The organism is Aeromonas sp. R7-2 (assembly GCF_040908105.1).
In the GTDB taxonomy this organism is placed as follows: Bacteria; Pseudomonadota; Gammaproteobacteria; order Enterobacterales; family Aeromonadaceae; genus Aeromonas; species Aeromonas caviae.
This window is the reverse complement of sequence record NZ_JBFODC010000023.1, coordinates 1-56,130: the sequence shown is the minus strand read 5'-3', so window position 1 is coordinate 56,130 and position 56,130 is coordinate 1. Positions and strand designations below refer to the sequence as shown.

Annotated in this window: 49 protein-coding genes and 3 tRNA genes (1 of these 52 only partly in view); 22 read left to right on the top strand and 30 right to left on the bottom strand. The window is 63.9% G+C overall.

The genetic code is table 11. The features are described 5' to 3' along the window. Both AB5Y47_RS09420 and aguA read right to left on the bottom strand, forming a co-directional pair. Positions 1–1,557, bottom strand: partial view of an amidase gene (locus tag AB5Y47_RS09420; RefSeq protein ID WP_368220181.1) — the 5' portion only. Its footprint begins 147 nt before the window's first position; only the first 1,557 of its 1,704 coding nucleotides appear in the window; it begins with the start codon at positions 1,555–1,557; its stop codon lies off the left edge, out of view. 269 nt (positions 1,558–1,826) lie between these two features. Continuing rightward, positions 1,827–2,924 carry an agmatine deiminase gene (aguA, locus tag AB5Y47_RS09415; protein ID WP_049635914.1) on the bottom strand — a complete coding sequence of 366 codons (1,098 nt, stop codon included), beginning with the start codon at positions 2,922–2,924 and terminating at the stop codon, positions 1,827–1,829. Positions 2,925–3,070: 146 nt separating this feature from the next. Between aguA and AB5Y47_RS09410 the strand changes: the two genes are divergently transcribed. Both AB5Y47_RS09410 and AB5Y47_RS09405 read left to right on the top strand, forming a co-directional pair. Next, a complete protein-coding gene (locus tag AB5Y47_RS09410) occupies positions 3,071–3,982 on the top strand; it encodes a LysR family transcriptional regulator (RefSeq protein ID WP_049635915.1) in 912 nt (303 codons plus the stop codon). Positions 3,983–4,358: 376 nt separating this feature from the next. Next, entirely contained in the window at positions 4,359–4,736 is a 378-nt protein-coding gene (locus tag AB5Y47_RS09405; protein ID WP_080988541.1) for an endonuclease domain-containing protein, read from the top strand. 276 nt (positions 4,737–5,012) lie between these two features. Here AB5Y47_RS09405 and AB5Y47_RS09400 read toward each other — a convergent pair whose 3' ends face one another. Further along, positions 5,013–5,579 (bottom strand): TetR/AcrR family transcriptional regulator, encoded by a 567-nt coding sequence (locus tag AB5Y47_RS09400; protein WP_049635917.1) that lies wholly within the window; start codon positions 5,577–5,579, stop codon positions 5,013–5,015. 167 nt (positions 5,580–5,746) lie between these two features. On the opposite strand from AB5Y47_RS09400, the gene AB5Y47_RS09395 reads away from it, so the two are divergent. From AB5Y47_RS09395 to AB5Y47_RS09385, 3 genes are all read left to right on the top strand, one after another. Further along, entirely contained in the window at positions 5,747–6,784 is a 1,038-nt protein-coding gene (locus AB5Y47_RS09395; RefSeq protein WP_041214552.1) for an alkene reductase, read from the top strand. A gap of 192 nt (positions 6,785–6,976) precedes the next feature. Then, entirely contained in the window at positions 6,977–7,903 is a 927-nt protein-coding gene (locus AB5Y47_RS09390) for a GNAT family N-acetyltransferase (RefSeq protein WP_368220180.1), read from the top strand. Beyond that, positions 7,900–8,361, top strand: a complete 462-nt coding sequence (locus AB5Y47_RS09385) for an acyltransferase (protein ID WP_368220179.1) — start codon at positions 7,900–7,902, stop codon at positions 8,359–8,361. Before AB5Y47_RS09390 ends, AB5Y47_RS09385 begins: the two co-directional genes overlap by 4 nt. A 180-nt stretch (positions 8,362–8,541) precedes the next feature. Here AB5Y47_RS09385 and AB5Y47_RS09380 read toward each other — a convergent pair whose 3' ends face one another. The 4 genes from AB5Y47_RS09380 to AB5Y47_RS09365 all read right to left on the bottom strand — a co-directional run bounded on the left by AB5Y47_RS09380 (position 8,542) and on the right by AB5Y47_RS09365 (position 13,268). After that, positions 8,542–8,991, bottom strand: a complete 450-nt coding sequence (locus tag AB5Y47_RS09380) for an N-acetyltransferase (RefSeq protein ID WP_124245202.1) — start codon at positions 8,989–8,991, stop codon at positions 8,542–8,544. Between the two features lie 73 nt (positions 8,992–9,064). Next, positions 9,065–9,403 (bottom strand): nuclear transport factor 2 family protein, encoded by a 339-nt coding sequence (locus AB5Y47_RS09375; RefSeq protein ID WP_039039412.1) that lies wholly within the window; start codon positions 9,401–9,403, stop codon positions 9,065–9,067. A 168-nt stretch (positions 9,404–9,571) separates the two neighbouring features. Continuing rightward, positions 9,572–11,161, bottom strand: coding sequence for a peptide chain release factor 3 (gene prfC, locus AB5Y47_RS09370; protein WP_089503670.1), 1,590 nt, complete (start codon positions 11,159–11,161; stop codon positions 9,572–9,574). 244 nt (positions 11,162–11,405) lie between these two features. Beyond that, entirely contained in the window at positions 11,406–13,268 is a 1,863-nt protein-coding gene (locus tag AB5Y47_RS09365) for a diguanylate cyclase (protein ID WP_049635921.1), read from the bottom strand. Between the two features lie 195 nt (positions 13,269–13,463). Between AB5Y47_RS09365 and AB5Y47_RS09360 the strand changes: the two genes are divergently transcribed. Further along, a complete protein-coding gene (locus tag AB5Y47_RS09360; RefSeq protein WP_039039409.1) occupies positions 13,464–14,468 on the top strand; it encodes a sensor domain-containing diguanylate cyclase in 1,005 nt (334 codons plus the stop codon). 12 nt (positions 14,469–14,480) lie between these two features. On the opposite strand, the gene viaA is transcribed toward AB5Y47_RS09360, so the two are convergent. Both viaA and AB5Y47_RS09350 read right to left on the bottom strand, forming a co-directional pair. After that, a complete protein-coding gene (gene viaA / locus AB5Y47_RS09355) occupies positions 14,481–15,935 on the bottom strand; it encodes an ATPase RavA stimulator ViaA (protein ID WP_368220178.1) in 1,455 nt (484 codons plus the stop codon). Between the two features lie 95 nt (positions 15,936–16,030). Beyond that, positions 16,031–17,644 (bottom strand): ATPase RavA domain-containing protein, encoded by a 1,614-nt coding sequence (locus tag AB5Y47_RS09350; protein ID WP_368220177.1) that lies wholly within the window; start codon positions 17,642–17,644, stop codon positions 16,031–16,033. A gap of 216 nt (positions 17,645–17,860) precedes the next feature. Between AB5Y47_RS09350 and AB5Y47_RS09345 the strand changes: the two genes are divergently transcribed. Further along, on the top strand, positions 17,861–18,298 hold the full coding sequence (locus tag AB5Y47_RS09345; protein ID WP_049635924.1) for a DNA polymerase III subunit psi: 438 nt from the start codon (positions 17,861–17,863) through the stop codon (positions 18,296–18,298). 74 nt (positions 18,299–18,372) lie between these two features. Next, positions 18,373–18,822: a ribosomal protein S18-alanine N-acetyltransferase gene (rimI, locus tag AB5Y47_RS09340; protein ID WP_029313700.1), complete on the top strand. Its 450-nt coding sequence runs from the start codon at positions 18,373–18,375 to the stop codon at positions 18,820–18,822. Positions 18,823–18,894: 72 nt separating this feature from the next. On the opposite strand, the gene AB5Y47_RS09335 is transcribed toward rimI, so the two are convergent. Next, complete coding sequence (locus tag AB5Y47_RS09335; protein ID WP_039039406.1) at positions 18,895–19,437, bottom strand: hypothetical protein; 543 nt, start codon at positions 19,435–19,437, stop codon at positions 18,895–18,897. A 181-nt stretch (positions 19,438–19,618) separates the two neighbouring features. Between AB5Y47_RS09335 and AB5Y47_RS09330 the strand changes: the two genes are divergently transcribed. Then, positions 19,619–21,409, top strand: a complete 1,791-nt coding sequence (locus tag AB5Y47_RS09330; RefSeq protein WP_368220176.1) for a long-chain fatty acid--CoA ligase — start codon at positions 19,619–19,621, stop codon at positions 21,407–21,409. Positions 21,410–21,469: 60 nt separating this feature from the next. Here AB5Y47_RS09330 and AB5Y47_RS09325 read toward each other — a convergent pair whose 3' ends face one another. From AB5Y47_RS09325 to AB5Y47_RS09310, 4 genes are all read right to left on the bottom strand, one after another. Further along, entirely contained in the window at positions 21,470–22,684 is a 1,215-nt protein-coding gene (locus tag AB5Y47_RS09325; RefSeq protein ID WP_134997176.1) for an aldose 1-epimerase family protein, read from the bottom strand. A 225-nt stretch (positions 22,685–22,909) separates the two neighbouring features. Next, positions 22,910–23,602, bottom strand: coding sequence for an aspartate/glutamate racemase family protein (locus tag AB5Y47_RS09320; protein WP_103260802.1), 693 nt, complete (start codon positions 23,600–23,602; stop codon positions 22,910–22,912). 135 nt (positions 23,603–23,737) lie between these two features. After that, a complete protein-coding gene (locus AB5Y47_RS09315; protein WP_010672906.1) occupies positions 23,738–24,328 on the bottom strand; it encodes a LysE family translocator in 591 nt (196 codons plus the stop codon). 102 nt (positions 24,329–24,430) lie between these two features. Then, positions 24,431–25,027, bottom strand: a complete 597-nt coding sequence (locus AB5Y47_RS09310; protein ID WP_039039402.1) for a LysE family translocator — start codon at positions 25,025–25,027, stop codon at positions 24,431–24,433. A gap of 116 nt (positions 25,028–25,143) precedes the next feature. Between AB5Y47_RS09310 and AB5Y47_RS09305 the strand changes: the two genes are divergently transcribed. From AB5Y47_RS09305 to AB5Y47_RS09295, 3 genes are all read left to right on the top strand, one after another. Beyond that, entirely contained in the window at positions 25,144–26,517 is a 1,374-nt protein-coding gene (locus AB5Y47_RS09305) for a PLP-dependent aminotransferase family protein (RefSeq protein ID WP_223931760.1), read from the top strand. 29 nt (positions 26,518–26,546) lie between these two features. Next, positions 26,547–27,011, top strand: a complete 465-nt coding sequence (locus tag AB5Y47_RS09300; protein WP_045523387.1) for a hypothetical protein — start codon at positions 26,547–26,549, stop codon at positions 27,009–27,011. 142 nt (positions 27,012–27,153) lie between these two features. Further along, positions 27,154–28,791, top strand: a complete 1,638-nt coding sequence (locus AB5Y47_RS09295) for a hypothetical protein (RefSeq protein ID WP_045523385.1) — start codon at positions 27,154–27,156, stop codon at positions 28,789–28,791. A gap of 36 nt (positions 28,792–28,827) precedes the next feature. Here the strand turns inward: AB5Y47_RS09295 and AB5Y47_RS09290 are convergent, their stop codons facing one another. From AB5Y47_RS09290 to AB5Y47_RS09280, 3 genes are all read right to left on the bottom strand, one after another. Next, complete coding sequence (locus AB5Y47_RS09290; RefSeq protein WP_045523383.1) at positions 28,828–30,141, bottom strand: sodium-dependent transporter; 1,314 nt, start codon at positions 30,139–30,141, stop codon at positions 28,828–28,830. 412 nt (positions 30,142–30,553) lie between these two features. Then, positions 30,554–31,867, bottom strand: a complete 1,314-nt coding sequence (locus AB5Y47_RS09285; protein ID WP_368220175.1) for a sodium-dependent transporter — start codon at positions 31,865–31,867, stop codon at positions 30,554–30,556. A gap of 209 nt (positions 31,868–32,076) precedes the next feature. Then, positions 32,077–32,916: an isopenicillin N synthase family dioxygenase gene (locus AB5Y47_RS09280; protein WP_368220174.1), complete on the bottom strand. Its 840-nt coding sequence runs from the start codon at positions 32,914–32,916 to the stop codon at positions 32,077–32,079. A gap of 200 nt (positions 32,917–33,116) precedes the next feature. Here AB5Y47_RS09280 and AB5Y47_RS09275 point away from each other — a divergent pair, with 200 nt between their 5' ends. Beyond that, entirely contained in the window at positions 33,117–33,680 is a 564-nt protein-coding gene (locus tag AB5Y47_RS09275) for a DUF2799 domain-containing protein (protein WP_010672898.1), read from the top strand. A gap of 54 nt (positions 33,681–33,734) precedes the next feature. Here AB5Y47_RS09275 and AB5Y47_RS09270 read toward each other — a convergent pair whose 3' ends face one another. Both AB5Y47_RS09270 and AB5Y47_RS09265 read right to left on the bottom strand, forming a co-directional pair. Next, complete coding sequence (locus AB5Y47_RS09270) at positions 33,735–34,556, bottom strand: Cof-type HAD-IIB family hydrolase (RefSeq protein ID WP_368220173.1); 822 nt, start codon at positions 34,554–34,556, stop codon at positions 33,735–33,737. A 236-nt stretch (positions 34,557–34,792) separates the two neighbouring features. Further along, positions 34,793–36,031, bottom strand: a complete 1,239-nt coding sequence (locus AB5Y47_RS09265; RefSeq protein WP_323938080.1) for an MFS transporter — start codon at positions 36,029–36,031, stop codon at positions 34,793–34,795. A gap of 148 nt (positions 36,032–36,179) precedes the next feature. Between AB5Y47_RS09265 and AB5Y47_RS09260 the strand changes: the two genes are divergently transcribed. Together AB5Y47_RS09260 and AB5Y47_RS09255 are read left to right on the top strand one after the other, a co-directional pair. Beyond that, the gene (locus AB5Y47_RS09260; protein WP_045523377.1) at positions 36,180–36,803 is read left to right on the top strand and encodes a metalloregulator ArsR/SmtB family transcription factor; all 624 of its coding nucleotides are present in this window, start codon (positions 36,180–36,182) and stop codon (positions 36,801–36,803) included. A 309-nt stretch (positions 36,804–37,112) separates the two neighbouring features. Then, positions 37,113–37,589 carry an Lrp/AsnC family transcriptional regulator gene (locus AB5Y47_RS09255; RefSeq protein ID WP_010672894.1) on the top strand — a complete coding sequence of 159 codons (477 nt, stop codon included), beginning with the start codon at positions 37,113–37,115 and terminating at the stop codon, positions 37,587–37,589. Positions 37,590–37,717: 128 nt separating this feature from the next. Here the strand turns inward: AB5Y47_RS09255 and AB5Y47_RS09250 are convergent, their stop codons facing one another. From AB5Y47_RS09250 to AB5Y47_RS09240, 3 genes are all read right to left on the bottom strand, one after another. Further along, on the bottom strand, positions 37,718–38,035 hold the full coding sequence (locus tag AB5Y47_RS09250; protein WP_041211026.1) for a hypothetical protein: 318 nt from the start codon (positions 38,033–38,035) through the stop codon (positions 37,718–37,720). Positions 38,036–38,183: 148 nt separating this feature from the next. Further along, positions 38,184–38,414, bottom strand: a complete 231-nt coding sequence (locus AB5Y47_RS09245) for a hypothetical protein (protein ID WP_029313696.1) — start codon at positions 38,412–38,414, stop codon at positions 38,184–38,186. A gap of 44 nt (positions 38,415–38,458) precedes the next feature. Beyond that, positions 38,459–38,884 carry a MarR family winged helix-turn-helix transcriptional regulator gene (locus tag AB5Y47_RS09240; protein ID WP_029313694.1) on the bottom strand — a complete coding sequence of 142 codons (426 nt, stop codon included), beginning with the start codon at positions 38,882–38,884 and terminating at the stop codon, positions 38,459–38,461. Between the two features lie 176 nt (positions 38,885–39,060). Here AB5Y47_RS09240 and AB5Y47_RS09235 point away from each other — a divergent pair, with 176 nt between their 5' ends. The 4 genes from AB5Y47_RS09235 (at position 39,061) to AB5Y47_RS09220 (ending at position 43,008) form a co-directional block, all read left to right on the top strand. After that, positions 39,061–40,065, top strand: a complete 1,005-nt coding sequence (locus AB5Y47_RS09235; protein ID WP_049635933.1) for an NADP-dependent oxidoreductase — start codon at positions 39,061–39,063, stop codon at positions 40,063–40,065. 178 nt (positions 40,066–40,243) lie between these two features. Continuing rightward, the gene (locus tag AB5Y47_RS09230; protein ID WP_368220172.1) at positions 40,244–40,684 is read left to right on the top strand and encodes an NUDIX hydrolase; all 441 of its coding nucleotides are present in this window, start codon (positions 40,244–40,246) and stop codon (positions 40,682–40,684) included. Between the two features lie 174 nt (positions 40,685–40,858). After that, on the top strand, positions 40,859–42,001 hold the full coding sequence (gene chrA / locus AB5Y47_RS09225) for a chromate efflux transporter (RefSeq protein ID WP_368220171.1): 1,143 nt from the start codon (positions 40,859–40,861) through the stop codon (positions 41,999–42,001). A 137-nt stretch (positions 42,002–42,138) separates the two neighbouring features. Further along, positions 42,139–43,008, top strand: coding sequence for a GyrI-like domain-containing protein (locus AB5Y47_RS09220; RefSeq protein ID WP_368220170.1), 870 nt, complete (start codon positions 42,139–42,141; stop codon positions 43,006–43,008). Positions 43,009–43,078: 70 nt separating this feature from the next. Here the strand turns inward: AB5Y47_RS09220 and msrB are convergent, their stop codons facing one another. The 4 genes from msrB to malQ all read right to left on the bottom strand — a co-directional run bounded on the left by msrB (position 43,079) and on the right by malQ (position 50,109). Then, positions 43,079–43,465: a peptide-methionine (R)-S-oxide reductase MsrB gene (gene msrB, locus AB5Y47_RS09215; RefSeq protein ID WP_010672886.1), complete on the bottom strand. Its 387-nt coding sequence runs from the start codon at positions 43,463–43,465 to the stop codon at positions 43,079–43,081. A gap of 56 nt (positions 43,466–43,521) precedes the next feature. After that, complete coding sequence (gene glgX, locus AB5Y47_RS09210; RefSeq protein ID WP_368220169.1) at positions 43,522–45,660, bottom strand: glycogen debranching protein GlgX; 2,139 nt, start codon at positions 45,658–45,660, stop codon at positions 43,522–43,524. Continuing rightward, on the bottom strand, positions 45,660–47,837 hold the full coding sequence (glgB, locus tag AB5Y47_RS09205) for a 1,4-alpha-glucan branching protein GlgB (RefSeq protein WP_069652455.1): 2,178 nt from the start codon (positions 47,835–47,837) through the stop codon (positions 45,660–45,662). Before glgB ends, glgX begins: the two co-directional genes overlap by 1 nt. An 82-nt stretch (positions 47,838–47,919) precedes the next feature. Beyond that, complete coding sequence (malQ, locus tag AB5Y47_RS09200; protein WP_010672883.1) at positions 47,920–50,109, bottom strand: 4-alpha-glucanotransferase; 2,190 nt, start codon at positions 50,107–50,109, stop codon at positions 47,920–47,922. A 346-nt stretch (positions 50,110–50,455) separates the two neighbouring features. On the opposite strand from malQ, the gene gap reads away from it, so the two are divergent. Further along, positions 50,456–51,451, top strand: coding sequence for a type I glyceraldehyde-3-phosphate dehydrogenase (gene gap, locus AB5Y47_RS09195; protein ID WP_010672882.1), 996 nt, complete (start codon positions 50,456–50,458; stop codon positions 51,449–51,451). A gap of 105 nt (positions 51,452–51,556) precedes the next feature. Beyond that, entirely contained in the window at positions 51,557–52,417 is an 861-nt protein-coding gene (locus AB5Y47_RS09190) for a D-hexose-6-phosphate mutarotase (RefSeq protein WP_049635939.1), read from the top strand. Positions 52,418–52,487: 70 nt separating this feature from the next. Here AB5Y47_RS09190 and nadA read toward each other — a convergent pair whose 3' ends face one another. Next, positions 52,488–53,561 carry a quinolinate synthase NadA gene (nadA, locus tag AB5Y47_RS09185; RefSeq protein WP_010672880.1) on the bottom strand — a complete coding sequence of 358 codons (1,074 nt, stop codon included), beginning with the start codon at positions 53,559–53,561 and terminating at the stop codon, positions 52,488–52,490. 142 nt (positions 53,562–53,703) lie between these two features. Here nadA and AB5Y47_RS09180 point away from each other — a divergent pair, with 142 nt between their 5' ends. After that, entirely contained in the window at positions 53,704–55,809 is a 2,106-nt protein-coding gene (locus AB5Y47_RS09180; protein WP_049635940.1) for a methyl-accepting chemotaxis protein, read from the top strand. A 47-nt stretch (positions 55,810–55,856) separates the two neighbouring features. On the opposite strand, the gene AB5Y47_RS09175 is transcribed toward AB5Y47_RS09180, so the two are convergent. The 3 genes from AB5Y47_RS09175 to AB5Y47_RS09165 all read right to left on the bottom strand — a co-directional run bounded on the left by AB5Y47_RS09175 (position 55,857) and on the right by AB5Y47_RS09165 (position 56,125). Next, a tRNA-Val gene (locus AB5Y47_RS09175) sits at positions 55,857–55,932 on the bottom strand. A gap of 19 nt (positions 55,933–55,951) precedes the next feature. Further along, a tRNA-Lys gene (locus AB5Y47_RS09170) sits at positions 55,952–56,027 on the bottom strand. 22 nt (positions 56,028–56,049) lie between these two features. Beyond that, positions 56,050–56,125, bottom strand: a tRNA-Val gene (locus tag AB5Y47_RS09165). Between the last annotated feature and the right edge of the window lie 5 nt (positions 56,126–56,130).

The window sequence follows — 56,130 nt, the reverse complement described above, 5'->3', positions numbered from 1 at the left end:
CATGGGGACGGTGACGGTCGGCACGCCGAGATGGCGAATGGCGAGGTTGCCGTTGGCGACCCAGATGCCGTTGCTCCAGGCGATATCGGCGGAGGCCGGATTCACGTCCGCATCAGCCGGGCCCACGTCGGCGACGGTCGGGAACAGCACGGCGTCGAGCTTGAGCCCGTCCATCCAGTCCTCGAGATCCAGCTTGCGGGTCTGCTCCAGACCACGCAGGCCGTCCGGCACAGAGGCAATCTCGTCAAAGCGTTTGAGACCGCGCTTGGCCATCTTGACGTACTCGTCCATGCCCGCCGCCAGATCCCCTTCGCGGTTCGGCAAGGTGCCCGGATCGTGGGGGAAGATCTTCGGCCCATCGACATCGGCAAGCTTGTTGAGTTTGGGATCGCCGTTGGCGCGCAGGAAGTCGTCGAACGCCCAGCCGGAGAGCTCCCACAGCTCGTCGTTGAGAAACTCCGGGCTCACGATACCGCGATTGAACACGGTAGGTGCGCCGGGTCTGTCCCCTTCGCAGTTGGAGACCAGCGGGAAGTCCACTTCGATGACTTCGGCACCCGCGGCTTCCAGCGCCTTGCGCGCCTCTTCCCAGAGGGCAATCACGGCCTCGCGGGTATGGATGCGCTGACCGGTCGGGCCGCCGATGCCGGGGTGCTCGCTGGTGCCCGCCAGTTCATCCTTGTTGATAAACATGCGCGGCACGCCGAGGCGCTTGCCCTTGAGGGCATCGGGCTTGGCAGCCAGCTCAAGGTAGGATGCCGGACGCACTTCGGAGGCCTTGGGCAGTTGCACCCAGGGCTGCATGCGCCAGAGATCACCACGAGTCTCGGCATCGTCGGCGACGACTACATCCAGCACTTCCAGCAGATCCGCCATGGTGCGGGCATAAGGCACCACCACGTCCATGGTCGGGGTCAGGGGCCAGTTGCCGCGCACCGAAATCACGCCGCGGGACGGGGTGTAGGCACACAGGCCGTTGTTGGACGCAGGACCCCGGCCGCTCGACCAGGTCTCTTCGGCGAGACCGAAGGCGGAGAAGCTGGCGGCGGTGGCAGTGCCGGCCCCGTTGGAGGAGCCGGAGGCAAAGGGCGCGGTCAGGTAGTCGGCGTTGTAGGGGCTCTCGGCGCGGCCATAGACGCCGCGCTGCATGCCACCATTGGCCATGGGCGGCATATTGGTCTTGCCAAGGCAGATGGCACCGGCGGCGCGCAGGCGCTCAACGGTAAAGGCATCGCGCTGGGCCACCAGATCCTTGAAGGCCGGGCTACCGGAGGCGGCGGTCAGCCCCTTGACCAGATAGCTGTCTTTGGCGGTGTAGGGGATGCCGTCGAGCGGCCCCAGGGTCTCGCCACGGGCGCGGCGGGCATCGGACGCTTGCGCCTCTTTCAGGGCATCGGGGTTGGGCACCACGACGGCGTTGAGGCGGGTTTGTGTCTCGGGGCCATCATAGGCGGCGATCCGGGCCTGATAGGCCTCGACCAGTTCGACCGCTGTGGTGCGGCCTGATTCGAGCGCATCGCGCAGCTCGGCAATGGAAACCTCGGTCACTTCGATCATGGGGATCTCCTGTAAAAGGGTGACTGTTTGTCATGATGATCGCCGCATCGGCGCCTGCGACCATCACGTCATCAAGAGATAAAACCCCACGGCGTGGGGTTTTGAATACTAACTAGAACCGGTTTACGACCCGTCGCGAGAGGCCGGAAGCTCAGTGAAGAGCAGCGCAGGAACCGGAGTGTATGTGAATACATGAGCCGTTTGTTCCACATAAGCGAGCTGCACATGAGCCTTGATCACGGCTTCGCAGCAGGATCGTCATCCGGTTCTTATTTGCCGGAAGGGATCTGCTGAGTAATGCAGTGGATATTGCCACCGCCCAGCAGGATCTCGCGGGCCGGTACGCCGACGACCTTATGCTCCGGGAAGATCTCTTCCAGAATGCGCTGGGCTTCGCCGTCGGTGGCGGCATCCAGCAGCGGGTAGACGATGCGATCGTTGGTGATAAGGAAGTTCACGTAGGAACCGGCCAGACGGCCTTCTGCCTCGCGCGGCACACCGCTGCCGCTCTCGACGCCGGCAGACTCTTCCTCTGTGCAGTAGAGCGGGCCCGGCTGGGGCAGCTTCCACACTTTCAGCTTGCGACCCTTGGCGTCGACCGCCGCTTCCAGCACCTGGAGGGCGGCCAGGGAGCGGGCGTACTGGGGATCTGTCTCATCATCGGTCCAGTGCAGGGCCACTTCACCCGGGCGCACGAAGCAGCACATGTTGTCGATGTGGCCGTCGGTCTCGTCCATGTAGACCCCTTCGTCCAGCCAGATAAAACTGGTGACACCCAGATAGTCGCGCAGGTGAGCTTCGATCTGCTCTTTGGTCAGGTGCGGGTTGCGGTTTTCGTTGAGCAGGCACTCGGCGGTGGTCAGGCAGGTGCCTTCGCCATCCACATGGATGGAGCCCCCTTCCAGAATGAGCGGCGCGTCGTAACGACCCATGCCGTGCTGTTCCAGCATCCGGGCAGCGACCTCTTCATCCTGGTTCCACGGGTAGTAGAGACCCCCCTTGTGACCGCCCCAGGCGTTGAAGCCCCAATCCACCCCACGGCACTCGCCTGCGGCGTTGGTGACGATGGTGGGGCCAGTGTCGCGGGCCCAGCAGTCATCGCTGGCCATCTCAACCAGGGTAACGTGGGCGGGCATGATGCCACGGGCCTGCTCCATAAACTGGGCCGGCACCCCCATAAAGACCGGCGTCGCGCCACCGATGGCATCCGCCACCTTGGCGAAGGTGGCCTGGGCGAAGCGACCGGCTTCCCGCCAGTTGTCCGGGCGGAACGGCCAGATCATCCAGACGGCCTGCTGGTGAGCCCACTCGGCGGGCATGGTGAAGCCGTCGGCGGCCGGCGTGGTGTTCATGGTCTTGATGCTCATCGCAAGGCTCCTTGCATGGATTGAGGCCCCCGATTTGCCTGGGAACCCTGAAAAAAATAAGAGTGGGTCGCAGTGTAAGAAGTTGCGCGCCCATCCATCAAATGAATAGGATTAATTGTCCCATAAACACGGCGAATAATCCCCCCATGAAACTGCACCAGCTCGACCTCAATCTGCTGCTCGCCTTTGACGCCCTGATGACGCAAGGGAGCGTGACCCGCGCCGCCGAATCGCTCTTTATCAGCCAGCCCGCCATGAGCCACTCCCTCGGCCGGTTGCGGGCCTTTCTCGGCGACCCGCTGCTGGTGCGCACGCCCCAGGGGATGTTGCCGACTCCCCGGGCCCAGCGCCTGCATCTGGGGGTGCAGCAGGCGCTGCGGCTGCTGGAGCAGCAGCTCTGGGAGGAGGACGAGTTCGCGCCGCGCCAGTCGAAGCGCCGCTTCGTACTCTGCACCACGGATTACGTGGAGTGCGTGCTGATCCCGCCCCTTATCCAGCGCCTCAGGAAGCTGGCCCCCGGCGTCACCATCGAGATCCGCATCCTGCGCGATACCCTGCCCGAAGCCGAGCTGGCGAGCGGCGAGATAGATCTCGTGCTGGGGTTTGACGAGTACATGCAGGTGCCGGGGTATCTGGGCAAGGAGACCTGGCTCACCGAACCCCTGGCCGGGCTGGTGCGTGCCACCCTGGAGCTGGAGGAGGAGCGCATCACCCTCGACCAGCTAATCGAGATGCCCCATGTGTTCCACTCGCCGCTCGGCACCTCGGAGGCGAGCCTCGACCGCTATTTGCAGAGCCTGGGCCATAGCCGCACCATCTCGGTCAACAGCCAGAGCTATATGTCCGCCGCCGCCATCGTGAGCCAGAGCGATCACCTCTTGGTACTGCCCAGCATGGTGGCCGAGCTGCTCGCCAGCCACTGGCCGCTGAAAAGCCTGCCCCTGCCCGACGACGTGCCGGACTATCACCTCAACTGCGTCTGGCACCCGGTCCACGCCCAGCAACCGGCGTTGACCTGGTTGAAGGCGTTGATGAAGGATCTGGTGAATCCGGGCTAAGCGGCAGCGGCTGGCATACCAAAGCACCATGCGCAGCAGCCGGCCCAGGTGTGGCTCAAGCATCTGATGAAAGAGCTGGTGACTCCTGAAAAACCCGACGGCGTGTGACTCCCCCCCTCATCCCCAACCCTTCTCCCGCAAGGGGAGAAGGGAGCGGATCTGCGCCACTGGCAGCATCGCAAACAACCTGTCTGCTAGGGCGGAATACATCCCACCAGCACATCGACCTGTCGATTCATCAGTTCAATGTCACACCACACCACGATGGCCCCGAGATGACCAACAAGATGACAACTGTCACTCGATCTGTCCCCTCTCCCTCTGGGGAGAGGGCCAGGGTGAGGGGACGCCACCCACTCAGTCACCAGACCGGGGAATGGCTATATCTAATAGGGTCAAACAGCTCTGGATAGGCACCAAGAGAACCCATCCGTTTGCCAAGCGCATGAGGCGAGAAGCCACCCTTGCCGAACAGAAGCTGTGGCTGCAATTGCGCGACCGCCGTCTGGCCGGGGTGAAATTCCGTCGCCAGATGCCCATCGGGCCCTACATTGTCGATTTCATCTCTCTTGAGCAGAGGTTGATCATCGAGGTAGACGGGTCACAGCACAACGAACCGGCCGGACGGCAACATGATGGCGCAAGAACGGCCTACCTCAATCAGCAGGGCTTTCGGGTGATCCGGGTGTGGAATAACGATGTATTGAGTCGGATGGAGGCCGTACTGAAACTTCTTTTGCTCTCTTTGCGCTGAGCACGAGCCCTCCACCTCATCCCCAGCCCTTCTCCCATTCTTTTGTAAATAAGTGGGAGAAGGGAGCAAACAACCCAGCGGCGTGTGGCTTCCCCCAGAAACAGCCATGGCTCCCGCAAGGGGAGAAGGGAACAAACAACCAAGCGGCGTGCGACCTCCCCCAGAAACAACCATGGCTCCCGCAAGGGGAGAAGGGGGCAAAATCCCTGCTGCGAGGGGAGTTCCCAGCAACAACAAAGGCTCCCGCGGGAGCCTTTGTTGTTTCCATCCTCGCCATCACGCCCGCAGGGCGCTCATCATCCGGGCGACGACACCGGCCAGCAGAGGGCGGTCGGGGTGGCACTGGGCGAAGGTGACCAGTCCCTGGATATGGACCTGCAAGAAGGCGGTCAGGGTGGGGATGTCCCCCTCTTTTGCCAGCTCTCCCTTCGCCTTTGCCAGGGCCAGCTGCCCGGCCAGATCTTGTTCCAGCTCGCCGTAGATGGCCTTGAAGCGAAGGTGCAGCTCCTCATCCTGCTCCGCCAGCTCCATCAGGGTGCGGGTCAGCAGGCAGGAGCCCTGCAGGGCATCGTCCACCACCTGCTCGAGGTAGGCGTGCAGCCCCGCCAGCGGGCTGGGCTGTGCCAGGCAGCGGCGGCGCAGGGCCCCCTTCTCTGCCACATAGTGATCGACCGCCGCCAGCAGCAGGCCGCGCTTGTTGCCAAAGGCGGCATAGAGGCTGCCCGGGTGCAGGCCGGTTGCGGCCACCAGCTCCTGCATGGTGGTCTTGGCATAGCCTTTGGCGCGAAAGGCTTCCATGGCGTTTCGCAAGACGGCATCCCGATCGTATTCGGCGCTGCGCATGGGGTCTCCGGTGGCAAGGTCCCGCGGGACGGAAAAAACAGGGCGGCAAGTTTACCCCAGCCTCCCCCGTCAATCCATGTTGAATGCTTGCTCAAAAAATACTTGCACACAAACCAAAAAACGTCTTGAATGCCCGTTCAAGAATCACTCCCTCAGGACAGACGATCATGAATACCCTGTTTCAGCCCTATCGCCTCAACGACACCCTCACCCTCGCGAACCGTTTCATGATGGCCCCCCTCACCCGCTGCATGGCGGGCCCGGGTCTGGTGCCCACCGAACAGATGGCCGCCTACTACGGCCGCCGCGCCGACATCGGCCTCATCATCTCCGAAGCCACCATCATCCGTCCGGACGGGCAGGGCTACCCCAATACCCCGGGGCTCTACAGCGCCGAACAGATCGCCGGCTGGAAGAAAGTGACCAGCGCCGTGCATGCCAACGGCGGCAAGATCTTCGCCCAGCTGTGGCACGTGGGCCGTCTCTCCCACCCCTTCTTCCACCACGCCGAAGTGCTGGCCCCCTCCGCCGTCGCCCATGAGGGCACGGTGCCGCGCATGCGCGAGCTGGTCTATCAGGTGCCGCGCGCCCTGACCGGGAGCGAAATCGCCCAGCTGGTCGAGGATTACGCCCAGGCCGCCGCCAACGCCATCGAGGCGGGCTTTGACGGGGTGGAGATCCACGGTGCCAACGGCTACCTCATCGATCAGTTCCTGCACCACGCCAGCAACCTGCGCACCGACAACTACGGCGGCAGCCCCGAGAACATGAGCCGCTTCGCGCTGGAGGTGGTGGATGCCATCGCCGCCCGCATCGGCGGGGATCGCACCGGCCTTCGTCTCTCCCCCGGCGCCTATGTGCACCTGGAAGGGGATGCCCGGGATCGCGCCGTGTTCGACCACCTGCTGGCCGAGCTGAACCAGCGCACTCTGGCCTATCTGCACCTGGGTATCTTCGATGACAGCCTCACCTTCGACTACCTGGACGGCCGCGCCTCCGACTACCTGCGTGCCCGCTACGACGGCCACCTGGTGGGGGTCGGCAACTACAGCGCCGAGACCGCGCTCGAGGCCATCGAGGCGGACCGCTTCGACCTCGTCGCCATCGGTCGCCCCCTCATCGCCAACCCGGACTACCTCGCCAAGGTGAAACAGGGCGACGCCCTGGTGCCCTATGCCGACACCATGCTGGCGGAACTGGTCTAACCCTCGCCGGCGCCTTGCCTGACCAAGGATGGGATCCGCGCCCCCGCGCGGGTTTCCAATGTTTGGGCCCTCTCCCGGGCCCTTTTTTCTGCCTGCCTTTCGCCCTTTTTCACGCAAATAGTTGTCATCAACAACCAAAGGATGGTATTGGTTGCGTATAACAACCAAATACCATCACAAGGAGACAACCCCATGGATCCCCGCCCCCTGCGCGCCCTGTCGAGGGAACTGGTACGCGAACTCGGCATGCTCTCCCAGCAGTGCGGCTCGCTGGCCCTGAGCCCCCTGGAGGCCCACCTGCTCATCGAGCTGGAGAACGGTCCCGCCACCAACCAGCAGCTTGCCGAGCGCCTTCGCATCGACAAGTCCAACGCCAGCCGCCCTCTGGCCCGCCTCGCCGAGCGGGAGCTTATCGCCTGGCAACCCCACCCCTCGGACGGACGCAGCAAGGAGGCGAGCCTCACCGAGCCGGGCAAGGCACAGCTTGAGGAGCTGCACCGGCAGATGGACGAGACCATGGCGGGGGCCCTGGCCCAGCTCTCCCCCGCCGAGTGCGAGCAGATCTGGGAGGGCATGCGGCTCTATCGCAGCGCCCTCTCCCGCGCCCGCCGCCAGCAGGGGTTCGTCATCCGCCCCATCACCCCGGCCGACAATCCCCGGATCGCCGCCGTGGTGCGCGCCGTCTCCGCCGAATACGGCCTCACCGCCGACAAGGGGTACGGGGTGGCGGATCCCAACCTCGATTTTCTCCACGAGACCTATCAGGGGGAGCGCAGCCGCTACTGGGTGATTGAAGGGCCGGACAGTGCCATTCTTGGCGGGGGCGGCATAGCGCCGCTGGCGGGGGCAGCGGATGTGTGCGAGCTGCAGAAGATGTACTTCCTGCCCGCCCTGCGGGGGCTGGGGCTGGGACGGCGGCTGGTGTTGCAGGCGCTGGCCGAGGCTCGCGCCCTGGGTTACCAGCGCTGCTATCTGGAGACCACCGCCGTGCTGCGGGAAGCCACCGCCCTCTATGAATCCCTGGGCTTCGAACACCTGCCGGGGCCCCTTGGCTGCACGGGCCACGACGCCTGCGAGATCTGCATGGTACTGGCGCTCGACGGGAAGGAGGGGAGATGAGTGAACCAACCCGACTCTCTGTCGGCATACGAGATGTCAGCTTCGGTGAAAGGGTGAGGCTGGTTGAGCCTGTCAATCTTTACGGCTGTACCCTGGCTGACGATGTCTTTGTCGGCCCCTTCGTGGAGATACAGTCGAACGTCTCCATAGGTCGCGCAACCCGCATCCAGTCCCACAGCTTTATCTGTGAGCATGTGACCATAGGTGAGCGCTGTTTTATCGGTCACGGCGTCATGTTTGCCAATGACCTCTTTCAAAGCGGCGCCCCCGACCCGGATCCCGCCAGTTGGGGCCGAACCCACATCGGGGATGGGGTATCCATCGGTTCAAACGCCACCATTTTGCCGGTACGGATATGCCAGGGAGCCGTCATCGGTGCCGGCGCAGTGGTGACCCGGAACATCACTGTACCTGGCACCTATGCCGGCAACCCCGCCAGATTGCTGCGTACTTTCTAGCGAGAAACGCCAATTACCCCCTCCCCCCCCCTTCTCCCGCAAGGGTAGAAGGGGGCCGGGCAGGCAATCTGTCGATACCCCGCGAGCCCGTTTACCCCGTATCACGACCCCAGGCTGACACCGCGCCTCCCCAGAAGAGCGATTGCCATCCATCTCATGGACAGTGACACATAACGCCTGTCAGGCTCCAACCCGCTGGGTATAGTGATCAAAGGCGATTACCTTTTGATACCCTTCTGATTCATAAAGTAATTTTGCAGGTTGATTGGAGACAGCCGTCGCCAGTTTGACGGTCAGGGCATCTGTCTCCCTGGCAAAGCTGGCCACCCGTTTCAGCAGCGCTCTTGCCACCCCCTGCTGGCGAGCTGACTCGACGACATAAAGATCATTGAGGTACCACATCCTCTTCATCGCGACGGAAGAGAATGCCGGATACAACTGGACAAAGCCTGCACACTCTCCCGCCTCGTTGTGTGCCAGAAAGATAACTGAATCCGCCCCCTGAAGGCGTTCCCCAATGAATCGGGTTGCCTCATCACTGTCAGGCGCTTGCCCATAAAACTGCCGATAGGCATCAAACAGACGGCTGGTTTCTTCAATGTGGGCCAACGTGGCCTGGAATATCTGCATGGCATCTCCTTGTCACCCTTCCCTGCACAGCGGTGCAATAGGATGGGGCCGTATGGCAAATACAGTGTCGGGTTTAAGAGGGGAAATAGAACCAGGCGGTCTGGATAAGACCCTCCTTCACCTCGAACACCGCCACGCTCTCGATGGGCTCGGGGGAGAGGCCGTGGATCAGCTCGTGATCGAACACCTTGTTGCCCAAGACGGTGCGTGACAGCAGCTCGGCCTTGAGCAGCGGGTTGTTGAATCTGTGCTGTGCATAGAAGGCCCGCAGCGCCCCCTTGCCGACTGTGCTCGGCGTCTCAGTCGGCATGCGATAGCCTTTGAAATCCGGGGCAAAGCAGGCCACGAAGGCGTCGAGATCGTGGGCATTGTAGGCGGCAAACTGCGCCTCTACGGGTTGGGTGACGGACATGTCTCTCTCCATGAGCGAAATTAAAATCACTTATCCTGGATTTTTATTCAGACATCAAGCCCCGAATGGGGATCTACGCCCCTTCCAATGAAACGCCCCATAACAAAAAACCCCGCCGAAGCGGGGTCTCTCTGGTCATCAGCCACCCGCTGGGTGCGGGCGGGGTGATCAGTGTTCGCGGGTCTGGCGGAAGTGAACGTCCGGGTGACGCTCCTGGGCCAGGCGCAGGTTGACCATGGTCGGCGCGATGTAGGTGAGGTTGTCACCGCCATCGAGGGCCAGGTTGACCTCGTTCTTGCGCTTGAACTCCTCGAACTTCTTGACGTCGGTCCCTTCCACCCAGCGGGCGGTGGCGACGTTGACCGCCTCGTAGATGGCCTCGACGTTGTACTCGCTCTTGAGGCGCGAGACCACCACGTCGAACTGCAGCACACCGACCGCACCGACGATGAGATCGTTGCTGATGAGCGGACGGAACACCTGCACCGCCCCCTCTTCGGAGAGCTGCACCAACCCCTTGAGCAGTTGCTTCTGCTTGAGGGGGTCACGCAGGCGGATGCGGCGGAACAGTTCAGGCGCGAAGTTCGGGATGCCGGTGAACTTGAGATCTTCACCCTGGGTGAAGGTGTCGCCGATCTGGATGGTGCCGTGGTTGTGCAGACCGATGATGTCGCCGGCACAGGCCTCGACCGCCTGTTCACGGTCACCGGCCATGAAGGTGACGGCGTCGGAGATGTTCACGTCCTTGCCGATACGCACGTGGCGCATCTTCATGCCCTTGGAGTAAGTGCCTGACACGATGCGCATAAAGGCGATACGGTCACGGTGTTTCGGGTCCATGTTCGCCTGGATCTTGAACACGAAACCGGAGAACTTCTCCTCGGTGGCCACCACTTCGCGGCTCTCGGCCTTGCGCGGCATGGGGGCTGGCGCCCAGTCGGTCAGACCGTCCAGCATGTGGTCAACGCCGAAGTTGCCGAGGGCGGTCCCGAAGAAGACCGGGGTCATCTCGCCGGCGATGAAGGCATCGTGATCGAACTCGGGAGAGGCGCCCTGCACCAGCTCCAGCTCGCCACGCAGCTGGGCAGCCAGATCGTCGCCGATGGCGGCATCCAGCTCGGGGTTGTTCAACCCCTTGACCACCCGCTTCTCCTGGATGGTGTGGCCCTGACCGCTCTGATACAGGTAGGTCTCGTCCTTGTAGAGGTGGTAGACCCCCTTGAAGGATTTGCCACAGCCGATGGGCCAGGTGATGGGGGCGCACATGATGTTGAGCTCGCGCTCCACCTCGTCCATGACCTCCATCGGATCGCGCACTTCGCGGTCCAGCTTGTTCATGAAGGTGAGGATGGGGGTGTCACGCAGACGGGTCACTTCCATCAGCTTGCGGGTCCGGTCTTCAACACCCTTGGCGGCGTCGATGACCATCAGGCAGCAGTCGACCGCCGTGAGGGTACGATAGGTATCTTCGGAGAAGTCCTCGTGACCCGGGGTGTCGAGCAGGTTGACCAGGCAGTCGGCGTAGGGGAACTGCATCACGGAAGTGGTGATGGAGATACCGCGCTGCTTCTCCATCTCCATCCAGTCGGATTTGGCGTGCTGGCCCGAGCCACGGCCCTTGACGGTACCGGCGCGCTGAATGGCCTGTCCGAACAGCAGGACCTTTTCGGTGATGGTGGTTTTACCCGCATCCGGGTGCGAGATGATCGCAAAAGTGCGTCTCTTGGAGACTTCACTCAGAAATTCAGCTGACATAATTCGACGTTCTTCTATTGAGCGGCGGCCTGGAGCCACCGTGGGAAAAATGCGGGACAGCACCTTGGAATCAGGGCGCCCATGCAGACAACGACACCACGCGGGCGGGTCAGTGACCGCCGGTGGAGACAGGAGAAGCGCGTTGCATTACATGGGTCTGGCCCCGGGTCAAAGCAAAATTGCGCGGCATTATACCCGCGCGAGTGAAAAATACCCAGCCCGCTATCACGGGGGCCCGGGGTCGACCTCACCGGGCCGTCATCACCCGGTTGCGCCCCGCCAGCTTGGCCTGGTACATGGCCTCGTCGGCCCGGCGTACCAGCTCGCCCAGGTTGTCATCCTCGGGTTTGTACTGGGCGCAGCCGATGCTGATGTGGATGGGGTGATCCGCAGGCACCCCCTCAATCTCGAGGCAGGCGACGGCGAGGCGGATCCGCTCCGCCACCTCGACGGCCTCGCCCAGGAGGGTATCCGGCAGCAGCACCAGAAACTCCTCGCCGCCGTTGCGCCCCACCCTGTCGAGGCTGCGCAACTGCTCCTCGATGCACTGGGCCACGGCGGTGAGCACCCTGTCCCCCACGTGGTGGCCCAGCTGGTCGTTCACCTTCTTGAAGTGATCCACATCCAGCAGCAGCACGCACAGGGGTTTGCCCTCCTCCCGGGCCTGGGTGAACCATTTGCGCCCCTTGGCCTGGATCTGGCGCCGGTTGTGGATGCCGGTCAGTTCGTCCGTCATGGCGAGGCGCTGCATCTTGCGGGTGCGCCCGCGCTGGTGCACCACCAGGGTGCCCATCACCACCAGCAGCAGGGCCACCACCAGGTATTGCCAGTAGCGCCGCTCCTGCAACTGCTTGAGTTTCTCCGCCTGCAACTGCTGCTGGGACCTGAGGGTCTGGTTTTCCAGCTCCTTGCGGGCGAGATCGAACTCGAAACGCATCTGCAAGGAGCGCTGTTCCCGCAATCTGAGCTCGAGGGCCTGGCGGGTCTCGACATAGGTCTTGAGGCTGGTGAGGGCCGACTGGATATGCCCCTGACGCTCCAGCACCCGGGCCCGTGTCTCATGCACCCGGGCGAGGAAACGCAGGTTCTGCTCCCGGGTAAAGATGGGCTCGGCCTCGTCCAGGTGCCGCAGCGCCTCGCCGGGTCGGTTCAGGGCCTCGAGGACCTCGGCCATGACGAGGTGCCAGTGGCCCAGGGTGACGCTGTCCGCCCCCTCCCCCTGATGAAGGGAGGCTGCCGCCTGATCGAGCTTGGTCATGGCCTGGTCCGGCTTGCCCTGTTTCTGCAGGATGGTGGCCAGCTCTATCCGGCTCCAGGCCAGGACCCCTTCCTGGTTTGATCCCAGATAGTAACGCTCCGCTTCGGCCATCAGGGGCAGCGCCTTGTCGTACTCTTCGGTGTCGATGTAGAGGAGCCCCTGCTGGCTGTGAATGTCCACCAGGTACTCCTCGACCCCGAGCTGCCGGTAGTCGTGCTCCAGCTCCTTGAAATAGCTCTCGGCCCGCTCATAGAGCCCCATCCTGCGATAGGCATTGGCAATATTGGCGAGCACCTCGCGCCCCTTGGCCTCCAGCCCGAGCGCCTCGTATCGCTGGTGGGCATCGATGAGATCCATCAGCCCCTCCGCCAGCTCCCCCTGGTAGGAGTACATCTCCCCCCGCAGGCTCAGGATGTCGGCACGCTGACGCTCATCCCCGAGTCGGCGAGCCAGGGTCAGGGCGGCGTCGTAATCCTCCCCCGCCCCGGCCATGTTGCCGAGCAGTTGCCGGTGATACCCGCGGCAGGCGAGCAACCCCACCTCGGTGACCCTGTCCTTGCGGGCACGGGCCTGCGCCAGCCCCTGCTCGGCAAACGCCACCGCGCGGCGAAACTCCTCGTCTCGTTCACTCGGCTGGGCCCAGCACTGCAGCCGGGCAAGGCGGCCCTGCACCTCGGGCGGATAGTGTGCCTGTTCGGCAGTCAGGGCGGCGACGCGCTCGCGAAATACCTGCACCGGCATCGTCGACTCTTCCAGTCGCTGCAACGCCAGTTGCAACTCGTACCCAGCCAGTGGCGTCGCCTGGGCCAGGGCAACCCCCAGCAACAGACCACCTCCCATCAGGATCTTCATGCGGACATTTTCTCCTCTTCACTGGCCGGACGCCGCGCTCACCGCTGTCATCATATCCCCACAGACTCTGGGCGCACAGCCGTCAGAGGGTGGGAAAACGCCTCATATCGGACGAGAGCCTCCCCTATCCCCTTCTTTACAGAAGGAGAGAGTGCATCGACTATATATGCTTTCGAACAGGGGAAGGGATGAGGAATGACCTACGAGGAGCTGAGGGAGGCTTACGACAGGTTGTTGCTGGAGAACGAGCGTCTCAAACGCATCGCGGATGACGCGCGGGAGAAGCTGGACGCCGCCATGGACGGCACCGGCCTGTGCATCTGGCAGAACCATGTGCCCACCGGCAAACTCATCATCTTCAACCGGCGCTGGGGCTCCATGCTCGGTTACCAGCCCAAGGAGCTGTCGGCCCACTTCGACGTCTGGCGCGCCCACCTGCACCCGGAGGACAGGGAGCAGGTGCTGCAGGCCTTCTTCGATCATCTGGAGGGCAAGAGCCCATTTTATCAGGCGATGCACCGCATGATCGCCAAGGATGGCAAGACCACCTGGGTGCTGGACCGGGGCCGGGTGGTGGAGCGGGATGATCAGGGCAACCCCGTCCGGGTGATGGGCACCCACATCGACATCACCCACGAGAAGGAGTACGAGCAGCAGCTCGCCCAGCTTGCCCACCGGGATCCCCTCACCGGCCTGTTCAACCGCACCGCGCTGCACCGCCACTTTCCCGGGGAGTACCAGGCCATCTGCTTCATCGATCTCGATGACTTCAAGCTGGTGAACGACAACCTGGGCCACCGGGCAGGTGACGAACTGCTGGTCTCCCTTGCCCAGCGCCTTCGCCACTGCTGCGGCGAGGAGGTACGGCTGGGGCGCATCGGCGGGGACGAGTTCGTGCTGCTGCTGCCCTGGGCGTGCGACGATCCCCGCACCAGCCACCTCGCCCGCCAGTGCATCGATGCCATCGCCACCCCCTTCGAGCTGCCCAACGGGGACGCCTCGGTGGGACTGAGCATGGGAATTGCGGCCATCCGGCCCCAGGACGATTTCGGCGCGGCACTGGCCCGGGCGGATCAGGCCATGTACAGGGTCAAGCGCAGCGGCAAGCGGGGTTTTTATATTGCCCAGCCAAGCGGTCAGCCGCTGCTGGATCAGGAGCAGGTCAACGAACGGGGCCTCTACCACAGGCCCACGCTCTGAGCCTGAGTGCCCTCAATGGCGCTGCCAGCGCCGCAGCAGGCGTCCACGCAGGCCGCAATCGAGCAGCCAGCTGTTGTCGAACACCCGCAAAATGGCCGCCTTGGCGTGACGGGACATGGCGACCGCATGGAAGCGTGTCTGCTGCGCCCGTCGCCGGTTCATCCGCTCGAGCAGGGGGTGGGGCAGGTTCTGGGCGATGAAGTCGGAGATCACCAGCACGTCGGCCTTGGCAAAGGCGGGTTGTTCGAGCTGGGTCAGGGCCTGCTCCAGGCAGGGCACCAGATCGGTCCCCCCGTGAAAACTCATGGAGAGAAAGCGCTCCGCCTTCTCAAGCCCGGTGTCGGCGGTGATCTCCAGGGTCGCCACCTCGGTGGAGAAGAGCATCAGATAGCAGCCCCGCTTCTCCTCCATCGCCCCCTTGAGCAGGGCGAGAAACAGCGCCTTGGCACACTCCTCCGGATAGCCCCCCATGGAACCTGACGTATCGACGCAGACGATGAAAGGGCCACGCGGCTGCACCTCCTGCCCTCCCTGCTCGGGGGAGCGCAGCATCAGACGCTGGCGCGGCAGGGTGCCCCGCGACTGGTAGCTCAGCAGGCGTCGCTCCAGATAACGGCGATAGAACTCCAGTTCCAGCTCCGGCAGCGCCAGCATCACCGCCTCGCTCGGCAGGAGGCGCATCAGATCGCTGGCCGGGTGCACCCCCACCAGATCGTCGGGCACATCGTCACTTTGCACCTCCTCCAGCTCGTGCACAGGCACCGGAGGCAGCGTCCTGTCCTCGCTGCGCCGCTCCCGCTCGCTGCGCCCAAGCAGGGCGGCGATCTCCGCGAGCAGAGGCTCCTGCTGCAACATGCGGGCGTACTGCTTCACCAGCGCCAGGCTGCGCTTGTGCCAGCTCCCCTGGGCCAGATCCCAGAGCCCCCCGGCGGAGATCTGGTGCGGATCCAGAACATCGGCCAGGGTCCGGTTGGCCAGCAGTTGATCCTCTATCTCCTGGCGCTGCTTCTCCCGCTCCGCCTCCGCTATCTGCTGCTGCAACTGCAACAGGCTGCCCACCAGGCTGGCGCGCCACTTCTCGATGAAGAGCTGGCGCAGCCCCTCGGTGGGCTGGGCCACTATCTGGCGCACCAGGCTGCGGGCATCCCCCGCGAAGGGGCTGTGCTGCTCAAGGGCTTCCAGCAGGGCGGGCAGGCGCCCCACCAGCTCCGGCAGGGGCAGTTGCCGGTGGGCCTGATAGAGCAGGTATTCCCGCTCGAGGACCACCGGCACCGGCTTGTGGCGCATCTCCTCCCCAAGCTGTTCGCTCCAGGTCTGGATGCGCTTTCTGAGCAGCTTCCCCTGCAGGGGCGAGCGCTTGAGGAACTCGGAGATCTTGGGGGTGGAGGCAAGCAGCAGCGCCATCTCCCCCGCCAGCTCCCCCTCCCCCATGAGCAGCCCCAGGTCCATCATGCCGATCTCTAGCATGGGCCACCCCGGACGTTGAGATGTGATGGAATATCATGCTGACTTAACACGTTTTTCATCCTGTTTATTTCACCAACCCCACGTCAGACGCGACGTCACCCCTGTGCATCGAGAAGAGGCAGACGATCCCGCCACTGCTGCAGCTCGGCCCCCAGCCGCTCCAGGTCCCGGCTCAGCACGAAGAAGCTGTCCTCCACCTGACGCAACCAGTTGTCCCCCACGAACAGATGGGGCTGGTGACGGTCGAACAGGTTGCGCTGACCCTTGAGATTTTGCAGCACCCGGTTCACCTGGCCCGTCAGGTCGTCCAGGGCCGACAGCCAGGGGGCCATCACCACCTCGGGGATGGGGGTGCGCTCCACCAGCATCAGTGGCACGGGCTGGCGCTGGATATCCAGCACGTGCAGCCGCAACTGCTCGTCCAGCACCAGCTCGTAGTGCCCCTCCTTGGGGTTGCCGAGAGGCCAGCCCACCAGCGCCTCCCCGGTGGGGTGCCAGTGAGAGAGCAAGGTGCGATCGAAGGTGAGGGTGCCGGTAAGGCGTTCGGGATCACTGCCATCCAGGGGCGCCGGGGTGAGCAGCTGGAAGTGCACCAGCTTGCCGAACGGCCTGGCGTTGGCCAGCGGCAGTTCGGTGCCGCGGGCGCGGCGGCCGAACCACTGCTTGCGCTTGACAGCCTTGCAGCCGATGCGCAGGGCGACCGCCCCCTGCAACTGCTTGAACTGCTCGCGCAGGGAGAGCAGCTCCCGGGTCAGCGCCAGTTGCTGGTAACCGTAGAGGCGGGAAAACTCGCCGATCATCTCCAGCAGCGCGGTGCGGGAAGCCTCGTCGTGCCAGAGGCAATCCTTGAACAGCAGCAGATCCAGGGGAGCCACCTCGTCGCGGCCATTGAAGAAGGCGCTCGCCTTGATGAGCCGCACCGCCTTCTTCCAGCGCCGATCCGAGACATAGCAGCCGTGCCCGAGTAGACTGTCGAGCTGCTGGCGCAGCTGGTAGATGAGTTCGAAACAGGCGTCCGGCAGGCGCACCTGCTCGATGGCATCCTGCCAGGCGTCGTACTCTTCCCCCCGAATCTGCACCGAGGGGGTCAGGTTCTGATGGGACTGGCCATCGCTCGCCAGCATGGCCTGGAAGTTGGATTTCTCCTGCACCCTGTCCATCCAGACCCGCACCAGCATGCGGTCGTAGAGCGCCTCCAGCCCGCTGTCCGGGGCCGGCAGCTCGTTCGAGGCGGTGACCAGCAGCCGCATGGGAATGGGGTGCTGGCTGTCGCCGTTGCGAAACTGCCGCTCGTTGATGGCGGTGAGCAGGGTGTTGAGGATGGCGGGGCCCGCCTTCCAGATCTCGTCGAGGAAGACCACCTCGGCCTCCGGCAGGTAGCCGCTGGTCAACCGCAGGTACTTGCCATCCTCCTTGAGCGCCTGGATGGAGAGGGGGCCGAACACCTCCTCCGGCGTACTGAAACGGGTCATCAGGTATTCGAAATGGCGGGCATCCTGAAACGCCAGCTTGAGGCGCCGCGCGATCAGGCTCTTGGCGATGCCCGGGGGGCCCAGCAGAAAGACGCTCTCGCCACTCAGGGCCGCCAGCAGGCCGAGCCGCAGGGCATCCTGGCGCTCATACAGTCCCTCGCCAAGGGCGGAAAGGAGCCGTGGCAGGCGCTCATGAATGGGGGTGGCACGAACAGTATTCTGGGCTAAAGGCGGCATAGGCACAGTTCCGAAGCTGATAGGTCATCCGTGGTGACGGGGTCCGGCCTCTGGCCCCGCTCCACTCTCATTGTCTGTCATCTCTGCCCCCGGGGAGGCGCTCGTTTGCCATCGCCACAGGGCGAAAAGCGCACGTCCGGGGTGCAGCAAATCCCGCGAGAGTGTACTCTGCGCATCATTATTTACCCCAACGCAGATCAAGAGTGAGCCTTCGCCATGCAAGATCCCCTGCTGGACCCGCTGCGCCAGCGCATCCTGGCCCGCATGGGCATCCCCCTCTGGCAACAAAGAGGCCGACTCCTGGCGGGAGGCACCAGCCCCGACGGCGCCGCGCAGCCGGCAAACACGCCCGCCGACGAGGTGCTGGCCCCGCAGGAGACTGCCCCTCTGCCGACCGGCAAGCTCTGGCTGCTGGCCGAGACGCTGCCCGCGCCCTCCCTGCTCGGGGACATCTGCCGCTGGCTCGGCCTTGGCACAGACGAGGTCTCCCTGCTGTCCGAGATGCCTTCCCTGCCCGCGGGGGCCACTTCGCCCCTGCTCTGGCTGACGGCGCCGGACCCTCGCTGGCCCGATGCCCTGGTCTGCCCGCTCAAGCCCGATGGGGCGCACAAGCGCGCCCTCTGGCAGCAGTGCCGGCAGCGCCACACCCCTTGATGCTCACGACCATGGCACGGCCATGGTGTCCATCGCAAGCCTGAATCCCGTCCGGAGTGACCATGTCTGACCTCTTGCCCCACTTTCGCCCCCTGCTCGAATCGGACTTCGAAGCCATCTACCCCATCGAGCAGGCCGCCCACCAGGAGCCCTGGAGCCAGGCCAACCTGCTCTCCTGCTTCGGGCCGCGCTATCTCAACGGCCTGATGCTGGTGGACGGACGACCGGCCGGTTTCTACATCTCGGATCTGGTGGCGGGAGACAGCTCCCTGATGAACATCTGCGTGCATCCCGATTTTCAGGGCAAGGGGCTGGGGCGGGCGCTGCTCAGGGAGTACCTGGCCCGCAGCAAGGCCGGCAAGGCCGAGGCCTGGTTCCTGGAGGTCAGGGCCGGCAACCGCACCGCCATCAACCTCTACGAGAGCGAGGGGTTTGCCGAATATTGCCGCCGCGCCGACTACTATGGCACCGGGCAGGAGAGGGAGGATGCCGTGCTGATGTCCCGTCTGTTCGACTTCGGCTGACAACCCGCAGCAGACCGCCGTCAGCGGGCGCCCCCCTCTGACCTCCCTGACTCCCCCGCTTCGCTTCCCCCCTCAGGGCAGGGGCGCGTTGTCGATGGAGGGGTCTTCCAGGCTCAGGGTCACCCTCAGCACGGCCTCGAAGGCGGCTCCCGAGAGGGGCATGAAGAAGCCGCGACCATAGGTGACGCCGGGCATCCAGATCTGTTCGATATCCACCGCGATCTTGATGGGGCGAAGCGGCTCACCCGGTCGCTGGACATAGATGCCAGGGGCCGTCGCAACCTGGGGGAAGCGGCGCAGAATGTGCTCGCTGCCATCCCCCGCATCCGGGTTGAGTCGCACCTTCACCAACTTCGCCAGGGCGGATTGCATCTCGGGGGCACGCCACAGCCTGGTATTCAGCGCCTTGCAGCGTCGGCACTTGGCGCGCTCGATCACGTAGAGCAAGGGGTATCCTTCCCTCAGCGCCAGCCGCTGCGCCTGCTCATAGCCCTCGGCGCCACTCAGCCAGGGATTATCCTGCTCCCCCGCGCCCCCCAGCAAATACCAGAGGGCGCCAGCCCCCGCCAACAGCAGCAACACGCCGGTGAACAGGCTCTTGATCCCGATATTCATGGTGCAACTCCCTGAATGAATCCGATCCCTGCCCCCTATCATGCCTCACTCTCATCTGGTTGACGACTTTGTGATCCAGGACAAATGGCGCACACTTGTAAGCTGTAATGTTAGAGTTTAAACTCCAGCCCCGATTTTGGTGCCCCTGCGGGCGCACAACTGTTACTTGAGGATGCGTGAGATGTCGCAGTTTCATCTGGTTAGAGTGATGCGTGAGCGTATTGCCCGCCTTGGCAACAAGGCCGCCCTGCGCGTCCAGCAGGATGGCCAGTGGCGCGCCATCGGCTGGCGAACCCTGGGTCAGGCCATGGATTATTGCGCCCAGGGCCTGATCCGGGCGGGCCACCAGTCCGGCGAGATGGTCGGCATCTATGCCCGCAACATGCCCGAGTGGACCCAGGCCGACCTCGGCATCCTGGCCGCCCGCGGCGTCAGCGTGCCCATCTACCCCACCAGCACCCTCGATCAGCTGCGCTACATCGTCAAGGATGCCGGCATCAGGATGCTGTTCGTGGGGGAGCAGCCCCAGTTCGATCAGGCGCTGCACCTCATCGACAGCGGCGAGATAAGCCACATCGTCGCCCTGGACGGCACCGTCGATCTGCGCGGCTGCGCCTCGGCCAGCCACTTCCAGACCTTCCTCGTCTCCGGCAACCACCAACCCAGCGAGCTGGTGCTGCGCGAGCGCGAGCGCCACTACCGCATGGACGACCTGCTGACCCTCATCTACACCTCGGGCACCACGGGCGAACCCAAGGGGGTCATGCTCGATTTCGCCAACATGGCCGCCTGCTTCGAGATGCATGACGCTCGCCTCGACCTCAGCGAGCAGGATGTCTCCCTCTGCATGCTGCCGCTGAGCCATGTGTTCGAGCGCGCCTGGAGCTACTACGTGCTCTATTGCGGCGCCGAGAACGTCTACATTCGCGACCCGCAGAAGGTGATGGATGTCATCGGCGAGGTGAAGCCCACCGTGATGTGCGCCGTACCCCGCCTCTACGAGAAGGCCTACGCCATGATCCAGGCCAAGGTCGCCCAGGCGCCGCGCCTGCGCCGCGCCCTGTTCGGCTGGGCCACCCGGGTGGGCAAGCAGATGGTCGCCACCCGTCAGGCGGGCAAGTCCGCCTCTCCCCTGCTCTATGGCCAGCTCTGGCTTGCCGAGCGCCTGGTGTTTCGCAAGCTGCGCGCCCGTTTCGGCGGTCGCACCCGCTTCCTGCCGGTGGCGGGCGCCCGTCTCGCGGACGAGGTGAATCTCTTCTTCCAGGCCATGGGGCTCAACCTCAAGTACGGCTACGGCATGACCGAGACCACCGCCACCGTCTGCTGCTATGAAGACACCCAGTTCAGGCTGGGCTCCATCGGCACGGCGCTAAACGGCATCGAGGTGAGACTCGGCGAGAACAACGAACTGCTGGTGCGCGCCCCCACCGTGATGCGTGGCTACTACAACAAGCCGGAGGCCACCGCCGAGGTGATGACCGAGGATGGCTTCCTGCGCACCGGCGATGCAGGCGAGCTGGATGACGAGGGCAACATCTACTTCACCGAGCGCTTGAAGGAGCTGATGAAGACCTCCAACGGCAAGTACGTGGCGCCGCAACTGGTCGAGGGGACCCTCGGCAAGGATCGCTTCATCGAGCAGATTGCCATCGTCGCCGATGCCCGCCACTTCGTGTCGGCGCTCATCGTGCCCTGCTTCGAGTCCCTGGAGGAGTACGCCCGCTCCATCAACCTGCAGTACCAGTGCAAGACCGAGCTGCTGCGCCACTCCCGGGTGATGGAGTTCTTCGAAGCCCGCATTCAGGATCTGCAAAAAGAGCTGGCCAAGTTCGAGCAGGTGAAGAAGTTCACTCTGCTGCCGAGCGCCTTCTCCATGGAGCTCGGGGAGATCACCCCCACCATGAAGCTGCGCCGCAAGATCATCGAGGCCAAGTACCAGCGCGAGATAGAAGCCATGTACAGCCACGTCTGATCGACGGGCCTGATATGAAAAAGCCGCTCATGGAGCGGCTTTTTGCTGGGCGTCTCTCCCTTATGGCAGCTTGACCAGGGGTTGCTCGCGCAGCTCGGTGGCCCGACCGTCCTGGATCTTCTCCACCTGGGCCAGGGCCTGCTTCACCTCGTCGGCATTTTGCAGCAGGCGATAGGTCAGATCGAAGGTCTTGGTCTCCCCCGGCTGGATCTTGGGGACCAGCCCGAGCGGGCGCTGGTACTTGGTGCTGTAGGCATAGCTGGTACCGGGTTCGATGCCGGTCACATAGCCCTGGGCCCGGGTGTCGGTGTTCTTCCACAGGGTCAGCACCGGCAGCTGTCGGGTGTTGTAGCCCACCGCCACTCCGGCGTTGCCGGCCCGGTTGTTCAGCACTGCCAGGGTATTGCCGTCGGCGTCGCTGTAGGGCACCAGGTTGAACACCATCTCGTCGAAGCCCTTGGTGGGCCCCAGATAGGTTTGCCAGCCCTTGAGTCCGGCCTTGGCGTAGTCATTGAACGGGGAGATCTGCTTCACCGGCGTGCTCACCCTGGCTCCCTCCTCCAGAATGGGGGCCCCGAAGTTGCCGTGATAGATGATCTGGTACTCGTTCTCGTAGTCCGCGTGGTTGGTCAGCTTGTCCTGCAGGGCAAACTCCGCCTGACCGGGCACCACGCTCAGCTGGGTCCAGGTGACCAGTTCGCTCATCTTGAAGGTGCGCTCGTCCACCCGGCCCAGCACGTGGATGGCATAGGGCGGCTCTTCGTCCACTGTCACGCTGACCACGGAGGCGGGAATGTTCTGCACCCGGCCATGCAGGCTCTTGAGGCGGCCGTCGTCATCCACCCCAGGATGACCCGTCCACTCGTAGCCGCAGCGCACCAGCATCTCGTTGAAGCCGTCGAGCCAGCCGAGACCGCCACGGCTCTCGAGATCGATGAAGGCGGGGTTGACCACCTCCTTGACCGGTGAATCCCAGCCTAGGCGCAGATCCGCCGCCTTGACCTCCTTGATCCCCATGCCGCGGGTCGGCACCAGGGTGATCTTCATGACGCCGTTGTCGACGATGAGCAGATCCACCCCTTCCTGGCGGCCGCCGTGCAGGCGTTTCTTCTCGATGGTGAAGGGAACCGGACTCTTGATGCCGAGCTTCTCGCTGGTGATCTTCCAGTCCCCCACATCCAGCCCTTGCTGGGAGTCGGTCAGCAGAAATTCGGCGGCGTGACCCGCAGTGGCGCCCAGGGCGAGCAGCACGGCAATGGAGAGTTTCTTCAACATGGATTTATCCTCGTGTCTCTTGTTTTTGTGAAAGCTGAATCGTTTCAGTGATCGAAAACTAGGCGTCTGACGCCCCGGACTCAAGAGACAAAAAGAGGAAATGTGAGCCGATTGACAATAAAAACGGCTTCAGCCCTGCTGAAATGAAGGCTGACTCACAGTTATGAAAGGAGGAAAAAACAGGCGGGCGCCGAGAGGGGCGCCCCTCACCCCGCCCGCACCACATCAGGCAAGGGCCAGCGCCACCGCGGCTTCGGCGTGGATGGCGGTGGTGTCATAGAGAGGCACGGCGGCCTGGCACGCCCCCACCAGCAGGGCGATTTCGGTGCAACCCAGGATCACCGCCTGGGCACCGGCCTGTGCCAGATCGGCGATGATGGCCAGATACTCGGCCTGAGACGACTCGCGAATATCGCCGAGGCAGAGCTCGTCATAGATGATGCGGTGCACCCGCTCCCGTGCAGCGTCATCAGGCACCAGCACCTCCAGCCCGAAGCGCTCCTGGAGCCGCCCCTTGTAGAAATCCTGCTCCATGGTGAAGCGGGTGCCGAGCAAGCCTACCCGGGTCACCCCGTCGGCCTGGAGGCGATGGGCCGTGGCATCGGCGATGTGGAGCAGGGGAATGTCGATGGCGGCCTCGATCTCCGGCGCCACCTTGTGCATGGTGTTGGTCCCGATCAGCAGAAAATCGGCGCCACCGGCCTGGATGGCCCTGGCCTCGGCTGCCAGCAGACGGGCGGTGGCGGGCCAGTCACCGGCGTGCTGCAACCGCTCTATCCCGGCAAAATCCACGCTGCTCAGCAGCACCCGCGCCGAGTGCAGACCGCCGAGCCGCTCGCGTACCCCCCGGTTGAGGGCCTGGTAATAGCTGACGGTGGACTCCCAGCTCATGCCACCCAGCAGACCGATACATTTCATGGGATCTCCTTATGTAACCCGATGGTGCAAACCAATGCTGCAATCCCTCAGGGGGCGCGTTTGATCGCACCGCCCCGGCAATAAAAAAGGCCCCGAAGGGCCAACAAGACAGCCGGTAAAGGCTCAGGCCGAGGCCTAAACCCAGATCATCAGCACGCAGGCCGCCGTGGCGAGCCCCATGCCCAGATTGAAACGACGCCAGCCGGTGGCGGTGCGGATGAGGCGGCGCACCTGGGCACCGAACAGCACCCAGAAGGCACCGGTATAGAGGCCGGTCACGAAGAAAATGCCGAGCACCCAGCCCGCGGACGGCCAGTAAGCCTCCCCCGCCAGGGTGAAGCCGCTGATGGCGGAGAGCGCCATCATCCAGGCTTTGGGATTGAGCAGTTGCAGCATGGCCCCCTGATGGGCCGGGATGAGCGGCCGGTTCCCCTCCGCCGGGCCACTGGCGTTGGCCACCTTCCAGGCCAGCCAGAGCAGGTAGGCCGACCCCACCAGCTTGAGGCCGTCGTGCAGCAGGGGCAGACGCTCGAACACCACCCCAAGCCCCAGGGCCGTGGCCAGGATCATCAGGTTGATGCCCCCCACCACCCCCACCAGCAGAGGCACGGAGCGGCGAAACCCCTGGGCGGCCCCGGCACTGGTGAGCAGCATGTTGTTGGGGCCCGGCGTGCCACAGGTGATAAGGGCAAAGCCCGCCAGGGGGAGCAACCAGTTCAGATCCATCTCAACCTCGTTCAGATACGGCAAGCCTCCTAATATGCAGAGCCGACGCCCTGACGACAAGGTCAGCAATGCATTTTCTTTGCATGAATAATCAAGACGCTGTTAATACCAGAGCATCACCACGCACAGGGCGGTCAAGGCACCCAGGCTGCCGTTGAGACGACGCCACCCCTTGTCCGAGTTGATCCAGCGGCTGAGCTGATGGCCAAACATCACCCAGGCGAAGCAGACCGGGAACCCCGCCATGGGGAAGACACTCATGATGCCCCACATACTCGGCCAGTAGTCGCTCCCCGGCAGGCTGAACAGACTGATGGCCGAGATCCCCATCATCCACGCCTTGGGATTGAGGAACTGGAAGCCCAGCCCTTCAAGCAGGGTCAAGGGGCGGGCACGGCTGGCGGGATCTCCGGGGGCGCCTGCCACCGCGATGCGCCACGCCAGCCACAGCAGGTAAAGGCTGCCCAGCACCTGCAGGCTCAGCTTGAGCAGGGGCCAGCGCTCGAACAGCGGATAAAAGCCGAGCGCCAGCACCAGTTGCAACACAGGCTGGCCCACCGCCACCCCGATGAGATGGGGCAGGGTGCGCCGCACGCCGAAGTTGGCGCCGGACGCCGTCAACATCAGGTTGTTCGGCCCTGGCGTGCCGCAGGTGAGCAGGGCGAAGCCAAACAGGGTGGCATACCATTCGATGGTCATGGGGAGACTCCTTTCTCGCCACATTGTACCGATACAATGTGTGCTTGTTGGTTGTTTAAAGACTGATAATCACGCTATATTGCGGACAATCTTGGATCAATGGATTTATTGTCACCATGACAATCTGGACGCCCGACCTCACCCCTTTCGAGGGGCCCCTCTACCTCAAACTGGTCAAGGCCATCGAGCAGGCCATCGCCACCGGCATCCTCTCACCCGAGACCCGGCTGCCGACCCACAGGGCCCTGGCAGATAAGCTGGGGGTCACCGTGGGCACCGTCACCCGCGCCTACACCGAGGCGGAGCGACGGGGCCTGCTGGCGGCCCGGGTCGGGCACGGCACCTGGGTCAGGGGAGCGGCGGATCCCGCCAACGAATGGGTGATCCGCAATGAAGACAGCCAGCGCATCGAGCTGTGGCAGAACCTCCCGGTCCAGCTGGACAGGGGCGCCATCATCAGGCCCCTGCTCACCGAGCTGGCGCAGGGGGATCTCAACGGCCTGCTCGGCTATGACAAGGAGGCCGGACGCCCCGCACAACGCCAGCTGTTCGTCGACTGGCTCGCCGAGCAGGGCATCACGGCGAGCGAAGATCGCCTGCTATTCAGCCATGGGGCCCAGCACGGCATCATGCTGGCCCTGCTGGCCACCGGCTGCGTGGGAGAGACCCTGTTTTGCGAGGGCCTGAGCTACCCCGGCATGCTGGGCAATGCACGCCAGCTCAAGAATCAGGTGGTGGGACTGGCGATGGATGAGGAGGGACTGCTGCCGGAGGCGCTGGATGCCGCGTGCCGTACCCGCCGGGCCAAGCTGCTCTACCTCACCCCCACCCTGCAAAACCCCACCACGGCCACCATGAGCCTGGCGCGGCGCGACGCCATCGTCGCCATCGCCCGTCGCCACGATCTGCTGATCGTCGAGGATGACGTCAACGGCCTGCTGCCCGAAAGTGCGATCCCTCCCCTGGTCAACCTGGCACCGGAGCGGGTCATCTACCTTGGCAGTCTCGCCAAGATCGCCTGCGGCGGCCTGCGGGTCGGCTTCGTGTTGTCCCCTCCCGCCCTTCGCAGCGGCTTCGCCCAGGCGATGCGGCTGTCGAGCTGGATGGTGAGTCCGCTGCTCATCGAACTGGCCTGCAAGCTGGTGAGCCAGCGCCAAATCATGCCGCTCATCGAACACCAGCGAAAAATCCTGGCGCGCCGGGGTGAGCTACTGCGCCACCTGCTGCCGGGAGCGCGCTGGCAGGCGGGGTCCATGCACGCCTGGCTGCCGCTGCCCGAGCCCTGGCGCAGCCAGGAGTTTGCGGAGGCCGCCAACGCCCTTGACGTGGGGGTCGCCAGCGGAGAACACTTCGCCGCCGGCCAGTTTGCCGCCCCGCAGGGAGTACGCCTCAGCCTGAGCCAGCCCGCCACCGACGCCCGCGTCGCCGAAGGGCTGGAGCGCCTCGCCGGGCTGCTGAGGGGCACGCCGCCCACCAATCCCCTGCTATAGTCATTGACCCTGGCACCCGAGGAACCTTCATGTCTGCCGTCCGTCCCGCCCTGCTGATCACGACCCTGCTGCTGGGAGGCTGCGCCTCCCCGGCCCATCAACAGCTCGGCGCCGCCCTGAGCGGACTGGAGGGGGAGCTGACGCGGCTGGAGGAGGAGTTGGCAGCCATGAACGGCCTTCACTATCAAAAAGCCATCGACGCCCCGGTGGCGCTGCGCCGCTATCTCAAGGCCCCCGCACCGACGGCGGAGGGACTGGTGCCCGTGCAAAGCCGGCTGCAAGATGGCCCCCTGCTGCGCTACGACTACCGGCTGCCCGCCGGAATGACACAGCTGCCCACCGACAACCCCTGCCTGCGCTACGAGTTCGAGCTGCGCCGCCTCGGGCGCCTGGGCCAGCTCGAGCTCGCCTGGCAGGGAGAGTCGGGAGCCGGGGAGCTGCGTGTCCCCCAGCGGGACTGCCCCTTCTCGGCCAGGGGGCCCGGCCTTCAGTGATGCTTTCTTTGCCCCGCCCAAGGCTGGCACTGAGCCATTCCTGACCCAGGTGGGGTATTGACCCCCTCTGGCTCTCGCGGGAGAGTGGAGGCTAACTTTGAATCCAACCTCGCCACCCCCGACCGGCGAAGGAGCGTCAAAGATGCAGATCCTCCTCATCGAAGACGATGCCATGATGGGCTCGACCCTCACCCAGGGACTGAGTGATCTGGGGCTGCCCCCCACCGAGCTGTTCCACTGCAAAGAGATTGCAAGCCTGCCCGCCCTGCTGCGCCAGCACGCCTTCGATGCCATTCTTTGCCGCCAGTATCACCACCAGGCCCACGAGGGAGTCAGGCTGCTGCATGAAGCACACCACCTGGGCCTGCTCGCGCCCGGCTGCGTGCTCCTGCTGCTGGAGCAGGACGAGGACACCGGCCAGTTCCCCCCCTCCGACCTCTATTTCGCCCTGCGTCTGGCCGTGCCCTTCACCACGGAGCAGCTGGCGCACAGCCTGCAAGCGCTGCTGGCACTGACCACGGTGACCCGCCCCCTGGCCACCCCCATGGCGCTCAGGGAGTGGCGCAGCGCCTGCGCCCAGTGCGAGGATCTGCTTTACCGGCACGCCAGCCACAAGGGGCTGGAAGCACAGATGGACAGGGTAAAGGGCTACATGCTGCTGCAAGCCGGGGAACGGGTGCAGGCCGCCCAGCACTACGCCATCTGCACCACGGAGTACGATGCCTGGTGGCCACGCCAGGGGCTGAACCAGGCCCTGCTCGGGCTGAACCGGGTGGAGAGTGCCCACAAGGATCTGGCCCGCAACCGGGAGCGACTGCCCCCCGTCATCCATCAGGCGCTGGTTCTCGCCTGCCAACTGCACGAGGCGCAGTGGGATCCGGCCTGGGAAACCTTGTCAGGCTTGCTGCAACGCTGCCCCTGGCAGCCGCAGTGGCGCCAGGTGGCCATTTTGCTGGCCTTGCTGCGAGGGGATGAAGGTCAGGTGCTGGCGCAGGCCAGCGATTTCATCCTGCGCTACTTCCCCAAACAGACGTTTCGCCACTCCGTCGAACGCTGCCTGCTGGATGCGACCCTGGCGGTGCTCTGGCATCCACCGGGAGAGGCCAGAGTTCATGAGCTGCAGCAGGCCCTGGAGGAGCTCGGCCAGCAGGCCGTGACCCTGCGGGCCCACGAGGAGGGGCTGCTGCGCGCCCTGATGCTGGGTCTGGATTATCGATTCGATGACGCCTTGATGCTGCTGGCCAAGCACCCGCCGGAGGCGGCGCGGGACAATCACCTCAACCAGTTGCTCGGGGTGGCCGTCAGCCAGTTCTGCGGGCTTCCCCACCATGCCCAGCGTTATCTGGCCCAGCTCGGCCAATATCAGGGGCCGGTGGCACAGACCCCGCTGTTGCAGGGACTCATTTTGCAGGTGGTCGACGATCTGGCGCGGCAACTGGCGCAGCGGGAGCAGCAGCTGACCCAGCTGCGCGAGGAGCGGCAACGGGCCATGACCACGGGTCAGCTCCAGCTCGCCGTGCAGAGTGCTCTGACCCTGCAGGAGCGATTCCCGGCCCAGGCGGGGGATGCCTGGCAACTGCTGGTATTGCTGACCCAGTGCTGGCCCGCCGGCATGGCGGCCCCGGCGGTGGCCCGTCTGGTGGACAGGCTGGAGCAGCGTCTCAACCACAGTGCCGCCTTCCTGGAACACCATGGGAACGCCTATCGGGAGACCCTGCAACAGGTGAGATCCCACCTGGCCCCCAAACTGCCGCCCCTCGGTCCCCATCAGGGCCTATAGCCATCCAGGGCGGTGCATGCCGCCCTGGCAGGTGCGTTACAACAAGCCCCGCACCAGGATCCCCGCGATCAGCAGGGGGGCGACCAGCCGCCAGCACCAGAGCAGCGCACTACGCATCAGCGGCGAGAGATCCGCAGGCACAATACTGTCCCCCAGCTTCCAGCCAAGCAGCAGGGTCAGCACCAGACCGAACAGGGGCATCATCAGGTTGGAGGTGAGGTAATCCAGCAGATCGAACAGGGTCTTGCCAAACAGGGTGTAGTCAGCCCAGGGCCCGAACGACAGACTGACCGGAATGCCGCAGGCCATGATGAGCAGGGTCAGGACCCGGCAGGCATTGCGGCGCGACCAGCCCCACTCCTCGGTGGTGAAGCGCACCAGGTGCTCCAGCATGGAGATGGAGGAGGAGAGCGCCGCCACCAGCAGCAGCAGGAAGAAGATCACCGCCAGCCCCTGACCGAACGGCAGGTGGTTGAACACCGCCGGCATGGTCATGAAGGTGAGGCCGGGGCCGGCGGCAGGATCGATGCCGGTGGAGGCCAGCACCGGGAAGATCATCAGCCCCGCCAGCACCGAGATGCAGCTCGCCAGGGTGACCACCCAGACCCCGGAGCGCAGCGCCCCGTCACTGCTCGGCAGGTAGGCGCCATAGGTGGTGTGTACCCCGAGGCCAATGGAGAGGGAGAAGAACGCCAGCCCCAGGGCGTCGAGCACCCCCTGCCCCGTCAGGTGGGAAAAGTCGGGCATCAGGAACTGGCGTACCCCGGCCATGGCCCCCGGCATGGAGAGCCCGGTCACCACCAGGAGCAGCATCATCACGAACAGGGCCGGCATCATCCAGCGCAGCGCCCGCTCCACCCCTTGTTGCAGCCCTCCCTGCACGAACCACCAGGTGAGCCCGGCGAAGACGAGATGGGTGAGGGCCGGCCAGAGGGGATCGCTCACATAACCGGTAAAGAGTGCGGTGAGGGTGCTCGCCTCACTCAGGTTGAGCTCGCCGCCCACGGCCAGGGCCGCATAGCCCACGGTCCAGCCCCCCACCACGCTGTAGAAGCTGTAGATGAAGAAGCCACACAGGATCCCCATGTAACCCATCCAGCGCCAGTTCGGCCCCACCAGCTTGTGGAAGGCGCCGAGCACGCCGCGCTGGCTGCGGCTGCCGAGCAGGGTCTCCCCCACCAGCACCGCGACCCCCAGGGTGAAGCTGAAGAGCAGGAACACCAGCAGGAAGGCACCGCCCCCGTTGGTGGCTGTCACATAGGGAAACTTCCAGATGGCACCAAGGCCGATCGCCGAGCCGGCGGCCGCCAGCACATGACCAATACGGGAAGACCACTGAACCTGGCTCATACAACCTCCGGGCAAGACAACATCAGTTCGATACTCCATGGCTAGACGCGGTGTGCGCCGCAACAAAAAAGGCCGCCTGAGGGCGACCTTTGCAATGAACAGTCAGACAAACGACACCTGCAAGGTCACCTCTCCAGAAAGGGGCTAAATCGGCCACAGAGAGCGATAAGGGGTGACATGGGAGGGCGACGCCTGCACGGTAAAAAGGAGCCACAGCCTAAACCATGGCAAGAGAAGTTGACAGGAAATAGTCTAAAACAGAACCAAAAACAGATTTAATCAAAATAAAATGTCAAAACAACAGACTGTTGCTCTATTTATTTTTAATTTACAGATTTTTATAAAGAGTCAATCCTGCCACGCCACTCTCCGGCCAGCCCGGCCGGGGAGTGGCAGAGATGACCAAGCCTCCCTACATCAGGCCGCGCACCAGAATGCCACCAATGAGCAGGGGAGCCAGCCAGCGCCAGCAGCCCATCAGCAGGGCCCGCCAATGGGGAGCCAGCCCTTCGGGCAGCGCCTGGCGACCGAGCCGCCAGCCCAGCAGCAGCGTCAGGGCCAGCCCGAACAGGGGCATCATCAGGTTGGAGGTGATGAAGTCCAGCAACTCGAAGATGTTCTTGCCAAACAGGGTCAGGGAGGCCCAGGGACCGAACGACAAACTCACCGGGATGCCCCCCGCCATCACCAGGGCAATGACCAGGTTGCACGCCGCGCGGCGGGACCAGCCCAGGCTCTCGCACAGGAAGCACTGCAAGTGCTCCAGCAGGGAGATGGAGGAGGAGAGCGCCGCCACCACCAGCAGGGAGAAGAACACCACCGCCAGGCCCTGGCCGAAGGGCAGTTGCTGGAACACCGCCGGCATGGTCATGAAGGTGAGGCCCGGGCCCGAGGCCGGATCAATGCCGGTCGCCGCCAGTACCGGGAAGATCATCAGACCCGCCAGCACGGCGATGACGCTCGCCAGCAGCACCACCCAGAGGCTGGAGCGACCGACCCCTTTGCTGGAAGGCAGGTAGGCGCCATAGGTGGTGTGGATGCCAAGGCCGATGGAGAGGGAGAAAAAGGCCAGCCCCATGGCGTCCAGCACACCCGACATGCCGAGCTTGCTGAAATCGGGCATCAGGAAGTGGCGCACCCCGGCCATGGCGCCCGGCAGGGTGAGGCCGAAGGCCACCAGCAGCAGGATCATGATGAAGAGGGCCGGCATCATCCAGCGCAGGGTGCGCTCCACCCCTTGTTGCACGCCGCCCCGCACGAACCACCAGGTCAAGCCGGCAAACAGCAGGTGGGTCAGCACCGGCCAGAGCGGATCACCGACGTAGTCGTTGAAACGGGCGGTCAGTGCCGCGCCGTCCCCCTGTTGCAGCTCCCCCGCCAGGGCCATGCCCGTGTACCCCAGGGTCCAGCCGCCCACCACGCTGTAGAAACAGAAGATGAGCAGGCTGCACAGCAAGCCCATGGCACCGACCCAGCGCCAGCGCCTGCCCATCAGTTCACCAAAGGCGCCCACCACCCCGCGCCGGGTCAGGCTACCGATCAGGGTCTCCCCCATCAGCACCGCCACCCCCAGGGTGAAGCTGAACAGCAGAAAGACCAGCAGGAAGGCGCCGCCACCGTTGGCGGCGGTGACATAGGGGAACTTCCAGATGGCGCCGAGACCGACCGCGGAACCTGCGGCGGCCAGGATGTAACCGAGCCGGGATGACCATTGGGACTGCTTCATAAGAACTCCACGCGAAGGGCCTGCCAGCGAGGCCCGAAATGGCGCTCAGAGTACGCCCGCGGGCGCGCAATCACTCGGCGTATATCCGATATAAAACTCAGTTTTTAGCATCATTAACCAATAAAATTCGGATAACCAACCAATCGTGCCACAAAATAAAAACCGGAGCGGGGATGCTCCGGTTTGTTGTCTGCCCGGGTCTGGCGGGATTAGATGACCCCCAGCTCCCGCAACCGCTCCATCAGATAGCTGTGGGCAGTGTGACGCTCCGAGAGCACCACGTCCGGACGGGGATGCAGGAAGAGCGGCAAGGAGATGCGGGACTTGGCGGCACTGCCCCCGGTCGGGTTGATGACCCTGTGGGTGGTGGAGGGGTAGTAGCCGCGGGAGGCCTCCTGCAGCATGTCACCGATATTAATGATGAGGGTGCCGAAATCGCAGGGCACGTCCATCCACTCCCCGTCTGAACCTTTCACCTGCAGGCCCGGCTCGTTGGAGGCGGGCAGAATGGTCAGCAGGTTGATGTCTTCATGGGCGGCGGCGCGGATGGCGCCCGGCTCCTCGGTGCCGTCGAAGGGCGGGTAGTGCAGCACCCGAAGCAGGGTCTTGTGGCTCTCTTCGATCATGGAGGAGAGCGGGCAGCTGTAGTGGGCGGCGATGTCGCCCGGGGTGTGTTGCTCCACCCAGCCCAGCAGCTCGGCGGCCAGATCGTTGGCGAGGCGGTAGTACTCCATCGCCTGCTCTTTCAGCTCTGCCGGCATCTGGCCCCAGGGATAGATGTGGAAGTACTCCTTGATGTCCTTCTGGCTGTGGCCCTTGGCCACCTCGGACACCGAGGGCGGGAAATAGCCGTCCTGGGTCTCGCGATTGAACAGGAAATCCTGCTTCTGTTCGCTCATGAAGAAGCGATACCAGTTGTCATAGATGGACTGCACCAGCTCCTGCGGGATGGGGTGGTGAGTCAGCACTCCGAAGCCGGTGGTGCGCAGGGATTCGGTGAAGCGCTCGGCCGCATCGGGGGAGCGATAATCGACGGTCAGGACTTTCATTGTTTTTATGTTACATGCCAGTTAAAAGTAGGCGCAGTTTACCCTGCCTCCCCCGGCAAGAAAAGGCTGCCGGAAGCCCGTCTACAACGGCTTGAAAATACTGATAAAAACATCATGATACGGTCCCCTCGCCCGGTGCTTGTCCCGGACGGGCCTCCTCTTCTAGAATGCCCCACCCCCTTTGCTGTCGGAGCCCTCTCATGTCCCCCAAGATCCTGTTGTTGACCCTTCCCTTCCTGCTCGCCGGGTGCAGTTCCCTCTCGGAGGAGGAGTGCCGTGCCATGAGCTGGTACAACCAGGGCTATCAGGACGGGGAGCAGGGCAAGACCCGGAGCGCCACCCGCGACTATCAGAAGACCTGCGGGGAGTACGGCCTCAAGGTGGATGAGGCGGAGTGGCAGCGCGGCTACGCCAAGGGGCTGGAGCTCTATTGCATCCCCGAGCTTGCCTACAGCAAGGGACGGGAGGGGAGCGAATACCTGGGGGTCTGCCCCAACGACACCAGCTTCCTCACCCAGTTCGAGCGCGGCCGCAAGGAGTACCTGCTGGAGCAGCGCCTCGGCGAATTGCAGCAGGAGCTGGAGCGCACCGAGCGGAGCATCCACCAGTTGGATCAGCAGATCCGGGGCGAGAGCGACAGCCGCCAGCGCGACTACTATCGTGCCCAGCGCGAGCGCGCCATCCGTCACTACGAAGGGGTATACCGGGACTACAACCGGCTGCGCTTCCCGGATCGGGTGATCCAGTTCTCCTTCGGGAGCTGACAAAAAGGGGCCGACATGGCCCCTTTCTGTTTATGCCGCAGACTGTTTTTCCCCTCAGGCCGGCAGGACCCAGCGCTGCAACGCCAGGGCGATGCCATCCTCGTTGTGATCCGCGGTGACCCGGTCTGCATGGGCCTGGATCTGGGGCGCCGCATTGCCCATGGCCACCGCCAGCCCCACCTGCTCGAACATGCTGATGTCGTTGTTGTTGTCGCCAAAGGCCACCAGGTTCTCCATGGCGATCCCCTCCCTCGCCGCCCACTGGGCCAGCCGGTTGCCCTTGCTGCAACCTGGCTGCACCAGCTCCACCGCATAGGGGGCCGCCCAGTCACGGGTGAAGGGCAGTCTCTCCACCACCTCCCCGACGAAACGGTGCAACCGGCCGGGATCCTGGTTGAACAACTCCAGCTTCCAGATGGGGGACTGCAACCAGGACTCGATATCCTCGGCGGGCAGCAGGGAGACCTTGAGGTGATCCGGCTGGGTTGCCGACCAGCGCCGCATCCGGCCCACATGCTCCTCGCAGCCCAGGTAGCCGATGCCGTCCCCCAGGTGGAACAGCGCCCCCATCTGCTGGGCTTGCACCTCCTCCAGCAGGGTGGTGAGAGGCGCCACGGCCAGGGGATCCCCGGCGAGGATCCTCTCCTGCACCGGATCATAGAGGTAGGCGCCGTTGCTGCAGATGATGGGGGTGTCGAGGGCCAGCTCGTGGTGGAAGGGACGGGCCGTCATGAAGTGGCGACCCGTCACCAGCAGCACCTTGATGTCGTGGGCCCGGGCCTGGGCCAGGGCAGCCCGGGTAGCGGACGAGACCTTGTGATCCCGGTTCAGCAGGGTACCGTCCATGTCCAATGCAATGGCCTGATAACGACTCATATCACCTCCAAAAATGTCGAGACGGGTGCGGCGCCATCCCCTCCCGTTTCCAGTGCCATGACGACACATCTCACTGCCGGGAATGCGGACTGGGCATGGCAAGGCCCATGATGGGAGACGCGCTCGCCGGGGGGTCGGGAACAGCGGAGCAGAGAGCCATACCGTCCCAGACTCGGCGCCGCGATGCAAGTCCGGCCCGCCATCCCGTCGCCGAACTGTGATCCCCGCGCCCTTCGTCAGCCCGCCTCGGCGCACCCGGCCACGATGTTTCGCCTGTCCGCCCGTCTGCGCAATCCGTAGAAACCGAAGGCACAGATCACGCCGCAGAGGCCGGCCAGGTAGAAGGGCCACTCGGTCCCCGCCAGCAGCACCAGGCTGCCCAGCACCACCGCCAGGATCTCGCTGCCCACAGCCAGACCGCGGTAGAGCCCCATCGCCTGCCCCTGCTGGCTGGCATGGCTGCGGTTGGAGACCGCCACCGAGGTGGCCAGCTCCCCCAGACTCATGCCGATGCCGGCCGGGATGAAGGTGAGCGCGAGCCCCCACCACTGGGTCGGCAGGATGAACATCAGCATGCCCGCCGCCATCACCAGGTGGCCGACGATGCCAAGGGAGCTGCCGCGCCAGTGCCGTGCCAGCTGCTCACCGATCCAGGAACCCAGCATCATGGGCACGCTCACCAGCACGGCGGCTTGGGCCAGTTGCACCGGATCCCATGCCAGCCGCTCCACCAGCCAGACATTGAAGTAGGTGAAGTAGAGCTGCACCGCCCCGTAGCTTGCCAGGGTCAGGGCAAAGTAGGGCAGGAGACGAGGTTGCAGCAGCAGTTGGCGGGTCGAGAGGGGAGCCTCATCCCGGGTCGCCGGCACCGGGGGACGATTGGGCAGTAGCCAGAGCACCAGCAGCAGGTTGATCACCGTCATCCCCACCGCCAGCCAGGCCGCCAGGCTGTAATCCCCCGAGACCACGGCCGCATAGCCCCCGATCATGGGGCCCACCACCCAGCCCAGGTTCATGCCGATGTTGATGCGGGCGAAGTTGCGGGCCTTGGTCCTGGCCGTGCTCATGTCCGCCGCCATCGCCTGCACGATGGCGATGTCACCGTTGAAGAAGCCCTCCACCACCCGGCTCAGCAGCAAGAGCGGCAGGGAACGCCAGGCGATGCCGAGGGCCATCAGCACATACCCCGCCAGCACCCCCACCAGACAGAGGGTCAGCACCGGCTTGCGCCCATGGCGATCGGAGAGGCGGCCAAGCAAGGGGGCCCCCAGCAGTTGAAACAACGGATAGAGCCCCATGATGACGCCAAGCCACACCTTGCGGCTCCAGTCCGACGCCTGTGGCGTCAACATGCCCTGGGCCGGATCCAGCAGCAGCGGTGCCAGGACGGGGGAAGGCAGGCTGAATCCCGCCACCGCCAGCGTCACCGTCATCACCAATACCCAGAGGGTCGCCTGTCCCTTGATCCCTTCCATCTTCGCCTCATTAAATAAAGTTATTGGTTTATTTATATTGTGAGGGGTCGTCCATTAAGTAAAGCAGATTGTTGATTTAAATCTCCCTGCTACCCATAATGACCTCATCCAGGCGGTCACCGCACCGATACCCACCACCGGAGCCCCCATGAACGCCAGTACCGACAAGATCCTCTATCTGCTGAAAACCCGCGGCCCCCAGAGCGCCGCCGAACTCGGCGACCAGTTGCAGATGACGTCCATGGGGGCGCGCCAGCACCTGATGGCCCTGGAGTCCGAGGGCTGGGTGGGGTTTAGCGACGAGGCCCGCGGCCGTGGTCGCCCGGTGCGCCTGTGGCACCTCACCGACCAGGCCTGGCAACGCTTCCCCGACACCCATGGCGATCTGACCCTGCAGCTGATCGACGACATCCGGCAGGTGTTTGGCGACGCGGGCATGGAGCAGCTCATCGCGCGGCGGGAGCAGCAGATGCAGGCACGCTATGAATCCAGGCTGACCCAGCCGGCGCTGGCAGACAGGCTGATGACGCTCAAGGCGCTGCGCACCCAGGAGGGGTATATGGCGGACATGTCGCAGGAGGAGGACGGCAGCTGGCTGTGGTGGGAGAGTCATTGCCCCATCTGCAGTGCAGCCAGGGCCTGTCGGGGCTTTTGCCGCAGCGAGCTGGCGCTGTTTCGCCGGTTGCTGGCGCCGGCCGAGGTGGAGCGGGAGCAGTATCTGCTAGAGGGGGACAGCCGCTGCCTCTATCGCATCCGGCCGCCCCACCCCTGAGCGGGCGGAACGCAAAAACAACAAAGCAGGCGCCGGGATGCCTGCTTTGTTGCCTTCGGGGAGGGGGTGCTCTCGTTCCAGCCCGTTGTTTCCCGATAAGGTCGAACGGCTGATGGGGCTCTTGACCCGGTAAGGTCCTTCACCACAGGTGCCTGGTCGGGCGCCTGTCTTGCCACCGGAAGATGTAATCATAGTACTCCCCGCGATGCGGTGAGTGGTTGTGAAGTAGCAGGTATTTTCAGTTGTTTTTGCAATAGTTCACCCTTAATCTAGGAAAAGTGGATTAGTAATTGCGAAGAGGTACGGAGAATGCTGAAACTTGATCGTATAGACAGGCATATTCTGGAGCTGATGCAGGAAAATGGCCGCATCAGCAACCTGGAGCTGGCCGAGCTGGTCGGGCTCTCCCCCTCCCCCTGCTCGCGCCGGGTCAAGGCGCTGGAGGATGCCGGTCTCATCGATACCCATGTCACCCTGCTCAATGCCCGCCAGCTGGGGCTGACCCTCACCGCCTACATTCACATTTCCATGGACAGGCACACTCCGGAGCGGTTCGAGAACTTCGATCGCGCCGTCAAGGATCTGCCCGAAGTGCTGGAATGCGACCTCATCACCGGCAACGATGCGGATTACCAGCTCAAGGTGGTGGTGCGGGACATGGAGCACTACCAGCACTTCCTGCTGGACAAGCTGACCCACATCTCCGGCGTGACCGGGGTGCGTTCGAGCTTCGTGCTGCGCCGCATCAAGCACAAGACCGCCCTGCCCCTCAACCACCTGGGCTGACCCCCGCATCCGGGGAGCACCAAAAGCAAGAGGAGGCCAGGGCCTCCTCTTCTTGTCTCTGCTATCAAGGGCATTCGCGGTCAACACAGCCCCCGGGCGCCATCGCGCCGCCAGGTGGCGACGCCTGGTCATGCCTCGACCTGGCTGACGTCCTGCACCTGCAGCAACCAGCCGCTCTGCTCCTGCAGGGGTTCGCCGCGCAGCCGCAGCCGCTCACCGGTCGACACCCACTGCCCTTTGGGCAGAGAGATTTCCAGGCTCTCGCTGCCGTTGTCGAACACCCAGCGATCGGCGCCCAACGACTCCATCAAGTACCCTTCCATCTCCACTCTGGACTCGGCCTGCCAGGAGGGGGAGGCGGTATCACGGCTCTCGATGAAATCCCCCTGAACACCAAAGCTGGCCAGCCCCCACAGAATGGAGAGCCCGACGATGGATGATTGCATCTCTCTCTCCTGTTGGTTTGCTACCTTGAGGGCCAGTATGGGAAGAGAAAAATGAGTGCACCATGAACAAGGTGCCAAAGTGCTGGCAAGATCGCGAAAAAAACCGGCCCCATGGCCGGTCATGTCATTTTATGTCGTACAGGTCACACTACTTGGCCGCTTCTTCTGCCATCCGTGCAGCCCTTGGTTTATTTGTCCACATGGCCACCCCGCGGTGATCCGCACAGATCCCCTCGTCGGTGACCGCCCTCACCCGGACCCCGTCCTTGCAGATGGCCTGCCAGGCATCGGCATCGTCGATCTGCAGCTCGGAACGGGGATAGGAGGTATCGGCGCAGGCGCACAGCAGGATGGCAAACAGAGGAAGCAGGGATTGCAGGGATTGCATGGGTTTCATCGGGTCACTCCTGACGGGAAAAGGGATCAGCGCCCCAGCTGCGCCGCCACGCGATCGCAAAGCTGCTTGAGCTGGGCCAACTCAGCATCGGCCAGATCCACCTGATTGCGCAAGCTGTCCGCCAGACAGCACTCCCTGACCTCCTGCTGCAACTGGCGTCCCGCCTCGGTCAGGCTGATGCACTTTTGCCGCTCATCCTCGTGGGAGACGGTGCGGGTCAGCCACCCCTTGCTCTCCAGCCGCTTGACGATGGGGGTCAGGGTGCCTGCATCCAGTCCGGTCTCCTGCCCTATCTCCTTGAGGCTGACCTCGTCCCGGGCCCAGAGCGAAAGCATCACCAGGTACTGGGTATAGGTGAGATCCAGCTTGTCCAGCAGCGGCCGATAGGCACGCATCACCGCATTGGAAGCGCTGTAGAGGGCAAAACAGACCTGCTTTTTCAATTCGCTCATGGAGGACCTCGCTGACGACAAGGGGGGCAGTATACCCCATCAACTTCGGGGCTGAATAGTTTGCACACAAAACAGTTGCCAGCCCCCGCGTTCAGGACTACCCTGATTTTAGTTTGCACACAAACAAAAATACCAGGCCGCCGCCCGACGCGCGGCCCCACTGCCGGAGAATGCCCATGAATGCCATCAGCCATCAAATCCAACTGCTGCGTCGCCCCACCGGTCTCCCCACCCTGGAGGACTTCGCCCTCCGGGACGTGCCCCTGCCCGCCCTGCAGGAGGGAGAGGTACAGGTCGCCAACCAGTGGCTGTCGGTGGACCCCTACATGCGCGGCCGCATGAGCGAGGCCAAGAGCTACGTTCCTCCCTTCCCCCTCAACGGTCCCCTCGACGGCGGCGCCATCGGCACGGTACAGGCATCGCGCCATCCCGATTTCAAGGTGGGGGACAAGGTGAGCAGCATGCTGGGCTGGCGGGATGCCTTCGTGGCAAACGCCGCCCAGCTCACCCGCCTGCCCGACACCACCCTGCCGCCCCAGCGCTTCCTCGGCGCCCTCGGCATGCCGGGCATGACCGCCTGGGCGGGCCTGCACAAGGTGGCACACCTGAAGGCCGGTGAAACCCTGCTGGTCTCGGCGGCCTCCGGGGCGGTCGGCACCATGGCGGTCCAGCTCGCCAAGCAGGCGGGAGCCAGGGTCATCGGCTCCACCGGCTCGGCCGACAAGGTCGCCTACCTCAAGACCCTGGGTGCCGATGCGGTGATCAACTACCGGGAGACCCCGGATCTCGACGCCGAGCTGGCCCGCCTCGCCCCCGAGGGCATCCACGTCTACTTCGAAAACGTGGGGGGCGCCATGCTGGATGCCGCCCTCAACCACCTGGTGGTGCACGGGCGCATCGTGCTGTGCGGCCTCATCGAGCAGTACAACAGCAACGGCCAGGCCAGCGGCCCGCGCAACCTCTCCCAGGTGATCCGCAAGCGCATCCTGATGCAGGGGCTGCTGGTCTCCGATCACTGGCAGCACTACGGGGCGTTCCTGGCCGAGGCCATGCCGGCCTTCGAGGCGGGCACCCTCCAGGCCGAGGAGACCGTCAGCGAGGGGCTGGCCAGCATGCCGCAAGCCTTTATCGGACTGTTCCAGGGCCGCAATACCGGCAAGATGCTGGTCAGACTGCCCTGATCCGAGGGCATTTCCCATCTATTTAACAGATAGAATGTCGCCAGACCCATCCATTTAAGCGATGGAAAATCGGCATCCGATCGCCCTTGAACAGGCGGCTTGCGCAACGGGCCCATCCCCCCTAAGGTGGGCCCGTTTTCCCTGGCGCACCCCGCCGTCTCAGCAAGGAGCCTCCCCTATGTCTACCCCCTATCCCCGCGTCGGTGTCGGCGTCATTCTCACCAATGGCCAGGGCCTGGTACTGCTTGGCAAGCGCAAGGGCAGCCATGCCCCCTACTGGTCCATCGCAGGCGGTCATCTGGAATTGGGGGAGACCTTCGAGTCGGCAGCCATCCGGGAGGTGGCGGAGGAGACCGGCTTCGTCATCCGCCAGCCTCGCGTCATCGCCGTCACCAACAACCTGGAGACCTGGCGCGAGAGCGGCCTGCACTACATCTCGGTCACCCTGCTGGCAGAGGTGGACGGGGAGCCGCAACTGCTGGAGCCGGAAAAATGCGAGGGCTGGATCTGGTGCGACCCGCACAATCTGCCCGAGCCTCACTTCGATGCCAGTCGCCAGTCCATCGCCTGCTGGCTGGCGGGACAATGCTACCTGCCCCAGGCACAACCGGCCCCCTGACCCTCACCGGCAGGCTGCCGCGCGTCATCCCGGCACCTCTCGTCAGCTGGCGGAGGCGACCAGCCCCCCCCGCCAGCCCCTGTTGATGGCAGGCAGCGCGGGAGGGAGTACCGTCACCAAACTGTCACTTTTTTGTCATATTATCCGGGCCAGGATGATGACGAGGAGGGGAAGATGGGACAGGTATTCATGCAGTTCTTGTGGCTGGGATGCATCAGTGTTGGCGGGCCGGCCGCCCATATCGGCTATTTTCAGCGCACCTTTGTCCAGCGGCTGGGCTGGCTGAACCAGGGGGAGTTCGCCCAGTTGCTGGCCCTGTGCCAACTGCTGCCGGGTCCGGCCTCCAGCCAGCTCGGCTTTGCCATCGGCCGCCACCGCGCCGGCATCGGCGGCGCCCTGGCCGCCTTCGTCGGCTTTACCCTCCCCTCCTTCCTGCTGTTGCTGGCGGCCGCCGTCGGTCTGGGTCAGCTTGCGGGCAACCTCTGGCTGGACGCCGCCCTGCACGGCCTCAAGCTGCTGGCGCTCGTCGTGGTGGCGGATGCCGTGCTCACCATGAGCCGCCAGTTCTGCAAGACGGCGCTGCAACAGGGGGTCATGGTGGCCACCGCCGCCGCCCTCTGGTGCGCCCCCGGTCTTCTGACCCAGGTCGCCATGCTGCTCGGCGCGGCCCTGCTCTGTGCCTTGCGCGAGCCGCACCCGGGGAGTCAGGGCCTCGCGTCCACTCCTGCTCGCCAGCCTCACTGGCCGACCCTGCTGCTGTTCGCCCTGCTGTTCGTCGGCCTGCCCCTGGTGGCGAGCGGCCCCGTCAGCCAGTTGCTGGCCGACTTTTACCGGGCAGGCAGCCTGGTGTTTGGCGGTGGTCACGTGGTGCTGCCCCTGTTGCAGGAGAGCCTGGGTCACCACCTGAGCGAGCAGCAGTTCCTGACCGGCTACGGCCTGGCCCAGCTGGTACCCGGCCCCATGTTCACCCTGGCCACCTACCTGGGCGCCGTGCTGCTGCCCGCCACTCCCCTCATCGGGGCGCTGCTGGCGACCCTGGCGCTCTTCCTGCCGGGTTTCTTGCTGCTCTGGGCGCTGGGCCCCTGCTGGCAGCACTGGCTGGCCCGCCCCCGTCTGGCGGGGGTCGTGGCCGGCATCAACGCCGCCGTGGTGGGGCTGCTGCTGGCGGCCCTCTATCAGCCGGTGTGGCAGAGCGCCGTGCTCTCCCCCACCGATCTGGCGCTGGCCGCCGTCGGCTTCTACCTGCTGCGGGTGCCACGGCTCCCCGTTCTGCCCCTCGCCGCCCTGCTGACGGGGGCAGCCCTGCTGCTGGCCTGACGAACCCGCGACAAGTCAGGCAGCGCCCGCCGGGCTGGCGGTCATGGCTCTTATCCCCGAGGGGAACCAAAGAGAGCAAGATCCGTCAGGACAGCTCGGGCCCGTTGGCCGATAGTGGGCGGCACAGAGGAGAGACCATGGATCACAACCAGACAGAGGCCTACCGCCGACGCTTTCAAACGGTGACCGAGCACATCGAGCGCCATCTCGACGACGACCTGTCGCTGGAGCGGCTCAGCGCCGTGGCGCACTTTTCGCCCTTTCACTTTCATCGGCAATTTGCCGCTTACTGCGGCGTGCCGCTGGGGCGTTACATCCAACTGCTGCGGCTGAAGCGGGCCTCTTACCGGTTGGCATTCGCTCCTCTGGACAAGGTGACTGATATCGCCCTCGATGCCGGCTTCCAGCATGGCGAATCTTTCAGTCGCGCCTTCAAGCAGACGTTCGGCCTGACGCCCAGCCAGTTCAGGCAGCACCCGGACTGGGCCAGCTGGCATCGCTGCCTGCCACGGCCCCCCACAAAGAGGATTGACCCCATGCGAGTCGACATCATTCAGTTCCCGCAGACCGCCGTCGCCGCCCTGACCCATCAGGGCCTGCCCGAGCGCATCAACGACACCGCGGCGCGTTTCATCCAGTGGCGCAAGGCCACGGGCGGCTCCCCGGTCGCCACCAGCCAGACCTATGGCCTGGCGCCGGACGACCCCGCCACGACGGAGGGTGCGGCGTTTCGCTTTACCCTCTGTGGCAGCGTCGAGGCCCCCGTCGCCGAGGACAATGAGTGGGGCGTGAAGAATGCCCTCATCCCGGCCGGGCGCTGCGCCGTGGTACGCCACCACGGCTCCCACGACCTCCTGGCCGACTGTGCCCGGGCGCTCTACCGCGACTGGCTGCCCGCCAGCGGCGAAGAGCTGCGGGATTTTCCACTCTTCTTCCACTACCACAACTTTGTACACGAGGTGCCCACCCATGAGCTGGTCACCGACATCTACCTGCCGCTGGCATAGCCCGGCACCTGACAGGGGGAGATAAAAAAGCGGCGCCTCCGAAGGGAGGCGCCGCTGGTCGTGTCGGGGATCAGGCGTCGGGCTCGAAATCCAGGCTCAGGCTGTTGACGCAGTAGCGCTGGCCGGTCTCGGTCGGCCCGTCGGGGAAGACGTGGCCGAGGTGGGAGCCGCACTGGCTGCAGGTGATCTCCACCCGCTTCATGCCGTGGCTGTTGTCCTCGGTGTAGGTCACCGTCCCCTCGATGGCCCGGTCGAACGAGGGCCAGCCGCAGCCCGCGTCGAACTTGGCTCCTGAGTGGAACAGCACCTGCTTGCAGCAGACGCAGTGGTAATCGCCGCTCTTGCGGTTGTGCAGCAGGGCACCGCTGTAGGGACGCTCGGTCCCTTTCTCCCAGCAGACGTGGAACTGCTCTGCACTCAGCTTGTCGCGCCACTGTTCAGGGTTGTTACTGCTCATTCCGGCTCCTCACCACTGATAACGGTGCCCAGCATACCCAGTCAGGGCGCCTGGCTCTACCCCGCCAGCGGGAACTGTGATCCCGTTGGCAACACGGCGACAACATCCGCTGCCACCACCCCTTCGCTCGCCAGCACCGCCGCCGGCAGGGCGACCCGCTCCAGCAGCTTGAGGGAGTGGGCACGCCCCACCGCCACCTGCCGCTTGATGTCGTCCGGCAGGAAGGGCAGGCCGTCGTTGGTGGCGGTGTCGATGGTCTGGATCCACTCCATGCCCTCCCCCGGCGGCGGCAGGCGGAACTGGATGTCATAGTCGCTGGCGTTGAACAGCACGTACCAGCGCTCCCCGGTGCAGCCGATCATGCCGATGTCCATGGCAAACGCCTGCCCCATGGGGGCGTGCCAGTCCTGATCGGTGAGCTGATGGCCGTCCGGGTGATACCAGTTCACCTGGTGACAGCTGGTCGCCTTGCCGTTCCAGCCGTCGTCGCTCAGTTGCAGGTTGGAGAAGACCCCGGACTCCGCCCGCAGCGCCATCATCTGGCGGGTGAAAGCGAGCAGCCGCTCGTCCTCCGGGCGCAGTTGCCAGTTCACCCAGCTTATCTGGTTGTCCTGACAGTAGGCGTTGTTGTTGCCGAGCTGGCTGCGGCCCATCTCGTCCCCGGCGAGGAAGTGGGGCGTCCCCTGTGACAGCAGCAGGGTGGCGATGAGGTTGCGCTTCTGCTGCTGGCGCAGGTTGTTGATGCGCGGGTCCAGGGTCGGCCCCTCCACCCCGTGGTTGCTGGAGAGGTTGTTGCCGTGGCCGTCCCGGTTGTCCTCGCCGTTGGCCTGGTTGTGGCGCTGGTTGTAGGAGACCAGATCCTCGAGGGTGAAGCCGTCGTGATAGCAGAGGTAGTTGACGCTGGTGTGGGGGGAGCGCCAGTTCTTCGGGAAGAGATCCCGCGAGCCCACCAGACGGGTGGCAAAATCCCCCATCTTGCCCGCATCCCCGCGCCAGAAGGCGCGCACCGTGTCGCGGTAACGATCGTTGATCTCCAGCCACTGGCTCGGAAACTGGCCGAGACGATAGCCGAAGGGGCCGATGTCCCAGGGTTCGGCGATGAGCCTGACCCGCGCCAGCACGGGATCCGCCATCATGGCCTTGAAGAAGGCGCTCATGGGATCGAACTCCCCCGCTTCCCGCGCCAGGGTGACCGCCAGATCGAAGCGGAAACCGTCCACCTGCATCTCGGTGACCCAGTAGCGCAGGGCATCGAGCACCAGTCGCAGGGTGTTGGGGTGATCCAGATTGACGCTGTTGCCGCAGCCGGTGACGTTGGCGTGGCGATGGTAATCCAGACCGTGGGCCCCCGACTCGAAGGCGTAGTAGCCCGCGTTGTCAAACCCCTTGAGGGAGAGCATGGGGCCGTCGAAGCCCGACTCCGCGGTGTGGTTGTAGACCACGTCCAGGATCACCTCGAGCCCGGCCCGGTGCAGCTCGCGCACCATGGTCTTGAACTCGGTCACCGCATCCTTCGCCCCGTAGCGCGGTTCGGGCGCGAAGAAGGCGATGGGGTTGTAGCCCCAGTAGTTGGTGAGCCCCAGCTGCTCGAGCCGGGGCTCGGACATGAAGGCCGCCACCGGCATCAGCTGGACCGAGGTCACCCCCAGCCCCTGCAGATGCTCGATCATCAGCGGGTGGCTGATGCCCAGATAGGTGCCCTGCAACGCCTTGGGGATGCCGGGGTGCTGGCGGGTGAACCCCTTGACGTGGGTCTCGTAGAGCACGACCCGCTCCGGCGGGATGCCGGGCTTGCCGACCCCCTGCCAGTCGAAGGCATCGTCCACCACCACCGACTTGCCCACCATGGCCGCGCTGTCCCCCTCGTAGAGGGCATCGTCCCAGTAGGTAGGACGGCTCAGTGCCCGGGCATAGGGGTCTATAAGCAGCTTGTCCGGGTCGAACAGCAACCCCTCCTGGGGAGAGCCATGCACCCGGTAGCCATAGCGCTGACCGGCCTTGACGCCGCGCACGTGGCCGAACCAGTACTGGCCGCGCCGACCGGGCAAGGGGAGACGCGCCAGCTCCTGCTCCTCTTCGTCGAACAGGCAGAGCTCCACCTTGTCCGATTGGGGAGCCCAGACACAGAAGTGGCAGCCCGTCTCGTCCAGACGAGCGCCAAGCGGGTGATCTACCCCGTTTTCCATTTCAAACATCAGGACTCCTGTTTGATGAACAAGGTCGCGAGCGGCGGCAAGTCCAGCACCAGGCTGTGTGCCATCCCCTGCCAGGGGGTCGCCTCGGCGACGAAGACCAGACCCACATCATAGTTGCTGCCCCAGTAATGCTCGCTGTCGGTGTTGAGCACCACCCGATAGCGACCGGCAGCCGGCACCCCGAGACGGTAACCGATGCGCGGCACCGGGGTGAAGTTGCAGGCCACCACCAGCGGATGGGCCCCCAGCTTGTCGGCCCGCAGCCAGGCGAAGATGCTGTTGTCCGCGTCCTGATGATCCAGCCAGCGGAAACCGGCCTGTTCATAATCCGCCTGATACAAGGCAGGTTCATGACGATAGAGGTGGTTGAGATCCCGGATCAGCCGCTGCTGGCCGCCGTGCCTGGGGTACTGCAACAGGTGCCAGGGCAGCTGGGCATCATGATTCCACTCGTTGCTCTGGGCGATCTCGGTGCCCATGAAGTTGAGCTTCTTGCCGGGGTGGGCATACATGAAGCCCATGTAGGCGCGCAGGTTGGCGGCCTGCTGCCACTCGTCCCCCGGCATCTTGTAGAGCAGGGAGTGCTTGCCGTGGACCACCTCGTCATGGGAGAGGGACAGAATGAAGTTCTCGTCATAGTGGTACACCATGGAGAAGGTCATGTCGTTGTGGTGGTAGCGACGGTGAATGGGCTCTTTTTGCATGTAGCTGAGGGTGTCGTGCATCCAGCCCATATTCCACTTGAAGCCAAACCCCAGGCCGCCAAGGAAGGTGGGACGGGAGACCCCGGCAAAGGCGGTGGACTCCTCGGCGATGGTCATGGCGTGGGGGTACTTGCCGTACACCTCCTCGTTGGTCCACTTCAAGAGGCTGATCGCCTCGTAGTTGTGGTTGCCGCCATCGACGTTGGGCACCCACTCACCGGCGTTGCGGGAGTAATCCAGATAGAGCATGGAGGCGACCGCATCCACCCGCAGGCCGTCGATGTGGAACTTGTCGAGCCAGAACAGGGCGCTGGCCACCAGGAACTGGCGCACGGTGTCGCGACCGAAGTCATAGATGTAGGAGTTCCAGTCCGGGTGCCAGCCACGGCGCGGATCTTCGTACTCGTAGAGCGGCGTGCCGTCGAAGCGGGCCAGGCCGTGGGCATCGGACGGGAAGTGGGCGGGCACCCAATCCAGAATCACGCCGATCCCCGCCTGGTGGCACTGATCCACGAAGTATTTGAAATCGTCGGCCGTGCCGTAGCGGCTGGTGGGGGAGAACATGCCCACCGGCTGGTAGCCCCAGGAGCCGCTGAAGGGATGCTCGGAGACTGGCAGCAGCTCGATGTGGGTGTACTCCATCTCCTTGATGTAATCCACCAGTTCCACCGCCAGCTCGCGCCAGCTCAGGCTGTCGCCGTTGGAGTGACGCTTCCAGGAACCCACGTGCAGCTCGTAGATGGAAAGGGGCTGCTCGCGCTTGTCATTGAGCTGACTCTCGCGCCAGTCGGCGTCCTGCCACTGGTACTGGCCGTGGTCATAGACCACGGAGGCGAACGAGGGGTACTGCTCGCAGTAGAAGCCCACCGGGTCGCTCTTGTGGGGCAGGCGATTGCCCGCCGGGTCTTTCAGTTCAAACTTGTAGCGATCCCCGGCCTTGAGCCCCGGCACGAACAGCACCCAGTGGCCGCACTGGCTGCGCTGCATGGGGTGACGGCGGCCATCCCAGAAGTTGAAATCGCCGATGAGGCTCACCGCCGTGGCGCTCGGCGCGTAGACGGCAAAGCGTACCCCTTCCACCTGCTGGCCGAGGTGCGTCACGGTGCGCAACTGGGCGCCGAGGGTGTGGTAGAGGTTTTCCGGTTGCCAGGTGAGTTCCGCCAGCCCTTCCCAGGCGGCAGCCTGGAACTGATAGGGGTCGATGATGTCGGCACTGGCGTCGGCGTAGGTCGCGATGAGCTGGTAGGGGAAGGGATTCTTGCGGCGGGTGAAAACAGTTTCAAAGAGGCCCGCTTCGTCAGCGGCGGTCAGGGTGGCAACTATCTTGCCTGACTTGAGATCCCTGACCCGGACCTCGAGTGCATCGGGCAACCAGGCGGTGAGTTTCAGGCCTGGCCCATCCGGATTGGCCAGCAGGCCTAGATGGGAGAAGGGATCGGCACAGCGGGCGGCAACCAAACGTTCAACGGGCATCGACATTTCCTTTGATGGCTGAACATCCGCTTCGGCCGAAGCCGAAGCGGATGAAAGTGAGTCACATGTTGGCGTTCAAGGCTCAACGGCTGGCCTCGTCACGGGCCCGGCTCATCTTGCCCGCCAGATTCTTGAGCGCCTCGTCGGCGAAGATATCCTCCAGATCCCGGGAGAGCTTGCGACGCCAGTTGGGGTACTCGTAGCTGGTACCCGGCACGTTGACCGGCTTGTCCATCTCCAGCCAGTCTTCGAGCTGGGTGCTGAACAGGGCACAGCTGCCGCGGGACATGTGCAGTTGCAGACCGTGGTTGAGCTCGGTATTCATGCCGACCCAGTTCACGTCGTGACTGATATTGCCAGAGATGACCCCATGAGCATGCAGGCTGTCAAGGATCCGCTGCTTGGCCTGGTGGCGATCAGCATACAGGGTCTTGAGTACGTCTTCATCCGGGTACAGGCCCAGTTCGCGTCCCAGCGCCAGATCGTCGCAGTGCCAGAAGCCCTTGAGGGTCGGCATGTCGTGGGTGGTCAGGGCGGACATCGCCTGCTCGGCGTAGTGCGCCGGGGAGATGAAGCCACCATCGTCCTTGGAGCGCTCGAAGAAGAACACCTTGTAGGAGTGGACGCCGTTCTCTTTCAGGGTCACGTCGATCCCCTCCGGCACGGTCCCCAGATCCTCGCCGATCAGCAGGCACTGGTTGCGGTGGGACTCGAGGGCCAGGATCCCCAGCAGATCGTTCACCGGATAATAGATGTAGGCCCCCTTGGCGGCGGACTCTCCGGGCGGCACCCACCACAGGCGCAGCAAGGCCATCACGTGGTCGATGCGCAGGGCGCCGCAGGAGCGCATGTTGGCACGGAACAGATCCACCATGGGCTGGTAGGCGGCCTCGAACAGCTGGTTCGGGTTCATGGGGGGCAGGCCCCAGTTCTGGCCGAGGGGGCCGAGAATGTCGGGCGGTGCACCGACCGAGGCTTTCGGGCAGTAGAGGTCCCGGTTTGCCCAGATCTCGGTGGAGCCTTCGGAGACGCCGACCGCCAGATCCCGGTAGATCCCCATCACCATGCCGGCGGCCTTGGCGCGGGCATCGGCCCGGGCCAGCTGCTCGTCAGCCAGGAACTGCAGATAGAGATAGAAGGCCACATCCTGCTGGTGCTCGGCCATCCAGGCCGCCACTTCGGGGTTGTGGTAATCGCGCAGCGCCTCGGGCCAGACCGGCCAGCCCCAGGCATTCTCGCCTTTGGCATAGAAGTGGGCCTGCAGGGCGTCAAACGCTGCCTGCTGTTGCAGGCTGTCACCGCCTGCAGCCACAAAGGCATCGAACGCAGCCTGACGCTCGGCGCTGAAGCTGGCCTGGTCGAACACCTGGCGCAGCATCCCGATCTTGGTCTGGATGACGCCGGTGTAATCCACATTGTCCTTGACCCGCAGGGAGGTGAGGTGCTGCTGGAAGGCCGGGCTCGCCACTTCCGCTTTCAGGCGATCGTTGCCCAGGAATTCGGGCACCGCTTCCACATCGATATAGGCGACGTTGAGCCAGCGACGGGAAGAGGGGCTGTAAGGGCTGGCACTCTCCGGGTTCGCCGGATAGAGGGCATGAATGGGGTTGAGACCGACGAAGTGGGCTCCCCAGGCGGCGGCATTCTCAACCAGCTGGCCGAGATCGCTGAAATCGCCGATGCCCCAGTTGTGGCGGCTGCGCAGGCAGTAGAGCTGGACGCTCGGGCCCCACACCTTGCGACCATTGGCGATGGGTGCCTGCTTGTAGCAGGACTTGGGGGCGACGATGAGACGCATGGTGGCCAGCGGCTCGTCATTGCCCTCTTCCAGCAGGATGAGCTGGTGATAACCCAGCGCAGGCTGCACATCCAGGGTGACGCGATAGGCCTGACACTCCATCTCCTCGAACTCGGCCACCCCGACCAGCTCACCCTCGATGGGGGTGAGTTGACCGGACAGCACTGCACCCTGCTCCTGCTGGAGCTGCCAGGTGAGGGCATCGTTGACAAATTCGATGGGGAGGCGAACCTCAAGAGTAACGGCGTCGCCGCTGCGTACCACCATCACGGGATCCAGCGCGCGCAGCCAATGCTGGCGGTGCTCCTGCTCAAGCTGTTCGGACAGGGCGGCCTCGTCATCGACGCGGTAGCCCATGGCGCCCAGCATGGCGGCCTTGCTCTCTTCCGATACCAGGGCCGGCTGGCCCCAGGCATCAACATACTCACTGGCAATGCCTTTGGCGGCAGCCAGCTGTTCAATCAGGGTGGTCATAGTTTGAGAATTCCCGCTGTGGATTCTGTCTACGCTATTTTGTGATTAATTTTTATGGTTGGTACTTGAACAGTGGCTCTTTGGCCATGCTAAACCGCGCACATTTTTACATATCTCCCCGGCTGGATGTGTGACCGGGCAGGCACTATTGTTGTTCTCTGCCACCGACTTTGCTGATGATGCATTCAACAAAAGTTGGTAGCCAGTTACATAAACCGAAAATAAATTTCACAGTTTTTCATGATATAGCGCAATTTCGCGCAGATTGTTGGTTGACTCGCGAGGGAGTTCTAGTAAATTTACAAACGGAATTTTCTTTGACTACTGAACAGTTAGGTAACCAATTATGACTATCAAAGTAGGTATTAACGGTTTTGGCCGTATCGGTCGTTTCGTTTTCCGTCTGGCCGCTGAGCGTGCTGACATCGAAGTGGTTGGTATCAACGACCTGATCGACGTTGACTACATGGCTTACATGCTGAAGTACGACTCCACTCACGGTCGCTTCAAGGGCACTGTTGAAGTCAAAGACGGCAACCTGATCGTCAACGGCAAAACCGTACGTGTTACCGCTGAACGTGACCCGGCCAACCTGAAATGGGGCGAAATCGGTGTTGACGTTGTTGCCGAAGCAACCGGTCTGTTCCTGACCGACGAAACCGCTCGCAAGCACATCGCTGCCGGTGCCAAGAAAGTCGTACTGACCGGTCCGTCCAAAGACGCTACCCCGATGTTCGTCATGGGCGTCAACCAGGATTCCTACGCTGGCCAGGACATCGTTTCCAACGCTTCCTGCACCACCAACTGCCTGGCCCCCATCGCCAAGGTTCTGAACGATACCTTCGGTATCGAATCCGGCCTGATGACCACCGTTCACGCTACCACTGCTACCCAGAAGACCGTTGATGGTCCGTCTGCCAAAGACTGGCGCGGTGGCCGCGGTGCGGCTCAGAACATCATCCCGTCCTCTACCGGTGCTGCCAAGGCTGTTGGCGTGGTCATCCCGGAACTGAACGGCAAGCTGACCGGCATGGCCTTCCGCGTTCCGACTCCGGACGTGTCCGTTGTTGACCTGACCGTCAACCTGAAGAAAGAAGCGTCCTACGCTGAAATCTGCCAGGCCATGAAGGCTGCCTCCGAAGGCGCCATGAAGGGCGTGCTGGGCTACACCGAAGACGAAGTGGTTTCCACCGACTTCCTGGGTGAGCGTCAGACTTCCGTGTTCGATGCCAAGGCTGGTATCCAGCTGAACAAGACCTTCGTGAAAGTCGTCTCCTGGTACGACAACGAAATGGGCTACTCCAGCAAGGTTCTGGACCTGATCGCTCACATCTCCAAGTAATTTGGGATGCGCAATCGCGTAGCTTGAAAAAAGGCGGCCAATGGCCGCCTTTTTGTATTCTGAATCACGGACCCTTTCTGAATGTCCCCGAGCACTGGAGCCTTTATGACACCGACACGTACGCTGACTGCCCACTGCACCCTGAGCCAGGATGGCCTGCCCCTGCTGACCATAGACAATGAGCACGCCAGGGCCGAGATAAGCCTGTTTGGCGCCCATGTGCTGCGTTACCAACGCCATGGTGAGCCGGCCTCTCTCTGGCTCAGCGACAAGGCGATACTGGATGGCAGCAAGCCCATTCGCGGCGGCATTCCCCTCTGCTGGCCCTGGTTCGGCCCCTCCCCCGCTCGCGTTGGCAGCGGCAAGCCGGCTCATGGCTTCGCACGCAACTGCCTGTGGACGCTGGATGGGGTCTCCGATCACGGGGATGGCACACTCGTCCACCTCTCCCTGCGTGACAACGATGCCAGCAGGACACTCTGGCCCCATGCCTTCGAGCTGGAGCTGGACGTACTGGTCGGCAAGGAGCTTTCCCTGGTGCTGACCACCCGCAACACCGGCAAGTCAGCGCTCACCTACAATGCCGCCCTGCACACCTACCTGCAGATCAGTGCGCCGGAAGCGGTGACCGTGACCGGCCTCGGCGAACCCTATCTGGACAAGCTGACCGGCCGAAACGAACTGCAACAGGGAGCGCTGACCGTCACCGCAGCCATGGATCGCATCTACCGCCAGCCCGATGCCATGGTCAGCGTGCAGGATGGTGAGCGCACCACCCGGGTGGTCAACGGCAACCACGACAGCGTGGTGGTCTGGACCCCCTGGCAGGAAGGGGCCAGCGCCATGGCCGACATGAGTGACAACGGTTATCGCACCATGCTCTGTGTCGAGGCGGCCATCACCGCCGAGGACGGGATCACCGTCCAGCCCGACGAGGAGCACAGCTTCTCCACCGTCATCATCTGACGATACAGATGACGGACAAATAAAGAGGGCTCCCGCAGGAGCCCTCTTTGCATCTTGCCATCAGAGTCAGTCAGGCGTTGCCCTGGGTCTTGAGCTTGAGCTCCGCGGCGAAATCCAGCATGCGGTCGAGCGGGACAAGCGCTTTGAGACGCAGTGCCTCATCCACATGGATCTCGTGACGCTCGGCACCGTCGGTCAGGGCCTCCTTGATGGCCACCAGGCCGTTCATCGCCATCCAGGGGCAGTGGGCGCAGCTACGGCAGGTGGCACCATCACCGCCGGTGGGCGCCTCCACCATCTCTTTCTCCGGGCAGGCCTGCTGCATCTTGTAGAAGATGCCGCGATCGGTCGCCACGATCAGTTTCTGCTGGGGCAGCTCTTTGGCGGCCTTGATGAGCTGGCTGGTGGAACCCACCGCATCCGCCAGCTCGATGACGGAGGCCGGGGACTCCGGGTGCACCAGCACGGCGGCATCCGGGTTCTGGGCCTTGAGCTCGCGCAGCGCCTTGGCCTTGAACTCGTCGTGCACGATGCAGTGACCCTGCCAGCGCAGCATCTCGGCCCCTGTCTTCTTCTCGATATAGGCGCCGAGGTGGCGGTCTGGGCCCCAGATGATCTTGTGACCCTGACTGTCCAGATGTTCGACGATCTCCAGTGCAATACTGGAGGTGACCACCCAGTCGGCCCGTGCTTTCACCGCTGCCGAGGTATTGGCATAGACCACCACGATGTGATCGGGGTGCGCATCGCAGAAGGCGGAGAACTGGTCGATGGGACAACCCAGATCAAGAGAGCACTCGGCCTCCAGCGTCGGCATCAGCACCCGCTTGTGGGGGCTCAGGATCTTGGAGGTCTCTCCCATGAAGCGCACACCGGCCACGATCAGGGTCTGGGCTGCATGGTCGCGACCGAAGCGGGCCATCTCCAGGGAGTCACCCACGAAGCCACCGGTGGCTTCTGCCAGGGCCTGGATCTCGGGATCCGTGTAGTAATGGGCAACCAGCACGGCCTGGCGCGCCTGCAGCAGCACCTTGATCTCGGCGATCAGGGTCGCCTTCTGCTCGGGAGTCAGGGGCTGTGGTTTGGCCGGGAAGGGGTAGTCCATCTCGACTACCGGCGGAATACTGCTCAGTGCATTGCTCATTGCGACTGTTCCATCAACGCTCGGGAAGGCCAAAATTATAACCAGAAGCCGTGCACAAACCCATCAACAAATCCAGTACAGTACAACTGTCAGGACCCGCTCCGACCATATCGTTGTCATTCTTGCCAAAAGGAGTTGTCGAATGAAACAACGTTCGCTCAAGACCAAGTTGTTGTTGCTCACGCTGGGACTTTTTCTCGCCAGTGGCGTCGCCATGACATGGATACAGTCCTCCTCGCTGAACGGCCTGCGCGATGACATCATGGCGCAGACCCGTGGCGCCCTGGAGCAGGAGGTTTCCCGTTCCCTGCAATTCCAGGCAGAGCGGTATGCCGTGCAGATCGAAGACCAGTTGCAGCAGGCCTATCAGATACCGCTCGGCATGGCGGCGCAGCTTGAAGGAAGCATGGCCCAGCCGGACCAGCGGCTGAGTCGCCCGCAAGTGGAGCTTCTGCTTGGCAGCCGCCTGCGCCAGGCAAACGGGATCAGCTCCATCTACGCCCAGTTCGAACCCAACGGTTACGACGAACAGGACGCCGACTGGCAGACGGGCGCCAGCCATTCGGTTGCCGGCAAGGGCAGTCTCGAGGTCTACTTCACCCGGGAACAGAACGGAAACATCGCGCAGCAGACCATAGATGCCGCCACCAGTGACGCCAAGTTCGACACCTCGCGCAATGAATTCGGCATTCGCAACAGCGAGTGGTATCTCTGCGGTCGCGAGACTCGTCGCCCCTGTCTGATGGAACCCTACCTCTACGAGATAAGCCCTGGCCAGAAGATGCTGATGACCAGCCTGACGGTGCCCGTCCTCAAGGATGGCAAGTTTGCCGGGATCACCGGGGTCGACATGAACCTGCCCATCTTCCAGCAACTGGCCGAGCACCTTGGCAAGAGCCTCTATGACAACCAGGCCGAGGTCACCCTGGTCAGCAAGGCGGGCTTCATCGTCGGCAGCAACCGCCATTCGGACAAACTGGGGCGCCCCCTGACAGAGGCCGGACTGGTTGCCCCGAATGGACACCCCGCCGATACCGACAGCGATTTCATCTTGCAGCAGCCCATACGGATCGAAGCTGCCGACAACCAGTGGTGGCTGATGATCAAGGTGCCCAAGGCCCTCGCCCTCAGCCAGGCCAACACCATCAGCCAGCAGCTCGGCAGCCTGTTGCAGGCTACCCAGCAGCAGCAGCTGGTTGCCATCGTTGTCATCACCCTGGTGGCCCTGGGCCTGCTTGTCTGGTTCATCCAGACCATCACGGCGCCCCTCTCCCTCATCAGCCGCCACGTCTCCCACCTCGCCAGCAATGAGGGCGACCTGACCCAGCAGATGCGTATCGACACCCACCAGGAGCTCATCGAGCTGGGCAGGCATCTCAATGCCTTCCTCGGCAAGCTGAGGGCCATGGTGCAGGGCAGCAAGCAGATTGGGCAACAGGTGCATCAGCAGGCCAGGGGCATGAAGCAGACGGCCGATGCCATGCGCAGCAGCCTGGATGATCAGAGCCTGGAGCTGGAGAGCGTGGTCAGCGCCATGCACGAGATGAGCACCACGGCAGTCAGCGTGGCGGGCTATGCGGAACAGGCGGCGCAGGAGTCGGAAGCGGCGACCCACCATGTCAGCACGGCCCAGCAGACCTTGAGCAGGGCCCGCAACGAGATCCATACCCTGGTCGAGGACATGCATCAGGCCGACAAGGCGGTCGCCCAGGTCGCCCAGCGCAGCACCAATATCAGCCACATCCTCGATGTGATCCGGGCCATTGCCGAACAGACCAATCTGCTGGCCCTCAACGCAGCCATCGAGGCGGCGCGGGCCGGCGACATGGGCAGGGGTTTTGCCGTCGTGGCGGACGAGGTGAGGGCGCTGGCCAACAAGACCCGCTCATCCACCGACGAGATAGGGCAGCTCATCGGCAGCCTGCAAACCGAGGTCACCAGCAGCCAGCAGTTGATGAGCACGGGGATCGCCCGCTCGGTGAGCACGGTTGAAGGCACGGAGCAGGCCTTCGAGGCACTCAATCAGGTGGTCACCCAGATCCAGCAGATCCATGATCACATCAGCCAGGTGGCGACCGCCGCCGAGCAGCAGAGTGCCGTGAGCGACACCATCAACCAGAACCTGATGCGCATCGGTGACGCCGCCACCACCCTGGGACAAGAGGCCAATGCCAGCCAGCGCCTGAGCGAGGCACTGGAACAGGCGGCCACCACCCTGGCAAGCGAGCTGGATCGACTGCGAACCTGATGGGAGACGGAAACGAAAAAGCCCGCATCGCTGCGGGCTTTTCAATATGGTGGTCGTTACTGGGCTCGAACCAGTGACCCCCTCCTTGTAAGGGAGGTGCTCTCCCAGCTGAGCTAAACGACCTGGGATATGACTGAAATGATGGTGGGTCGTGCTGGATTCGAACCAGCGACCAATTGATTAAAAGTCAACTGCTCTACCGACTGAGCTAACGACCCATCGAAATCATTTTTTAAAGCATGGTGGTCGTTACTGGGCTCGAACCAGTGACCCCCTCCTTGTAAGGGAGGTGCTCTCCCAGCTGAGCTAAACGACCTGGGA

Excerpts from the sequence above, each read along its gene's own strand:
- aguA (WP_049635914.1), bottom strand. The coding sequence starts at position 2,924 with ATGAGCATCAAGACCATGAACACCACGCCGGCCGCCGACGGCTTCACC.
- AB5Y47_RS09410 (WP_049635915.1), top strand. The coding sequence starts at position 3,071 with ATGAAACTGCACCAGCTCGACCTCAATCTGCTGCTCGCCTTTGACGCC.
- AB5Y47_RS09405 (WP_080988541.1), top strand. The coding sequence starts at position 4,359 with ATGGCTATATCTAATAGGGTCAAACAGCTCTGGATAGGCACCAAGAGA.
- AB5Y47_RS09400 (WP_049635917.1), bottom strand. The coding sequence starts at position 5,579 with ATGCGCAGCGCCGAATACGATCGGGATGCCGTCTTGCGAAACGCCATG.
- AB5Y47_RS09395 (WP_041214552.1), top strand. The coding sequence starts at position 5,747 with ATGAATACCCTGTTTCAGCCCTATCGCCTCAACGACACCCTCACCCTC.
- AB5Y47_RS09390 (WP_368220180.1), top strand. The coding sequence starts at position 6,977 with ATGGATCCCCGCCCCCTGCGCGCCCTGTCGAGGGAACTGGTACGCGAA.
- AB5Y47_RS09385 (WP_368220179.1), top strand. The coding sequence starts at position 7,900 with ATGAGTGAACCAACCCGACTCTCTGTCGGCATACGAGATGTCAGCTTC.
- AB5Y47_RS09380 (WP_124245202.1), bottom strand. The coding sequence starts at position 8,991 with ATGCAGATATTCCAGGCCACGTTGGCCCACATTGAAGAAACCAGCCGT.
- AB5Y47_RS09375 (WP_039039412.1), bottom strand. The coding sequence starts at position 9,403 with ATGTCCGTCACCCAACCCGTAGAGGCGCAGTTTGCCGCCTACAATGCC.
- AB5Y47_RS09365 (WP_049635921.1), bottom strand. The coding sequence starts at position 13,268 with ATGAAGATCCTGATGGGAGGTGGTCTGTTGCTGGGGGTTGCCCTGGCC.
- AB5Y47_RS09360 (WP_039039409.1), top strand. The coding sequence starts at position 13,464 with ATGACCTACGAGGAGCTGAGGGAGGCTTACGACAGGTTGTTGCTGGAG.
- viaA (WP_368220178.1), bottom strand. The coding sequence starts at position 15,935 with ATGCTAGAGATCGGCATGATGGACCTGGGGCTGCTCATGGGGGAGGGG.
- AB5Y47_RS09350 (WP_368220177.1), bottom strand. The coding sequence starts at position 17,644 with ATGCCGCCTTTAGCCCAGAATACTGTTCGTGCCACCCCCATTCATGAG.
- AB5Y47_RS09345 (WP_049635924.1), top strand. The coding sequence starts at position 17,861 with ATGCAAGATCCCCTGCTGGACCCGCTGCGCCAGCGCATCCTGGCCCGC.
- AB5Y47_RS09335 (WP_039039406.1), bottom strand. The coding sequence starts at position 19,437 with ATGAATATCGGGATCAAGAGCCTGTTCACCGGCGTGTTGCTGCTGTTG.
- AB5Y47_RS09330 (WP_368220176.1), top strand. The coding sequence starts at position 19,619 with ATGTCGCAGTTTCATCTGGTTAGAGTGATGCGTGAGCGTATTGCCCGC.
- AB5Y47_RS09325 (WP_134997176.1), bottom strand. The coding sequence starts at position 22,684 with ATGTTGAAGAAACTCTCCATTGCCGTGCTGCTCGCCCTGGGCGCCACT.
- AB5Y47_RS09320 (WP_103260802.1), bottom strand. The coding sequence starts at position 23,602 with ATGAAATGTATCGGTCTGCTGGGTGGCATGAGCTGGGAGTCCACCGTC.
- AB5Y47_RS09315 (WP_010672906.1), bottom strand. The coding sequence starts at position 24,328 with ATGGATCTGAACTGGTTGCTCCCCCTGGCGGGCTTTGCCCTTATCACC.
- AB5Y47_RS09310 (WP_039039402.1), bottom strand. The coding sequence starts at position 25,027 with ATGACCATCGAATGGTATGCCACCCTGTTTGGCTTCGCCCTGCTCACC.
- AB5Y47_RS09305 (WP_223931760.1), top strand. The coding sequence starts at position 25,144 with ATGACAATCTGGACGCCCGACCTCACCCCTTTCGAGGGGCCCCTCTAC.
- AB5Y47_RS09300 (WP_045523387.1), top strand. The coding sequence starts at position 26,547 with ATGTCTGCCGTCCGTCCCGCCCTGCTGATCACGACCCTGCTGCTGGGA.
- AB5Y47_RS09295 (WP_045523385.1), top strand. The coding sequence starts at position 27,154 with ATGCAGATCCTCCTCATCGAAGACGATGCCATGATGGGCTCGACCCTC.
- AB5Y47_RS09290 (WP_045523383.1), bottom strand. The coding sequence starts at position 30,141 with ATGAGCCAGGTTCAGTGGTCTTCCCGTATTGGTCATGTGCTGGCGGCC.
- AB5Y47_RS09285 (WP_368220175.1), bottom strand. The coding sequence starts at position 31,867 with ATGAAGCAGTCCCAATGGTCATCCCGGCTCGGTTACATCCTGGCCGCC.
- AB5Y47_RS09280 (WP_368220174.1), bottom strand. The coding sequence starts at position 32,916 with ATGAAAGTCCTGACCGTCGATTATCGCTCCCCCGATGCGGCCGAGCGC.
- AB5Y47_RS09275 (WP_010672898.1), top strand. The coding sequence starts at position 33,117 with ATGTCCCCCAAGATCCTGTTGTTGACCCTTCCCTTCCTGCTCGCCGGG.
- AB5Y47_RS09270 (WP_368220173.1), bottom strand. The coding sequence starts at position 34,556 with ATGAGTCGTTATCAGGCCATTGCATTGGACATGGACGGTACCCTGCTG.
- AB5Y47_RS09265 (WP_323938080.1), bottom strand. The coding sequence starts at position 36,031 with ATGGAAGGGATCAAGGGACAGGCGACCCTCTGGGTATTGGTGATGACG.
- AB5Y47_RS09260 (WP_045523377.1), top strand. The coding sequence starts at position 36,180 with ATGAACGCCAGTACCGACAAGATCCTCTATCTGCTGAAAACCCGCGGC.
- AB5Y47_RS09255 (WP_010672894.1), top strand. The coding sequence starts at position 37,113 with ATGCTGAAACTTGATCGTATAGACAGGCATATTCTGGAGCTGATGCAG.
- AB5Y47_RS09250 (WP_041211026.1), bottom strand. The coding sequence starts at position 38,035 with ATGCAATCATCCATCGTCGGGCTCTCCATTCTGTGGGGGCTGGCCAGC.
- AB5Y47_RS09240 (WP_029313694.1), bottom strand. The coding sequence starts at position 38,884 with ATGAGCGAATTGAAAAAGCAGGTCTGTTTTGCCCTCTACAGCGCTTCC.
- AB5Y47_RS09235 (WP_049635933.1), top strand. The coding sequence starts at position 39,061 with ATGAATGCCATCAGCCATCAAATCCAACTGCTGCGTCGCCCCACCGGT.
- AB5Y47_RS09230 (WP_368220172.1), top strand. The coding sequence starts at position 40,244 with ATGTCTACCCCCTATCCCCGCGTCGGTGTCGGCGTCATTCTCACCAAT.
- chrA (WP_368220171.1), top strand. The coding sequence starts at position 40,859 with ATGGGACAGGTATTCATGCAGTTCTTGTGGCTGGGATGCATCAGTGTT.
- AB5Y47_RS09220 (WP_368220170.1), top strand. The coding sequence starts at position 42,139 with ATGGATCACAACCAGACAGAGGCCTACCGCCGACGCTTTCAAACGGTG.
- msrB (WP_010672886.1), bottom strand. The coding sequence starts at position 43,465 with ATGAGCAGTAACAACCCTGAACAGTGGCGCGACAAGCTGAGTGCAGAG.
- glgX (WP_368220169.1), bottom strand. The coding sequence starts at position 45,660 with ATGTTTGAAATGGAAAACGGGGTAGATCACCCGCTTGGCGCTCGTCTG.
- glgB (WP_069652455.1), bottom strand. The coding sequence starts at position 47,837 with ATGCCCGTTGAACGTTTGGTTGCCGCCCGCTGTGCCGATCCCTTCTCC.
- malQ (WP_010672883.1), bottom strand. The coding sequence starts at position 50,109 with ATGACCACCCTGATTGAACAGCTGGCTGCCGCCAAAGGCATTGCCAGT.
- gap (WP_010672882.1), top strand. The coding sequence starts at position 50,456 with ATGACTATCAAAGTAGGTATTAACGGTTTTGGCCGTATCGGTCGTTTC.
- AB5Y47_RS09190 (WP_049635939.1), top strand. The coding sequence starts at position 51,557 with ATGACACCGACACGTACGCTGACTGCCCACTGCACCCTGAGCCAGGAT.
- nadA (WP_010672880.1), bottom strand. The coding sequence starts at position 53,561 with ATGAGCAATGCACTGAGCAGTATTCCGCCGGTAGTCGAGATGGACTAC.
- AB5Y47_RS09180 (WP_049635940.1), top strand. The coding sequence starts at position 53,704 with ATGAAACAACGTTCGCTCAAGACCAAGTTGTTGTTGCTCACGCTGGGA.